The 57671-nt window shown below is 38.0% G+C and carries 50 protein-coding genes and 4 pseudogenes (2 of these 54 cut by a window edge); 12 read left to right on the top strand and 42 right to left on the bottom strand.

What is annotated here, in order from left to right; all coding sequences use genetic code 11:
* Positions 1-613 (top strand): annotated as a pseudogene (locus tag BSM4216_RS17320) (HAMP domain-containing protein) (its annotated part extends 353 nt beyond the left edge of the window); the annotation flags it as partial.
* A complete protein-coding gene (locus BSM4216_RS17315) occupies positions 587-1555 on the top strand; it encodes a methyl-accepting chemotaxis protein (protein ID WP_371836631.1) in 969 nt (322 codons plus the stop codon). The pseudogene BSM4216_RS17320 and the gene BSM4216_RS17315, both read left to right, overlap by 27 nt.
* Before the next feature lie 716 nt (positions 1556-2271).
* Here the strand turns inward: BSM4216_RS17315 and BSM4216_RS07780 are convergent.
* The 7 genes from BSM4216_RS07780 to BSM4216_RS07750 all read right to left on the bottom strand — a co-directional run bounded on the left by BSM4216_RS07780 (position 2272) and on the right by BSM4216_RS07750 (position 10562).
* Positions 2272-3903 carry a pyridoxal phosphate-dependent decarboxylase family protein gene (locus tag BSM4216_RS07780; protein ID WP_048624444.1) on the bottom strand — a complete coding sequence of 544 codons (1632 nt, stop codon included), beginning with the start codon at positions 3901-3903 and terminating at the stop codon, positions 2272-2274.
* Between the two features lie 425 nt (positions 3904-4328).
* A complete protein-coding gene (locus BSM4216_RS07775; RefSeq protein WP_048623344.1) occupies positions 4329-6248 on the bottom strand; it encodes an ABC transporter permease in 1920 nt (639 codons plus the stop codon).
* On the bottom strand, positions 6223-6993 hold the full coding sequence (locus BSM4216_RS07770) for an ABC transporter ATP-binding protein (protein WP_048623343.1): 771 nt from the start codon (positions 6991-6993) through the stop codon (positions 6223-6225). The genes BSM4216_RS07775 and BSM4216_RS07770 overlap by 26 nt, the downstream gene beginning before the upstream one ends.
* 108 nt (positions 6994-7101) lie before the next feature.
* Complete coding sequence (locus tag BSM4216_RS07765) at positions 7102-8073, bottom strand: sensor histidine kinase (RefSeq protein WP_048623342.1); 972 nt, start codon at positions 8071-8073, stop codon at positions 7102-7104.
* 68 nt (positions 8074-8141) lie between these two features.
* Entirely contained in the window at positions 8142-8771 is a 630-nt protein-coding gene (locus BSM4216_RS07760) for a response regulator (protein WP_082142284.1), read from the bottom strand.
* Between the two features lie 592 nt (positions 8772-9363).
* Positions 9364-9543, bottom strand: a complete 180-nt coding sequence (locus BSM4216_RS07755; RefSeq protein ID WP_003352877.1) for a hypothetical protein — start codon at positions 9541-9543, stop codon at positions 9364-9366.
* Entirely contained in the window at positions 9540-10562 is a 1023-nt protein-coding gene (locus tag BSM4216_RS07750) for a TIR domain-containing protein (protein ID WP_048623341.1), read from the bottom strand. The genes BSM4216_RS07755 and BSM4216_RS07750 overlap by 4 nt, the downstream gene beginning before the upstream one ends.
* A gap of 294 nt (positions 10563-10856) precedes the next feature.
* Between BSM4216_RS07750 and BSM4216_RS07745 the strand changes: the two genes are divergently transcribed.
* The 3 genes from BSM4216_RS07745 (at position 10857) to BSM4216_RS07735 (ending at position 14843) form a co-directional block, all read left to right on the top strand.
* Positions 10857-11579, top strand: a complete 723-nt coding sequence (locus BSM4216_RS07745; protein ID WP_048623340.1) for a DsbA family oxidoreductase — start codon at positions 10857-10859, stop codon at positions 11577-11579.
* A 187-nt stretch (positions 11580-11766) separates the two neighbouring features.
* Entirely contained in the window at positions 11767-12849 is a 1083-nt protein-coding gene (locus tag BSM4216_RS07740) for an FUSC family protein (protein ID WP_048623339.1), read from the top strand.
* Positions 12850-13508: 659 nt separating this feature from the next.
* The gene (locus BSM4216_RS07735; protein ID WP_048623338.1) at positions 13509-14843 is read left to right on the top strand and encodes an amino acid permease; all 1335 of its coding nucleotides are present in this window, start codon (positions 13509-13511) and stop codon (positions 14841-14843) included.
* Positions 14844-15065: 222 nt separating this feature from the next.
* Here BSM4216_RS07735 and dhaM read toward each other — a convergent pair whose 3' ends face one another.
* From dhaM to dhaK, 3 genes are read right to left on the bottom strand one after another with little or no spacing between them, the layout of a single operon-like run.
* Entirely contained in the window at positions 15066-15443 is a 378-nt protein-coding gene (gene dhaM, locus BSM4216_RS07730) for a dihydroxyacetone kinase phosphoryl donor subunit DhaM (protein ID WP_048623337.1), read from the bottom strand.
* The gene (dhaL, locus tag BSM4216_RS07725; RefSeq protein WP_048623336.1) at positions 15436-16026 is read right to left on the bottom strand and encodes a dihydroxyacetone kinase subunit DhaL; all 591 of its coding nucleotides are present in this window, start codon (positions 16024-16026) and stop codon (positions 15436-15438) included. Before dhaL ends, dhaM begins: the two co-directional genes overlap by 8 nt.
* 15 nt (positions 16027-16041) lie before the next feature.
* Positions 16042-17034, bottom strand: a complete 993-nt coding sequence (gene dhaK, locus BSM4216_RS07720; protein ID WP_048623335.1) for a dihydroxyacetone kinase subunit DhaK — start codon at positions 17032-17034, stop codon at positions 16042-16044.
* 745 nt (positions 17035-17779) lie between these two features.
* On the opposite strand from dhaK, the gene BSM4216_RS07715 reads away from it, so the two are divergent.
* From BSM4216_RS07715 to gabT, 4 genes are all read left to right on the top strand, one after another.
* Positions 17780-18469 (top strand): GntR family transcriptional regulator, encoded by a 690-nt coding sequence (locus BSM4216_RS07715; protein ID WP_048623334.1) that lies wholly within the window; start codon positions 17780-17782, stop codon positions 18467-18469.
* A gap of 70 nt (positions 18470-18539) precedes the next feature.
* Entirely contained in the window at positions 18540-19367 is an 828-nt protein-coding gene (locus BSM4216_RS07710; protein ID WP_048623333.1) for a carbon-nitrogen hydrolase family protein, read from the top strand.
* A 7-nt stretch (positions 19368-19374) separates the two neighbouring features.
* Positions 19375-20748: an APC family permease gene (locus BSM4216_RS07705; RefSeq protein WP_053083269.1), complete on the top strand. Its 1374-nt coding sequence runs from the start codon at positions 19375-19377 to the stop codon at positions 20746-20748.
* Between the two features lie 20 nt (positions 20749-20768).
* On the top strand, positions 20769-22121 hold the full coding sequence (gene gabT / locus BSM4216_RS07700) for a 4-aminobutyrate--2-oxoglutarate transaminase (RefSeq protein ID WP_048623331.1): 1353 nt from the start codon (positions 20769-20771) through the stop codon (positions 22119-22121).
* Positions 22122-22700: 579 nt separating this feature from the next.
* Here the strand turns inward: gabT and BSM4216_RS16270 are convergent.
* From BSM4216_RS16270 to BSM4216_RS07675, 7 genes are all read right to left on the bottom strand, one after another.
* The gene (locus tag BSM4216_RS16270; protein WP_371836630.1) at positions 22701-22778 is read right to left on the bottom strand and encodes a CRISPR-associated endonuclease Cas2; all 78 of its coding nucleotides are present in this window, start codon (positions 22776-22778) and stop codon (positions 22701-22703) included.
* Positions 22779-22974: 196 nt separating this feature from the next.
* Entirely contained in the window at positions 22975-23496 is a 522-nt protein-coding gene (locus BSM4216_RS07695; RefSeq protein WP_048623330.1) for an acyl-CoA thioesterase, read from the bottom strand.
* A 452-nt stretch (positions 23497-23948) separates the two neighbouring features.
* Entirely contained in the window at positions 23949-24095 is a 147-nt protein-coding gene (locus BSM4216_RS16265) for an HNH endonuclease (RefSeq protein ID WP_082142283.1), read from the bottom strand.
* Complete coding sequence (locus tag BSM4216_RS07690; protein WP_048623329.1) at positions 24023-24472, bottom strand: hypothetical protein; 450 nt, start codon at positions 24470-24472, stop codon at positions 24023-24025. The genes BSM4216_RS16265 and BSM4216_RS07690 overlap by 73 nt, the downstream gene beginning before the upstream one ends.
* 179 nt (positions 24473-24651) lie before the next feature.
* Positions 24652-25830 (bottom strand): DUF4357 domain-containing protein, encoded by a 1179-nt coding sequence (locus BSM4216_RS15905; protein ID WP_244878057.1) that lies wholly within the window; start codon positions 25828-25830, stop codon positions 24652-24654.
* A 193-nt stretch (positions 25831-26023) separates the two neighbouring features.
* The gene (locus tag BSM4216_RS07680) at positions 26024-27067 is read right to left on the bottom strand and encodes an IS30 family transposase (protein WP_048622401.1); all 1044 of its coding nucleotides are present in this window, start codon (positions 27065-27067) and stop codon (positions 26024-26026) included.
* A gap of 91 nt (positions 27068-27158) precedes the next feature.
* Positions 27159-28049, bottom strand: coding sequence for a DUF262 domain-containing protein (locus tag BSM4216_RS07675; RefSeq protein ID WP_053083238.1), 891 nt, complete (start codon positions 28047-28049; stop codon positions 27159-27161).
* Positions 28050-28759: 710 nt separating this feature from the next.
* On the opposite strand from BSM4216_RS07675, the gene BSM4216_RS16705 reads away from it, so the two are divergent.
* Positions 28760-28909: a hypothetical protein gene (locus BSM4216_RS16705; RefSeq protein ID WP_156179232.1), complete on the top strand. Its 150-nt coding sequence runs from the start codon at positions 28760-28762 to the stop codon at positions 28907-28909.
* Positions 28910-28978: 69 nt separating this feature from the next.
* Here BSM4216_RS16705 and BSM4216_RS07670 read toward each other — a convergent pair whose 3' ends face one another.
* From BSM4216_RS07670 to BSM4216_RS07615, 12 genes and pseudogenes are all read right to left on the bottom strand, one after another.
* Positions 28979-29881 (bottom strand): DMT family transporter, encoded by a 903-nt coding sequence (locus tag BSM4216_RS07670; protein ID WP_048623328.1) that lies wholly within the window; start codon positions 29879-29881, stop codon positions 28979-28981.
* A 166-nt stretch (positions 29882-30047) separates the two neighbouring features.
* On the bottom strand, positions 30048-31409 hold the full coding sequence (locus tag BSM4216_RS07665; RefSeq protein ID WP_048622333.1) for an IS1182 family transposase: 1362 nt from the start codon (positions 31407-31409) through the stop codon (positions 30048-30050).
* Between the two features lie 452 nt (positions 31410-31861).
* Positions 31862-32884: a sporulation protein gene (locus BSM4216_RS07655; RefSeq protein ID WP_048623326.1), complete on the bottom strand. Its 1023-nt coding sequence runs from the start codon at positions 32882-32884 to the stop codon at positions 31862-31864.
* A 262-nt stretch (positions 32885-33146) separates the two neighbouring features.
* Entirely contained in the window at positions 33147-35021 is a 1875-nt protein-coding gene (gene htpG, locus BSM4216_RS07650; protein WP_048623325.1) for a molecular chaperone HtpG, read from the bottom strand.
* Between the two features lie 200 nt (positions 35022-35221).
* A pseudogene (locus BSM4216_RS07645) lies at positions 35222-35599 on the bottom strand (YidH family protein).
* Positions 35600-35763: 164 nt separating this feature from the next.
* A pseudogene (locus BSM4216_RS07640) lies at positions 35764-36040 on the bottom strand (amidase); the annotation flags it as partial.
* A 294-nt stretch (positions 36041-36334) separates the two neighbouring features.
* Complete coding sequence (locus BSM4216_RS17095) at positions 36335-36526, bottom strand: hypothetical protein (protein WP_244878055.1); 192 nt, start codon at positions 36524-36526, stop codon at positions 36335-36337.
* A gap of 135 nt (positions 36527-36661) precedes the next feature.
* A complete protein-coding gene (locus tag BSM4216_RS17090) occupies positions 36662-36799 on the bottom strand; it encodes a hypothetical protein (RefSeq protein ID WP_244878054.1) in 138 nt (45 codons plus the stop codon).
* 14 nt (positions 36800-36813) lie between these two features.
* Positions 36814-37320 carry a hypothetical protein gene (locus BSM4216_RS07630; protein ID WP_048623324.1) on the bottom strand — a complete coding sequence of 169 codons (507 nt, stop codon included), beginning with the start codon at positions 37318-37320 and terminating at the stop codon, positions 36814-36816.
* A gap of 605 nt (positions 37321-37925) precedes the next feature.
* Positions 37926-38502: pseudogene (locus BSM4216_RS07625) on the bottom strand (isochorismatase family protein).
* A gap of 233 nt (positions 38503-38735) precedes the next feature.
* Positions 38736-39191 (bottom strand): GNAT family N-acetyltransferase, encoded by a 456-nt coding sequence (locus BSM4216_RS07620; RefSeq protein ID WP_048623323.1) that lies wholly within the window; start codon positions 39189-39191, stop codon positions 38736-38738.
* Positions 39192-39304: 113 nt separating this feature from the next.
* Positions 39305-39775: a GNAT family N-acetyltransferase gene (locus BSM4216_RS07615; protein WP_048624441.1), complete on the bottom strand. Its 471-nt coding sequence runs from the start codon at positions 39773-39775 to the stop codon at positions 39305-39307.
* Between the two features lie 309 nt (positions 39776-40084).
* On the opposite strand from BSM4216_RS07615, the gene BSM4216_RS07610 reads away from it, so the two are divergent.
* Both BSM4216_RS07610 and BSM4216_RS07605 read left to right on the top strand, forming a co-directional pair.
* Positions 40085-41248, top strand: coding sequence for an IS256 family transposase (locus tag BSM4216_RS07610; protein WP_048623008.1), 1164 nt, complete (start codon positions 40085-40087; stop codon positions 41246-41248).
* 1033 nt (positions 41249-42281) lie between these two features.
* Entirely contained in the window at positions 42282-42752 is a 471-nt protein-coding gene (locus BSM4216_RS07605) for a CBO0543 family protein (RefSeq protein WP_048623322.1), read from the top strand.
* 782 nt (positions 42753-43534) lie between these two features.
* Here BSM4216_RS07605 and BSM4216_RS07600 read toward each other — a convergent pair.
* The 13 genes from BSM4216_RS07600 to BSM4216_RS07540 form a co-directional block, all read right to left on the bottom strand.
* Positions 43535-44896: an LLM class flavin-dependent oxidoreductase gene (locus BSM4216_RS07600; RefSeq protein ID WP_048623321.1), complete on the bottom strand. Its 1362-nt coding sequence runs from the start codon at positions 44894-44896 to the stop codon at positions 43535-43537.
* A gap of 31 nt (positions 44897-44927) precedes the next feature.
* Positions 44928-45779, bottom strand: a complete 852-nt coding sequence (locus BSM4216_RS07595; protein ID WP_048623320.1) for a MetQ/NlpA family ABC transporter substrate-binding protein — start codon at positions 45777-45779, stop codon at positions 44928-44930.
* Between the two features lie 36 nt (positions 45780-45815).
* Complete coding sequence (locus BSM4216_RS07590) at positions 45816-46466, bottom strand: methionine ABC transporter permease (protein ID WP_048623319.1); 651 nt, start codon at positions 46464-46466, stop codon at positions 45816-45818.
* Positions 46456-47487 (bottom strand): methionine ABC transporter ATP-binding protein, encoded by a 1032-nt coding sequence (locus tag BSM4216_RS07585; protein ID WP_048623318.1) that lies wholly within the window; start codon positions 47485-47487, stop codon positions 46456-46458. The genes BSM4216_RS07590 and BSM4216_RS07585 overlap by 11 nt, the downstream gene beginning before the upstream one ends.
* Before the next feature lie 15 nt (positions 47488-47502).
* A complete protein-coding gene (locus BSM4216_RS07580) occupies positions 47503-48345 on the bottom strand; it encodes a MetQ/NlpA family ABC transporter substrate-binding protein (RefSeq protein ID WP_048623317.1) in 843 nt (280 codons plus the stop codon).
* A 331-nt stretch (positions 48346-48676) separates the two neighbouring features.
* Positions 48677-49987 (bottom strand): homocysteine synthase, encoded by a 1311-nt coding sequence (locus BSM4216_RS07575; RefSeq protein ID WP_048623316.1) that lies wholly within the window; start codon positions 49985-49987, stop codon positions 48677-48679.
* A 366-nt stretch (positions 49988-50353) separates the two neighbouring features.
* A complete protein-coding gene (locus BSM4216_RS07570; protein WP_048623315.1) occupies positions 50354-51319 on the bottom strand; it encodes an ABC transporter ATP-binding protein in 966 nt (321 codons plus the stop codon).
* Positions 51297-52316 carry an ABC transporter ATP-binding protein gene (locus BSM4216_RS07565; protein ID WP_048623314.1) on the bottom strand — a complete coding sequence of 340 codons (1020 nt, stop codon included), beginning with the start codon at positions 52314-52316 and terminating at the stop codon, positions 51297-51299. Before BSM4216_RS07565 ends, BSM4216_RS07570 begins: the two co-directional genes overlap by 23 nt.
* 15 nt (positions 52317-52331) lie before the next feature.
* Complete coding sequence (locus BSM4216_RS07560; RefSeq protein WP_048623313.1) at positions 52332-53141, bottom strand: ABC transporter permease; 810 nt, start codon at positions 53139-53141, stop codon at positions 52332-52334.
* A gap of 10 nt (positions 53142-53151) precedes the next feature.
* Positions 53152-54093 carry an ABC transporter permease gene (locus BSM4216_RS07555; RefSeq protein ID WP_048623312.1) on the bottom strand — a complete coding sequence of 314 codons (942 nt, stop codon included), beginning with the start codon at positions 54091-54093 and terminating at the stop codon, positions 53152-53154.
* Positions 54094-54129: 36 nt separating this feature from the next.
* Positions 54130-55689, bottom strand: coding sequence for an ABC transporter substrate-binding protein (locus BSM4216_RS07550; RefSeq protein WP_053083237.1), 1560 nt, complete (start codon positions 55687-55689; stop codon positions 54130-54132).
* 39 nt (positions 55690-55728) lie between these two features.
* A complete protein-coding gene (locus BSM4216_RS07545) occupies positions 55729-56433 on the bottom strand; it encodes an HAD family hydrolase (RefSeq protein WP_048623311.1) in 705 nt (234 codons plus the stop codon).
* 48 nt (positions 56434-56481) lie between these two features.
* Positions 56482-57671, bottom strand: partial view of a CocE/NonD family hydrolase gene (locus tag BSM4216_RS07540; RefSeq protein ID WP_048623310.1) — the 3' portion only. Its footprint extends 538 nt past the window's final position; the window shows 1190 of its 1728 coding nt (coding positions 539-1728); its start codon lies beyond the right edge, outside the window; the stop codon is at positions 56482-56484.

The following is a 57671-nucleotide window of genomic DNA, read 5'->3' as shown; positions in this document are numbered from 1 at the left end:
TGAGAAAGCTGCATACGAAAAAGATTTCAATGGTAAAACCCAAAGAAAATTAACCGCTTTTTTTGACAAAATTTCGAGTGACAATCCAAATGTTGCCCAAGCATATATAATGGGAACCAAACTGAATCAAAAAAATCAATCCGCTATTATTGCGACACCCACAAATATAAAAGAAGGATTACAAAAAAACGGAATCAACGTCGGTGATTTATATGAACAACCGAAAACGATCGCTAAACCGATTAAAGAATTAAATAAAACAAAAAAAATAACCGTTTCGGATGTGTATGAAGACCAATTCGGAACTTGGGTGACCGTGCTCTATCCCATTAAAGACAGTACAGGGAACGTATGGGCGTTCTTTGGAGTAGACGTGGATGCGAGCATGGTGAAGGATGGAACGGAAAAATTTTTGCTTAACTCATTGTTGATTCTGATACCTGCCATTATCGTGATCATTCTTATTCATGTATGGGTTAGTCGCAGAAGCTTCAAACCCTTAAAACAGTTATTAACGGGGATTAACGAAATGAGAAGCGGAAATCTTGATATTCAACTTCCTACCAGAGAAGATGATTTAGGGAAAATGAATGAAGCATTCAATGAAATGGCGTCCGAATTAAAATCAATGATTGGGAAAATGAGACAAACCTCTGATACCTTATTACAATCATCCGAATTAGCATCAAAAGTTACGGAACAATCGAAAGATCACTCTGTCATCATCAGTAATAACATTAAACAAATGATCGATGGGATCCAAGTACAAGAAGTATCAGTGACAGAATCAGCAGGAGCTATCGAACAAATCGCGACTGAAATCAACACGATCGCACAATCAGCTCAAGATGTTTCTACCGTATCTAAACGTATGGAAGATTACGCAATAAATGGTCTAGACGCAATCAATGAAGTCATTTCACAAATGAGAATCATTAATGACACTGTAAAACAATCCAGTCATGTGATCACTTCGCTACAAAAACGTTCAAACGAAATTACCGGTATTCTCGAAGTCATTACCAATATTTCAAGCCAAACGAATTTATTAGCTCTTAACGCTGCGATTGAAGCGGCTCGCGCAGGCGAACACGGTAAAGGGTTTGCGGTCGTAGCGGAAGAGGTCAGAAAGTTGGCGGAAGAGTCTAACCATTCTACTGAGAAAATTGCCAAAATCATTGAGGAGATCCAAAATGAAACCAACAACGCTGTTTCCGCTATGGAGCATGGAACAGCTGAAGCAGAAAAAGGAACCGAAATTGCTCAAACAACCGGAGAACTTTTCTTTAAAATTAAAGAGATTGCAAACCAAATTTCTAGTCAAATCGAAGGTGTTTCAGTCGCATCTCAAGAGATTTCTGCCGGAACAGAAGAAGTTACGGCATCTGTCAAAGACCTTGAAGCAATTGCACAAAATAACTCAAACTTCACTCGTGAAATAGAAGAAAGCACTGGACAACAATTAGAATCCATCAATCAATTATACGAAGCTTCTAGAGAATTAAATGAGTTAGCACACGATTTGCAATCCATGATTACTAAATTTAAAGCATAATCGAGTAGGAGGGAGCGATTAACTCCCGTCCTCTCACACCACCGTACGTACGGTTCCGTATACGGCGGTTCAATTAAGATAATTGACGCAAGTCTTTATAACTTCCGTGAATAGCTGTTCTCTTTATGCCAGTGGTCACTCCACCCTCCAAGAGGTCTCCCACGGGATTCACCGCTTCCTCCCTCAAGTGAGGTACTACGTTTTCTGTGTTCATCATGACTCACTGAATACCAAGGGCTATTCTCTCTTAATTGTTCGGTCCTTCTTAGTTGTTCTAGACCAACTAATACTATGACCTCTGCTGACTTCTGACGGTTCAGCTACTTATCACTAAGTAGGTTATGAAGAGTACTTCACATATCCGCCAGACCTCCCCGGGTAAGTACATGCACTTTCACACCATCTATCCGCCTCATTTACTCGATATGACCTTCGACAGAAAGAGCTTTGTTTTGTTATGCAAACTCACTCAATCATACCTAGCCTTATATGAGGTTCGTGTTCCTCGGACCGGTGTTTTGCCTCCAGCTTCCTTCAGATTCCGCGTCACCACGGACACCCTTGCTCTTGGCTAACCTCTACTTCTGTCTTCGGGGTTCGGGACTTACACCCTATAGTTCATGTACATGCCGGGCGCACATAAAAAACCGATAGGCATATCCCCTATCGGTTTTTCGCTTCATTTGGATTCTTTTCCATTCATTATCTCTACAATATCATACTAGAAATAGAGATTTCTGATAAATATTCATGTGTTCTTTCAAAAAGGTTATATATTTGTCTACTTCTTTTATTGTCGTATATGGTGAAATGGAGAAGAATTTGTGTGCATAAACAGGTAGCCTTTTGGTCTTATCACGAACAGGAATTAATCTTTGTTTGGATGTATTGCCAAAATAGATCCTATCTCTGTCGGCGCCGATTAATTCAGCAAATCCACTATTATATTCATTAATGGCCACTACTTCGTCTTTTGTTAATTTCCCTCCTAGTTCTTCTTTCCAAAGAACTTCGTTCGGATAAAATCTAAAAGTTGTCACTGGCGCTATTTCGTTTGTCACAGCTACATTGGCAAACTCTCTTAGCAAAGATTCTCTAAAAGCTATGTTCACACGAATATAGTTGGCCAACAGTGACTGGTAGCCTTCAATCCCCATCGATAACAGTGAAGCATATATAGTAATGGCACTACCCATACGAGAACATTCCAGCGTGTAGCTTGTATGATAACTTCCATACCCTCTATTGCCGACATAAGGCGTTTCAGAAGCATCTAAGTCTACAAACCTTAAATCTTCCCTGTTTTTTAACAGAAATAAACTTGATATGTAAGGGGTTTGGCCCATTTTATGAAAATCAAAGACCATACTGTCCGCTAAATGTATACTCTTTAATTTTTGTTGGTATCTTTTTAAAACTGAAGAAACACGATCTTCGAATTTTAATGGATTCTTCACAAAATCATATTCATTAAAGAATGTGTACATTGCCCCCATAGCAGAGTCGGCATGGATATAAATGGGTTTTAAGCTGTATTTTTGCTCTAATTCGCTAGTGATAGCCTTTATACCTTCAATATCATCTATACCAAAGGTGTCTGTTGTTCCCATAGTCGCGAGGACGTAAACCGGTATTCCACCTTCAGAGATCACTTGTTCCATTTTGAGTTTCAGATCTTCTAAATTCATGGAATGGTCATCATTAACCTTCACACGTATCATGTTGTTGACACCTATACCTGTTGCTTCTGCTGCTTTATAAAGACTGTAATGAGATAATTCGGAGCAGAAACAAAATATGTTTTTAGGAACCCCCTCTTTATTCGAATCCGGGAATTGACGAGAAATCGCGATTCGTAATGAATGAAAGACGGCTCCTTGTCCTCCCCACGTTGCATATCCGGCACTTGTATTTTCGTCATACCCGACCATTTTGGACAGCATGCTCGTCACCATGACTTCCGCTTTAGCTGCACCTGACCCCTCTACATCCCAAAGGGCATTCCCATTTAACAGAACCATGACTAAGTTTCCTAAAATACTGGCTATATTCGGCAGTGGTGATACATTTGCTACATAATTGCTATTCACAAAACGGTGACCTTTTGCCAGATCAATCAGTTCCGTAATCGTTACTTCCATTGGCAATCCTTTTTTCGGTACATTGGCCTCTTTGATCACACGATTATAATAATCTTTTGTGTAATTGGGCATTTCTCCTAAAGTTAATTTGGAAGGATCTTTTAATTCATCGATTTTAGTAAAAATAGTATTGATATATTCTAAAATTTTTTTTCGTTGTTCCTCATTTCCATCAGCACTAGGAAATAATTGTTGCAGTTGATTCATGTTAGTCATTTGCAAATCCTCCGATTGTCCATTCATAATGTTAGTATCAGCGATCTATGGCGAATAACCTCGATTCAAAAACGCTCTCCCGCTCTTGTTACCAGCTGCTTGCCTGAATATGTCTCAATCTAAGAGCTGACAGCCGGTTTTAATCTCCCCTTTTCTTCATTATCCTTTTGCTTTTAGATAGCCCAATCCTTAATTTTTTAAGAAAGGGTTTGAATGAAAAAGAGGGGAGTTTTAGATTTAAAATTAGATTCGAAGCTGTCCTTTAAACCGTATGGCGCCACATTCTTTTTATCGGCTAGAAAAATAAAGAATTTAGATGGCAAAATAAATGGAATCTTAACTGCTTTAAGAAATGCATATTTCATATAGACATACAAACAGCCCCCATTCAAATGGAGGCTTCCGCACACTTATGATTAAATCAGCGATTTTTTGAGGTTTCGCAAATAACGCGAGCGAATGATTAAGAAATAGATGACTTGGGCGATGAAAAAACAAGCTAATACGATGATCATTTCTCTAGCAATAGATAAGATATAAAAACTTTGCAAAGCCATAAAAGCGAAGGCGCTATGAATACAGGCGACGACAATGGGGACAAAGAACAGCAGCGCCATTTGACGAGTGACGATTTGATTCAATTCTTGGTCGGTCAAACCGACTTTTTTAATGGTTAAATATTGTCGTCTGTCATAGTCCAAATCACTGTACAAACGGAAATATAAAAAGCTTCCTGCCGCGACGAAAAAGACTGTTCCAATCAATAAAGCTACAAATAGCATCGTTTTGTACATACTCATCTGGTTGGCATAAATAGTACCGCTGACCATCATGGAGTAAGGCCCTTTTTCATCAGGAATGGCGAAACCGTTGTTTACTAAACGATCGGCAATTCCTTCCGTTTTTTCAAACCGCTTTGTGTAATAGCCTGTGAAAGTTTCCCACTTAACAGGTTTGATTTTAGGATATAACTCATCGCTGACAACCAAGCCTTCATGAAAAAACTGAAAAGGAAAAACCGCATTTTTCGTGTACGTTAAATCTTTCCATGTTAAATTTTGCTGCGGGATCGCATATGTTTTCGTTTTCGGCTTGATTCGAAAAGAAGTTGATGATGACAAAGAGCGTGCTTTGTTCCCAGCCAGCGGTTTTTCTCGAACATCCAGCCCTGCCAACTTAGACAATTTTTTATATTGTGAAAAAGAAAGAACCGGTAACAGCTGCTCCGTTGAACGTGAAGACGATGTTTGATCAAAAGTCTTCATTTTTACGATTTTGACTGGCAATTGAAATTTTTTGTAGTGTAGATGCTTCTTTTGAAAATCCTTTTCGATCTGCTGTAAATGCTGTTGATGCACTGGTGATCGATCCAATGCAAGATAGCTGACGGCAACGGGATTATCTTTTTGAAATTGGCGATTCATTACATTCATGGATGCGAGTGTCCCAATTGCGCAAAATGCCACAGTGGAAACGATGGTGACCATAAAAAACATGCGGGCATTGTCTTTTAAACGATAAGCTAAACTTGAAATCGTAATAATATTCGTTTTTTTCCAAAAGAAAGATCGATTCTTTTGCAATAATTTTGTAATAAAAACAGAAAGTTGTGTGTAGAAAAAATAAGTTCCGACAATAGTCATTCCAATGACCGGCAATATTCGAGACATCATGTTTCCTATCGTTGTCGTTGCGGCCAAGTAATAACTAACCGTTAAAAGAATAGCTGCGAATAGCGATAAAAGTTTGGATACTTTTGGTTCTTTTTTCGGCTTTTCTCCTGCTTGGAATAGATCAATCAGTTTGTTGACTTGAACGAGTATGGTAGTGAATAAGGAAATACAGAAAAATAAAACGAAAAAGGCTCCAATCGTCAAGAACAATGCTTTTGGAGAAACGTAAAACGGCAAGGATTCCAGTCCAAACATATTCGATCCAATCATTAAAAACAATTTTCCAGTAATGAGTCCAATAATAATTCCCGTAATGATCGCGCCGATTCCAATCAGCATATTTTCCAGAAAAACCATAGAAACCAATTGTCCCTTAGTCATCCCGTGCATCATCAAAATTCCAAATTCTTTTTTACGGGATTTTAGAAAGGTACTGACAGAATAAAGTACAAATAAGAAAGAAAATACGTACATGATCATTTCCGCTGCTTTCATTAATTCCACCGCCGTTATGGCAGTGACGCCTTTTTTGATTCCAGGATGAAAAATAAACAAAGCATACACAAAGAAGATCAAAACAGAAAAGGCGCTGCTGAAAAAATAAGCGGCATACGTTCTTTTGTTTCGGGTGACATTTCTATAGACGAACTGTGGAAAGTTCACGACTGTCACCCCCTAATAAAGAAAGCATATCGATAATTTTTTGGAAAAAAGTTTGGCGGTTATCGCCGCGGTAAATTTCATTATAAAGTTGTCCATCTTTAATAAAAATCACGCGATGACAATAGCTGGCGGCCACAGCATCATGCGTCACCATCAAACAAGTAGCGCCATCCTGTTCATTGATCTTTGTCAGCATTTCCATTACATCTTTGGAAGACTTCGAATCTAAGTTTCCTGTCGGTTCATCAGCCAAAATCAAAGAAGGTTTGTGAATGATGGCACGGGCAATCGCTGTTCGCTGCTGTTGACCACCTGATATTTCATACGTTCTCTTCTTTAAAATAGATTGGATTCCTAGCTTCTCACTAACGACCTCAAGTCTTTTTTTCATTTCACGTACACTGACGCCGTCAAGGGTTAGCGGCAGTACTATATTTTCCTCAACAGTTAAAGTATCGAGCAAGTTAAAGTGTTGAAACACAAAACCAAGCTCATGTCTTCGAAACAGCGCCATCTCCTTTCGACTTAAAGTGTGGGGATTTTTCCCATTGATGAAAATTTCACCCGCTGTAGGGCGATCAATAGTGGCGATCACATTTAAAAGAGTGGTTTTCCCGCTTCCAGACGGCCCCATAATGCCAACAAATTCGCCTTTTTCAACAGAAAAATGGATATTATTTAATGCTTTATAGGCCACCTTGCCCTCATAAATTTTTTCCAAATGTTTCACTTCTAAAATCGACATTTCGAATTCACTCCCTGATCATTGGTATCTTCATTTTATCGAGAAACCCGCTTTCTCACCATTTCGTAAGATTACAGTTGACTTACAGTTTTGTAAGGTTTCTGATTGCTAGAAGAGAATTCGAACCGTCGTTCCTTGACCCACTTTCGATTCTATTTCAATACGGTGGCCCAATTTTTCACAAATTTGTTTCGCTAAATGGAGACCCATTCCCGTGGATTCTTGGAAATGACGACCATTTTCGCCAGTGAAATATGGTTCGAAAACACGGGGCAAATCGCTTTCGGGTATTCCCACCCCTTCATCTTGTATTTCCAAAATGATATGACGGCCCTGTTTCAATCCGCGAAAATATACTTTTCGATTTTCATGAATCGTATATTTTACAGCATTTGTGATCAGTTGTGTCAAAACAAAAGACAGCCATTTTTCATCAGTGATTATAGTCAAGTTTTCAGGGATTTCTATCGAAGGAAAAACGTGTTTTCGAATAAAAAGACGTTTTTGACTGGATGTAACTGAACGGACCATTTTTTCCAATTGAATCGTTTCTACATAAAAATCGTGTTCAAATAAATCTAAACGAGCCGTATATAAAACCATTTCTAATCCTTTTTTTAAACGATCAAGCTCATCACCAATGGCCCGAAAACGAACATCATCCTCATCTTGAATAATTAAATGAATAACGGATATGGGAGTCTTCATTTGATGTACCCATTGATGAATAAATTGTACATGATCTTCCAGCTTATATTTATAGTTATGTAAATCTCTTTTATAATGATCGAATTGGCATATGAGAAGTTGATGTAAACTTTCAGATAGAGGGGATCGCTGCCATTCGCTCGTAAAATCTTCTATTGAAGTCAACGGCTTTTCTAATCGTTGATAAAAAGAACGATTCGTCCAATATCTGTAGCAAAGATAGGCGATCAAAAGACAAATACTGAGAAAGATCGCATATAAACTAATCGTCAAATGATGATAATCATCAAGCCAGTAAATGGACGTCACCACGAACAATTGAACGAAGTAAAGAAAAAAGAGCGGCAGTTGATCTCGTATAAAAAGCTTCATTTTTTCGTCTCCCAGTTTGGCATGAATCGATATCCTTGGCCACGAATGGTTTCGATCGCATCATGAATCTATAATAAAGCTAATTTTTTCCGGACCCGTGTGACATACACATTTAAAGTGTTGTCGTCCACAAACGCTTGATCATCCCAAATTTTTTCTAATAGTCGATCACGGCTCACGACTTTCTCTGCTTTTTTCATCAATTCATCCAATATTTTGGCTTCCGTGAGACTTAGATCAATAGTTTGATCCTCTAAAGAAAGCAACAAACGTTCCAGATCCAGCTTTAAACCTGACACATTGACCAATCGTTCCTTGTTAGAATGGGCATACGGCCCATAGGCGCGTCTTAATTGGCTATTGATTTTAGCTGTCACAATTTCATAATCGAAGGGCTTTGTAATATAATCGTCTGCTCCATTTTCCAGTGCCATGACTTGGTCCATTTTACTGTCGCGTGCAGAAATAAATAAGATGGGACAAGTGGAAATGGTGCGAATTTGACGGCACCAATAATACCCGTCAAATTTAGGCAGGTTCACATCTAAAAGAACAAGATGTGGATCATACTGTTCAAATTGAGCTTTGATAGTTTCAAAATTTTCTATTGATTTTGTATCAAAGTTGAATTTATGTAAATGCCTTTCAAGTAGACGAACCAGTTGGATGTCATCTTCTACAATCAAGATTTTAAACATGAAAACCCCCCTTTTTCCCTACTATGATTGTATCAAAATGTCAAAAACGAATGAAAATGGAAATCGATTGTCTGGTTTTCTTAGTAGCAAATTAAGGTATAATAAATCGTTATCTATAGTAAAAAATTACTTGTCAAATGATTGAATACTACACTTACCTCTTGACTAGCCATCATCCTTCCATGATCAATTTTTTGTGAAAAAAATATGGTTTTATCCATTTAAATAAAGGATTGCTTAAATTGTAAAAAAATATAAAAATAGGTTTGAAGGGAGGGTTTTGTTTTTTAGTAACGGATGGCTGAAATGGAATAAGGATGTTTTTTCACAACAAGTGAGAAGAACGTCTTTAAGAAGGAATTATTTTTGATCAAAAGTTATTACGACACACCAAGCTACTACTTCTGGTGTCATTTTTTCATCAAAAAGGGGAAATCGTTGAGAAGGCAACAAGCAGTATATCGATTCAGGTCATGTCGATGGAATTGGTATGACGAATCTTCGAGAAACGCCTAAAGAACTATTCCTCCATAAAAGTAAAAACACTTCACCATAAAGATTGAAGTGTTTTAAAAAAAACTTAATAAGTTTCTTATGCCCAATTTTCAAAAAGGTCACCGTATTTTGCTTTGCGTTTATACACTACGGCTCCGACTTGTTCCTTACCTTTAACGGGTGCCACTGCCTTTACTCCAACAACAGGCTCGCCAAGTTTATATGAATCCTTGGCAGAAACCTTTCTTTTCACTGCTGGATTAATAAACCTTGTCATTCAGAAGCACCTCCAAAAAGATAATGGATTGTTTTCATCAATTCATAGTTTGCAAGAAATTGGGATCCTATTTCATCATCAGTTAAAAAGGTTGACCCGGAAATAGTTACAGTTATAACCAATTCATTACCTATAGGATAGCATATTAAATAAGTTTTAAACAAGTGATCTTTTGTTAAGAGGACCAATTCTTCCCCTTTTAAAAAGCTATCGATAACCAGAATCCTATCTTCGTCCTCTTCTTTTTTCCCATCGTTTATTGTAAAAGGATAAAAATCGACTCGTCCTACTTTTCCTGCAACATGTCTTAATCCATCATTACCTTCTTTTTTCCACACGCCTACTCCGTCTATACTGAATAGTGGATGAATAGCATATACACTTCGAAGTGCATCAGACAAGTAATCGTAGATTTTGGTCTCATCAGAATGAATAAGTTCTTTGGTTAATTTAAGGGTAAAAAGAGCCACTGCGTCCCGCTCTTTTTGTCTTAATTTTGCTTCTTCTAAAAGTATAGCCGGGTCTTCATAAGGTCCCTGTTCTTGAATTTTTCGTTTTATATGACTGCAAGCTACATTTACTGCAGCAGCAAAATTTTGTTTTTCTCGCACTTCATATTTCAAAGGAGAAATTCCAATTAAATCTGTAGGCAGGCGATAACCTTCGATTTCTGTTTCGTTTAAAACTTTAGGTACTGTATTCGGAATCAAGTAAAAAACCCGTCCTCTTCTTAACCTTCCCCAAAAAAGACCCATTTCAAACAATGTATTATCTCGTGTCATGACAGCCGTTGTACCCCGTATATTTACGATATCGTCTGGGGAGAATATGAAAACAGCAAAGTCATTTTGATCTAATTGCGCTTCGAGATCTTCCATTGTGTAATTTAAAGGATTGAAAGCTCCAGCAGACCAAGGAGTAACTTCTGCAACATAACTAAGTGCTTCATGTACAGCATTTACATAATCAATTGACTCTCTTGCATATCCAATAAAAACTCTAGGTTTATTTTGTGCCATAATGCCTCCAAACCATTTAGTTAGTTTAGATTTTCGCTAAATTGATAAGTATGGGTTTAATTCTTATCGGTCTGTAAGATATTTCCTCCTATATCATATTATATTTCTTCTTATTTCATAAATTATTTTGTTTTGACAGGAAAAAGCCGCAATTAGCAAGCTTGGCTTTTTCATCCAATCCTCTTCACTTTTTACATAGAGCATAAGGAATAACAACACAATGAGCAAGATACGTGGGATTTAATCAGCTTTGTGTTACTATATGGTGGAATCCAATAATATGAGGTGTTCAATATGAAAATTGAAGTATGGTCTGACTACGTTTGTCCATTTTGCTATATAGGTAAACATCGATTAGAAATGGCCTTATCGCAATTCCCGCATAAAGATCAAGTAGAAATTGAATTCAAAAGCTTTGAGTTGGATCCAAATGCCCCAAAAAACAGTGGAAAAAGCATACATGAAGCCATAGCAGAAAAATATGGCATGAGTATCGAACAAGCGAAACAAACCAATCAAGGTATAGGCCAACAAGCCGCCAGCGTTGGACTTTCTTTCGATTTTGATCGAATGAAGCCGACGAATACTTTCGACGCTCATCGTTTAGTAAAATTTGCAAAAACTCAAGGGAAAGAAGCGGACATTTCCGAAAAACTCTTTCGGGCTTACTTCACGGAAGGCAAGCATATTGGGGATCACGAAACATTAGCCGATATCGCCGAAACAGCCGGGCTAGATCGCAAGCAAGCTTTAGACGTTCTTCACGATCAAAATGCTTATGCCAATGATGTCCGCATTGACGAAGCCATAGCGCAGCAATATGGCATTAGAGGTGTTCCATTCTTTCTCATCAACCAAAAATATGCCATTTCTGGTGCTCAACCATTGGAAACCTTTGTTGGTGCTCTGCAAAAAGTATGGCAAGAAGAATCCGCTTCCCCTGCCTTTGAAGACCTTTCAACGGAAGATAATGTAAGCTGTGCTGATGGAAGCTGCGCCATTCCTGAAACAAAATAGAACGAACCAAAGTATCAAATAAAATCTATACAAAGCCAGATTCTTTACTTAAAGTTCCACTTGTCCATTAAATAAAGATCATTTATTTCAGCAACCTTATTCCGGTACTTTTATCGGGGTAAGGTTGTTCATTATTCTTAGGTTATTCCATAATATGAATGGTAGAGAATGAAACAGGAGGAAAGAAATGAATCATAAACCGCTGAATTTTTTGAAATACTTTTTGCAATGGGATCCTTCTATTCCTGTCCCGAAATTGCAAATTTTTTCAAGTGCTTTAGGAATGGCTTTGCCGATTATTGTCGGTGCGTTAATCGGCCATGTAGAAACGGGATTCATCGTTGCTCTAGGCAGTCTTTTTATGAACCCTCCAAATGTGGATCATTCGTTAAAGGAAGAAGTTTTAAACTATGTGCAGATCATCGTCGCAGGATTTATTGTCATTAGTTTAGGAGTATTTATTGGAAATCATCATTCGCTATCAGCTAGTATCTTTTTGGTGTTTGTGAACGGATTAGTTTCTCTAGTAGGCGGCCTGAATCGTACGTTCGCTGTGAACAGCATGCGTTTTACTATTTTATCTATGATCGGTGCAGGTATATCCCCGCCCACACAGATCAGCCCATTGCTGATAGGTTTGTTTTTTTCTTTAGGTTCAATATGGGCTGTATTTCTATTTCTCTGTTTTTCTGTTTCTTATCGGTTTTTTATAAAAAAGAAACCGTTTAGCAAATCATTATCCAACAATCCCTCCAATGTTGATTTTTTTACGCAATGTAAATACTGGCTAATCAGATTGAAAACATCTCGGGCTTGGCTCTATACGATCCGTGTCGTTTTGTGTTTGAGCGTAGCACAAGTGATTCAATTATATTTAAAGAATCCACATGCCTATTGGATCAGTCTGACTGTTGTTTTGGTGCTCCAAAGAAAAACGTCTATCGGTCCTTCTAGAATTTATCAACGCGCTCTTGGAACTTTTTTCGGCGTTCTGATTGGTGGCGCCATTTTAATATTTCCGTTGTCCTTTTTGTGGATCGTTGTCATAGTGGCGTTCATCGGTGGAATTCGCAGTTATTTAAAGACTCAAAATTATGTATTTTATTCAATGGCGATGGTACCTTTGCTTTTTATTTTGCTTGGCAAAGGAAAGCACATTTCTTTTGATTTAATGATCGATCGTCTGGTGTACACTTTTGTCGGCTGTATTATTGCTCTTGTTTTCGGCTACTTCCTTTGGACCGCTCCGGAAAAACAAAAATACATTTAAGAAGATCATTTACGATGAATTTTGAATTTCAGTCCGTTCACAACAATATGCTTTTTAGGATATAAATAAAAGGATGTTTAGGCAACGATTCCAAAACACACTTTCTGTGTACCTGCCATCCGAAAGAGTAACCCCCTCATTATTGATCAACGCTTCATGAAGAGATGTTTAACCGTTATCTTTCTTTACTAGTCCTACATTTTATTAGGATTGTAAATACACTATCCCCTTACGATCTGCTGTGACGAGTGAATAGGTCAAGTTCGCTTTTTTTAAAAGGAAAACGAAATTTTTTACGAAATTTTTTATAGTAAATCCCTTAAGATCGATTGAGCGTTTTTCCTCCATCCATTTTTATGACTTAAATCACTTTCCTATACTATTTTACGATAATAGAAACCTTCTGTTCAGATAATGATAAATATGACATTCTTTTATAAGTTCCCATTTGTTTTTTCATTTTGGATTATACCTACATCTTTAAAAATCAGTTTATTCGTAATTTTCCGATCTTTTAAACTTACATTGACACAGTGCTTCATTATGATATAGTAATATCAAAAACTTTAGCGCTTAAAAGCATTTAAACATCAAAACGTTATATGATTAAAATGCTTTGGTGCAAAAGTAAAAAATAAGAATAACAGGAATGAGAAAACATGGAAGAAAAAAATCAAGGTTTACGTAAGGGACTGTTGCCAAGACATGTCCAATTTATTGCTTTGGCAGGCATGATTGGAACAGGGATATTTAAAGGAAGCTCGGACACTGTCAATATGGCCGGTCCCAGTGTTGTGCTTGCCTATTTAATTGGAGGACTATTGCTTTTTATTGTCATGGTCGCATTAGGAGAAATGGCGATTGTTTATCCTAAACTCAATGTGCAGCATCTGATCAATAAAGCTTTTGGCAATCGGATATCCTTTATCGTCGGATGGCTCTATTGGATTAATTGGATTATTGTAACTGTCGTTGAATTGCTGGCAGCCGGAAGTTTTTTGCAATACTGGTTTCCTTCTATGCCATTATGGTTGTTAAGTTTCATCTGTGCTGCCTTTATCGTGGGAATCAATTTATTTCAAGTAAAATACTACGGCGAACTTGAATATTGGATTGCCGGCATTAAAATTGTTACGTTAATGGCTTTTATTCTTTTAGGTTCTTTAATCTTGCTAGGGATTTTTCCCGGTACCACGTCCTCCTTATCAAATTACACAGCCCATGGCGGTTTCTTCCCCCATGGTTTAGGTGGAACGTTCAGTGCCTTTTTAGTGGTGATGTTTTCATACGGCGGAGCTGAGTTAATTGGAGTCAGTGTCACGGAGACAAAAGACAGCCAGCGTGTTTTGCCGAAAATTATTAAAGGAACCGTTTGGAGAGTCATTATTTTTTACGTCCTGCCCATTCTCATCATTTGCGGAATCGTTCCTTGGGATCAAGTATCCTCTAAAGAAAGTCCTTTCGTGCAAGTTTTCGGCTTCTCAGGACTTCCAGGCGCTGCTCATGTAATGAATTTTGTGCTTTTAACGGCTGTTCTGTCAGCTGCTAATTCAGGAATATACGCTACATCCAGAACATTGTTTACGATGTCTCAAACAGGTGAAGCTCCTAAGGCCTTTTTGAAAACGTCCAAACAAGGCGTTCCGTTAAACGGAATATTATTAACAACCATTTGTATATTAGTGGGTGTATTTCTAGCTTATATGACCCCTGATCAAGTCATCAGCTATCTTATGACCATTCCAGGATTTACCGTTTTATTAATTTGGATCGGGATATGTTTAGCCCAATTAAAGCTCCGGCCTCAATACTCGGAAAAACCTGTTTTTCAGGTAAAAGGGTTTCCTTATACGACGATTATCGCTGCCATTTGTTTATCTTTCATCTTTTTAGCTTTTATTTTTAATAAACAAAATATCATTGGAACGATTGTCTGTCTGGTCATTGTCGCTGTACTTATTCTTCTTTCTTTTACTGTCAAATCAAAAAGATAAAAGACTTGTTAAAAAGGCCAAGAACCTGGATTCGTTAGGTTTTTGGCCTTTTTTCATATGCTCTAAACAACCTATCGACAACAGACGAATCAGCCCCATTCGATCCATGATATTTTGGCTTCATTCCATCTATCATACTTCGATATGGCGTTAGATAAAAATTTTGGATCAAATAAAAAACTTCCAATCTGCAAGACTATCTTGCAAATTGGAAGCTTGTTTTTATTTTATTTTCAATGGTTTGAGTTGATCTATAATTTCTTCGAAGGGTGCATCAGCTTGTATCAATGCGGCTGCTGTATAAGCGCTCTCAACTAACGCGGTATCCATAAGATGAACTTGCTTTTCGGTTATTTCCATCGCCATTTCTAAGTTCATTTTCGCACTGCCTAGATCATAAAAGGCCAACAGTTTATCAGCACTATTCTCGGAGATCGCGGAGCTGATCTTCTCAAAACTTGTCCCTACACCCCCTTCATCTGTTCCTCCTGCACAAGTGATCGAAACGTCTCGGGCTGCCTCTTTTAATAATCGCGCCGCACCTTCCGCCAGTTCTTCGACGTGGGAGACAATGACAATCCCATATTCTTTTTTATTCATTCAGAATGCCTCCCTCTAACATCGCTTCAAAAAAGTATCCGCTTGAAACGGCGCCGGGATCCAGATGCCCGATGGAACGTTCTCCAAGATAAGAGGCGCGTCCCTTCGTTGCTTTCATATCTTTTGTTTGATTCACAGCTTCCTGTATCGTTTCTTTTGTTAAATTTCCGGATTCCAGCGCTTCGATCACAGGGACCCAAACATCCACCATGGTTTTTTCGCCCGGTACTGCCTTTCCCCTCTTTTGAATCCCTTCAAGCCCTGCTTTTAGAATCGCCGCTATATCTTTTTCATCCTTGCCGGCTTGTTTGGCCATCGCCATAAGGGCAGATCCATAAAGAGGTCCGGAGGCGCCTCCGATTTTACTCAGAAGCGACATGGAAGCTTTTTTAAAAACATCTTGTACCGTCGCATATTCCTCCTCTTTTAATTTTTCTTCCATGTCCTTTGTTCCGCGCGCCATATTCGTGCCATGATCGCCGTCGCCTATAGCGCTGTCTAATTCACTTAAATAAACCTTTTGTTCATTCACTTTGCCAGCAAATAAAATGAGCCATTTGACAGTATTTTCAGTCGTTAACATCCATCATTCCTCCTTCTATACCCATGCAGGTGTCTTAACTGGAAGTTTCAAATAGTGGGTCCAAGTATCATCTGCCAGTTTGACAAGAGTTAAAGAGACCCCTGCCATATCAATAGAAGTCATAAAGGAACCAACTTTTTTATAATCAATCACCAACTCTTCTTCCTTTAATAAAGCATGGACATCATTCATGAACACATATTGTTCCATTAACGGCGTAGCACCTAGTCCATTTACTAATACGGCATAATGATCCCCTTTTTTCCAATTGAATGCTTTTTTCAATTGGGTGACTAGTTCTTTTGCGATTTCTTTTGAAGTTTTTATTTTTTCACGACGGTATCCCGGTTCCCCATGAATTCCAACACCGTACTCCATTTCATCCTCTGCTAGTTGAAATCCCGGTTTGCCTACTTCCGGAACGGTCGCCGGAGAAATAGATACCCCTATTGTTTTGATATTGGGTACTAACTGATCCCCCAATTCTTTTATTTCTTTAAGGGATAAACCAGACGCTGCCGCAGCACCTAAAATTTTATGTACCAGAACAGTTCCCGCTATTCCCCTTCTTCCGGCCGTGAAAGTGCTATCTTCAACGGCGATGTCATCATCAACAATTAATTTTTCGACTTGTATATTTTCCATTTCAGCCATCTCTTGAGCCATCTCAAAATTCATCACATCACCAGTGTAGTTTTTCACAATCAATAAAATACCCGCACCTAGATCCGCTATCTTAATGGCTTCAACTATTTGGTCAGGTGTTGGAGAAGTAAAGACTTCGCCACAGACGGCAGCCGACAGCATGCCTTGACCGACAAAACCTGCATGGCTTGGTTCATGACCGCTCCCTCCTCCGCTGACTAGTCCCACTTTGCCCTCGTCTTTAAAAGTTCGATAAATGACACCTGTTTCTTCTAACCTCTTTACTAGTCCTTCATTTGCATAAACAAAACCGTTCAGCATTTCGTCCAAAACATTTTTAGGATCATTTAATATCTTTTTCATCGTTTAGCCCCCTATTGTATTTTCAAGGTTTTATAGTTATGAATATCCTATAAAATAAAATGATATTCCGCTCAACAAATGACTAACAGCATGAATGATTGGGTATGCTATGGTTCACGTCTAAAAAAGTATTTTTCTTCAGATAATATGTAACCCCTTACATTTTGTTTTGAAAATTTTGGTATTCAGTCAATCTTATTTTCCCATATTTATATGATTCCAGCAAGCTTCATAGTGACGATGAATCCTAAAAAATTATGAAGAAATAAAGTTCGTTGTTAAATCAAAAATTAACATAAAAAATTAGCTTATGGACTGGATGAAAGGGTGTTTTTAACTTTGTATGACGTACTTTTTTCGCAAATGAATGATCCAAATCATGACGAACTTCACTTTGCTCGAACTAAAAAATACCTTTTGGAAACTTCTTCCTTGATTAATCATTTTTCAGTATCGATCCCCTCTCTCCCAACTTTCGCTGCTATTTCTCCAGACGATTACTGGCAGCCTATTGATCATCATTTATAGAAAAATTCAATAGCTGACTGATAGATGAACGCATTACGAATATGCTTTCTTTCGTCGTATACATAGTTGGATGAAATAAGTCTGTCATTTGCATCCCAATCAATTGTTTGCCTATTTCAATAGTAAAAAGTATGAGAGATAATCTGACAATAAATTTGATATTTCTGAAAATTCGTGTTATTTTATAAGAAACCATTCATTAGAAAGGAATGATTCAATGAAGACTGCACCTAAAATGACTGAGGAGAAAATATATCATGTTCTCCGTGACGCCATTGTAAATGCAGATTTTCCTCCCGGGCAACAATTAAAAGAAAATGTATTAGCAGAAGCCTTCGGGGTCAGCCGTACACCTATTCGAACGGTTTTTCAGCGATTGAAATACGATTCATTAATCGAATTAAAGCCAAAAAGAGGTGCCTTTGTGTACTGCCCCACTCCAGCTGAAGCGGAGCAAATATTCAGCGTCCGGAAAATGTTGGAACCCCAAGCGACTGAACTGGCGGCCCACTATGCAACATCGGCAGAAATCGATCGTATGCATCATTTTTTAGAAGAAGAACGAAAATTAATGAAAGATCATTTGTTTCACCAGTCATTAGTGGCAACAAAGAATTTGCATTTGAGTATCATTGAAGCATCCAGAAATTCGTATTTAATCGAATTTCTTAAAAAAATTATTACTTTATCCCATATCATATTAAGCTTCTATGATGTATCTGAACATAAAGAAGCAAACGCCATCTGTGAGCATGATGAATTATTAGAGGCGATTAAAAATCACCAGCCTAAAGCAGCAAAAGAACTAGCTTTTAAACATATCGAATCGATTCAAAACGATATTGATTTTTCAAAAGAATTTACGGATCCTGTCTCGATTACACAAATCATTCATCGTTACGTATAAAGCCACGGCATAAATTGTATACAATTTTTGTATACATAAGATAAATCCTCAGTACTGGGAGGTAAACCAAATGGTTCGAGTGACCATGGCTCAATTTTCACCAAAACAAGGCGATAAAAAAGAGAATATTCATAAAATGATCGAAATGATGAAAACAGCAAAAAAGCAGCAATCACAGCTCATTCTGTTTCCGGAATTATGTTTAACTGGATATTTTGTTTGGGAATCTTTAAGTGAGTTGGCCGAGCCGCTTTCAGGCAATTGCATTCAAATTTTCCAAAGTGCTTGTAGAGAACATGAAATCTTTGCTGTTATCTCTTTTCCGGAAAAAAATAAGGACTCCACCTTCTCTATCACTGCCATTCTGATTGACGACAAAGGGACGATAAGAGGCATCTATCGAAAATCCCATCTCTTTGCTAACGAAAGAAATGTATTTAAAGGAGGAACAGAGCTGCCTGTCTTTGATACCAAGCTTGGAAAAATAGCATTAATGATTTGCTATGATCTGGAATTTCCAGAAGTCGCAAGAATACTCCGGCTTAAGGGAGCAGAGCTTCTACTCGTACCGCTGGCAAACATGAAGCCTTATGAAAAGCATCAATTCATTTATTTACAAAGCCGAGCTATGGAAAATCAAATTCCAATCGTATTGTGCAATCGTACCGGAACAGAATGTGATACTACTTTCTTTGGTGAAAGCGCTGCCGTCGACGCAAACGGCACTGTAATCGTCAAACTTAATGATGAAGAACAGCTAATCACCATTCATGTTCCGCTAAATAAACCATTTGATGAACATTTAAATTATTTGGCGGATCGGAGAACCGACTTATACGTCGAGCTATCCGATGAATTGACTGATAAATCAGAAAACAAAACCAAACAAAGGAGATGATATGGATATGAAGAAACAGCTTCATCTGAAACGAACATTAAAGCTGCCGCAAGTGATTATTTTTGGCCTTGCTTATATGGCACCTATGATTGTTTTCGGAACCTATGGCATTTTAGCCGAGACCACCCACGGTTCTGTTCCAACCGCCTATGTCGTTGCGTTGATCGCCATGCTATTTACCGCCTACAGCTATGGAAAAATGGTAAAAGCCTTCCCCACCTCAGGTTCAGCCTATACTTATACTCGAAAGTCGATCAGTTCACATTTGGGGTTCATTATTGGCTGGGCTATATTATTAGATTATTTATTCCTTCCCATGGTCATCTGGCTGATCGGATCCGTATATCTTCATTCTGCCTTTCCGTCCGTTCCTCTATGGATATGGATTATCGCCTTTATTGTCATCACATCCATCATTAATGTCATTAGCGTTAAAATGACGACAAATGTCAATTTTTTCATGATGGTTTTTCAACTGCTAGTGATTGCTTTTTTTCTCATATTATCCATCATGAACATAACTTCGAATACTGGAGGCAACTCATTCGATCACAACCCATTTTTCAACAGTCACTCCTCTCTTTCATCTATACTTGCAGGAGCTTCCATCGCATGTTATTCATTTTTAGGATTTGACGCTGTCACAACCATGTCTGAAGAAACGCTGCAGCCGGAAAAAACGCTGCCGCGAGCTATTTTGCTTGTTACTTTCATCGGTGGAATCATCTTTGTCATTTCCTCTTGTTTTCTGTATCTTGTTCATCCAAACTACATTGATTTTCAAAATCTTGATTCAGCTGCATTTGAAATTGCTAAACAAATTGGCGGAACATTGTTAAGCTCCATTTTCCTTGCCGGTATGATCATTGCCCAATTTGCATCGGGAATCGCTGCCCAGGCAAGCGGTGCGCGCCTTTTATATGCAATGGGCAGAGACAACGTATTGCCGACAAAATTATTTGGCTATTTAAATGCAAAAACCAAAACACCCATTCTCAATATTGTGATAATTGGAGCCATTTCTTTGCTAGCGGTGAATATGGACGTTACGACATCCACATCCTTTATTAATTTCGGAGCGTTTTTGACATTTATATTTGTCAATGTGGATGTGATTTTTCACTACTATATAAAACAAAAAAATCGTTCAAGCAAGGATACTTTTTTCTATTTTCTCATTCCTTTAGTAGGAGCCGTTTTAGACTTTGGACTATTTTTGAATTTGGATAAAAATGCAAAAATTCTCGGTTCGATATGGACCTTCATCGGAATCGTTTATCTAGCCTTTTTAACAAAAGGCTTTAAAATAGCACCACCCGAAATGGATTTTCAAAGCGTTGAAAGTCCGACAGAATTGCCTCTTGATCAAAAATCTATTTAAAATGGAAAGGATGGATACAAATGAAATACGCAAATGTTAAAAGCAGTTTACCAGGAAGCATCTCTAAAAGCTTGTTGGAAAGAAGAGAAAAAGCGATCCCCCGTGGAGTTAGCTATGGAATACCTACTTTCGCCAAAGAAGCAGCTGGTGCACTCGTAACAGACGTGGATGGTAATATGTTTATAGATTTTGCAGGAGCCATAGGTACGATCAATGTAGGACACCGCCATCCAAAAGTGGTAGATGCTTTAAAAGCTCAAATCGATCAATATATTCATACAGGATTTAATGTCGTGATGTATGAACCATATATTGAATTAGCTGAAAAACTAGCGGCCATCGCCCCGGGAAATGATGATAAAAAAGTGATTCTCCTCAACAGCGGCGCAGAAGCAGTAGAAAACGCCGTGAAAATTGCTAGAAAATACACAAAAAGACCGGGCATCATTAGCTTTACACGAGGTTTCCATGGAAGGACATTAATGACGATGTCGATGACAAGCAAAGTAAAGCCTTATAAATTTGAATTCGGCCCATTTGCTTCAGAGGTTTATAAAGCGCCTTATCCATATTTTTATAGAAAACCAGGCAACATTTCGGACGAAGAATATGAAAATTTTATCATCGAAGAATTTAAAAACTTTTTCAAAAATGACGTTGCTCCAGAAATGGTAGCGGCTGTTGTTATGGAACCTGTACAAGGCGAAGGTGGTTTCATCGTTCCCAGTAAAAAATTTGTTCAAGCGGTTTATGACATTTGCCATGAATATGGCATTTTATTCGTGGCGGATGAAATCCAAACAGGTTTTTGCCGGACTGGCCGTTATTTTGCCATTGAGCATTTCGACATTGTTCCTGATTTGATCACCGTTTCTAAATCACTTGCTGCAGGAGTACCGTTAAGCGGCGTGATTGGTAGAAGCGACATTATGGATGCTGCTTCGCCAGGTGAATTAGGCGGAACTTATTGCGGAAGCCCACTCGGTTGTGCGGCTGCATTAGCCGTATTGGACATCATTGAATCCGAGAATTTAAACGCTCGCGGCGAACAAATCGGTAAAACCGTCATGAACAAGTTTAAAAATTGGTACGATCGATTCGAGTTTATCGGCGATATTCGGGGGCTGGGAGCAATGTGTGCAATAGAGCTTGTAAAAGACAGAGAGACAAAAGAGCCTAACAAAGATTTAACCAATCGAATCATCGCTGAAGCCAATAAGCGTGGTTTACTTCTTTTAAGCGCAGGCATATTCGGCAATGTTATACGTTTGCTGATGCCGATTACCATTACTGATGAACAATTGCAAGAAGGGCTGGAAATTCTTGAACAATCTATTTTGGCAGCAGCCTCTATTGAAAAAATTTCTTTATGACGAGGGAAAATCAAGAGACAACGCTAAGTTTTGCCATGAACAAAGCCATCCCTTGAGCGGGGATGGCTTTAATAACAAAAGAGGGTTAATTTTTGTCTGTGTTATTATTAATCTTAACTTGCAAATAAATTAGTGAATTTTAATTAGAATAGCATATCACAGTTGTTTTTCATCTAGCTTGAAATATTTGTTGTGGCGCTGATATTATTGCCAAGAAATCGATTTGTTTCTAAATATGGATTTCAATCCACGCACTCATATAGAGTGCGACGATTAGCAGTCCTTTACTATCGGAATATGGATAAAATTTAAATCCACGCACTCATGTAGAGTGCGACAGCGGTTTTTGATCAAAAAAACCGAAAATTCCCGTCTTTTTGATCAAAAACTCACTATTTTCTTTTAACAAAACAAAGAAATTTTTTAAATGAATACCATAATTTTCGAATAAAAGGGTCGGATTCAGGTGCGAATGTTTCGGTGATTTTATGTGCGCTTTACATTCGCACTATTCCTCCTATATGAACGGATTGTTTCATACAAAATATATATTCAGTTTTAACATTAGGCAATTCTATTCTAAAGCTGCAAATTGCGCGGTTTTACTACACATGCAAATACAAAATTTTGGACGCGCTGGCCATAGTTTTGACACACTTTTGCCTATTTCCTCTGCCTTTTTTGTTATGTACTTCCGACCGTGTATACACATGCGTATTAACACCAACAATAGACTACTTTCATTAACTTCTTCTTAAAACCGTAAAGAAAAGTTGGAACTGAACACTATCACTGCCTCAGCTAAGGAAGGTCTAATTTAAAAGCCTGTTCTAATGTCGATGAAGGAACCAAGTCAGTCAGTCTCCCATGGCCGTTTCGTCCCTAATAAAGCTGCTAAATGTTTGCTGCGATCTCTGCGTTGTTTACGATTAGCTGCTCTTTCTGGCGCCCCTTGATGCAAAAATTTTTCCTCTTCGGTTTCCGGAACAATTTTCGGCACAGGAGTCGGCCGACCGTCTTTTCCAATGGCCACAAAGGTTAAAAAGGAAGTGGCGCATACAGTGCGTTCACCAGTAATCAGATCTTCTGCGACGATTTTTACAAACACTTCCATCGACGTTTGATGAGTCCAAGTCACAAATGCTTCAAGAGAAACCTCATCGTCTACTTTAATAGGATGAAGAAAATCGACAGAATCGGTTGAGGCGGTTACAACTGGGCCTCCCGCAAGCTTCATGGCGGCAAGAGCCGCTACATCATCGATATGTGCCATTAATTTTCCGCCAAACAACGTATTATGATTATTGGTATCCGGTGGGAGAACATGACTCGCTTTAAAAGTTCTTGTCTCTCTCACGTATCGTATCTCACTCATGATGATTCCCCCTGCATAAATACTCATTTAAGCAAAATTGTAAAATTTATCAAACTTTAAAACTCTGTTCCGGTATACTGCATTCCCTTTCAATCAAGACCATTCAATATGTGTATTGGCTGATGAATAATGAATGCCAAAAGTTCGATATAATTATGACCATTTTGAATATACATGAAAAGAATACATTGATACAAGCAAAATGTCGAAAAACGTTTTCACCCCCCTCGTCAACCCCTATAAAAGATTGAATGGCCAACTCTTCAAAAATCGTTTTTCCAAAACAAATTTGAAGATGAACATGTATAAAACAACAATTCCTTTTTTACTATACCTAAAAAAACTGATAGCCACTTTAACTGCCGTCTCCCCTTTCTTTCAATATCAACAAAACCAGGGTGGTGCCTAGCCCTATATCCTATTGGTCGTACTTTAAAATTAAGATTTTTATGTTAACGGTTTTCACTTCCGCCTCCCCATAGTTCTCTGCCACCAGTATGAGCCGTCTCGGCATGTATCTCTTCATCTACCAATTCCAGTTTCCCTGGTTCTTCACTATGATGCCATGTATACCCTTCAGGTGTTTCATTCGCAAATATTTGTTCCCGTTGTGAATCGTTTTTCCGATTCCTTTTGCTCCTTTAATCATCTGTTCTTTATCATTATTAACTACGCCTTGAACTACATCTTTTCCATTATTGTATGTACTTTTTATAGATTGTCCAATTCCTTTTGCCGTTCGAATTGTGGTATTTTTTAATTCCTTTAAACCTTCATCACGTTTATTTTCATCTTTATTGATTAAACCTGAAGCTGTATTCCATGTGCCTTCAGCAATACTTCCAATCGTTGTTCCAGTATTCGTTGTGGCTTTTTTAATTCCATCGTCAATTTCTTGAATGTAATCATTATTTAACTTTTTACCTATAAATTTTATAGGTTCTCCTGTTACAAATCCTACAGTTTTCCCTATCAAAGTACCTGTTTTCTTAAAAAAGACATTTTTTCGCTTTCTCCCTTCATTGCCTTTTCAGTTAAATATTTAGCCATGTTTATGTTTACATAAATCCCTGAATGATATTTAGTAACTCTATTTTCTTATAATTGCTATAGCTTAAACGAAGTAATTTTATGTTGTTGTGCAAAGATCCCTTTTTACTTTCCCAACACTTCTTTCAAAGTTTTTCCATTTAAAAGTTTCCATTCGGTCAATCCATTGGAGCTTCTTCCAAGAATGATGGATGAAGCGGTAGAAGGGCTCGTGAACTTATGATCCTTAGTCAATACCAAGTAATTCTCTTGCTTATTTAAGATTTTCATATCTATCAACTTTTTGCGAAGTTCCGCATAACCAGTTCCTATAGAATGGCTAACAGAGGAAGAAAATTTGGATCCTTTCTTTACTAAAAACCCTTCATCAACTGGATATCCGGAAGCAGAAATTCCTTTCGGTGTTTCGATATAAAAATTTTGATTGAATGTATTAAAATCGATATGCTTATCCAATTTCCATTCATCGATCAATAATTGGACCAGTTCTCGCTGACGTTTTTCGACCACTTCTGGAGTCCATTGATCCAATTGAATAACTTGGGAAGTTAAAGCAAAGGATGTAACACCACCAGACGTTTGAAAATATGAAGCTTTTTTCTTTGGAAAGTCATAATTTTGAGCTTGTGAATTTTTCTTCCGTGTTAAAAGAACGAGATTTCCTAGTTTATGTACATACTTTTCAGGCTCCTCAAATTTCTTGAGCCATTCGCTTTCAGGTTTAGGATTTTGCGGCAATACATGCTCAACTGTAATAACCGAATGATTGTAATACGGTTGACCTTTTGTTAAAAGAGAATCTAATCGTAATAAAATATACCGCTTAGCCGTATCTTTTAAATTTATGTATACATCACCATTTAATTGATGAATGACTTCTGCTCTATCTGTATTTGATAGTTCTAGTGTTGACATTTCTGAGAAAACATCAATCCCTTTATCCATTTCTTTTAAAATCGCTGAATATTTCGACATACGCCAATTATAGTTTCTCCGTAAAATCATGCTCGTTGCCGCAAAGGTTTCCAAACGTTGTAAAAATTCTTTTATTCTTTCATTGTGATGACGAATATAATACATCGCTACTGGCATCCAATCAGAGTTATCAATTCGATTCATTAGACTCAGTAATTTGACCATACTTGGATCATTAGAATAATAAGTCTGATAATCCACTAGCTTCAAATATATCTCACTATATGGTATAAGCATTTCATCAATAAAATTTTTACCGCATATTTTTGAAAATATACCTTCCTTAAATTGCAATATTAAATGCAACAAGTATTGAAAGACCAGATAACCCATGATTAAGTAGAATCGGGACACTCTGCGCGACTTGACGTGGAGTGGCGGGCATGGTAGCCTGGTTGGCCCAGCCAGTACCGTATACCTGGCTTCATGGCTGGTAGCCATGCCCGCAGAGGCTCTTTGTCAAGTTGCTAAAAACCAACCCTTTGGGTTAGCTGGCTTAAGGTTAAGAAGCTAAGCCAGCTAACTCTATTTGGAAACACTCCTCAGGTGTACGATAATTGAGGATCTTCCTTGGAAGATGGTTACACCAATTTTCAACATAGGTAATGGTTTCGTCTGCCACAGAGGAAATGGGTCTCCCCTTTGGTATGAAGCGCCTAATAAGGCCATTATGACGCTCGTTGGTTCCTCGTTCACAGGATGTGTAAGGGTGTGTAAAATAAACCTCTGTTAGATCTTTTTCAACACTAAGGCCGAGGTCAGCAAATTCAGAACCGTTATCAGCCGTAATGGTTTTAAACACTTTAGAGAACCGATTACCATAAGACACTTTCAACTGAGATATGACTTCTGAAACGGATAGACTATCCTTGGCTGTCACTCTCAAAATTATTTCTTTACGGGTTTTGCGCTCAGTAAGAGTCAATAAGGCCTGATCTTTAGTCTTCTTGCCTATAACCGTATCAATTTCCCAGTGACCAAACTCTTGGCGTTCATTGACTTCAATTGGTCGCTCATCGATACTGCGTCCTAAGATCTTCTTATTCTTCCGGTTACGTTTTTTCTTGGTGTTCAGGGTAATTTTCATAGGTAGGTCAATGTTTTTAACGCCTATAAGTCCTAGATCAATATAGTTATAAAGGGTCTTGGTGCAAACCATTTTGTCTTTGAATTTCCCATCACGTTTGGCTCTCCCACATACCGCATCAGGAGACCATTTCTTATCAAGGATCTGAGTTTCGGCATACTTAATAAACTCGATGGCATCGTCTAGTTTTAGCTTGCGGCCACAGGCTTTCCTGTTTCTCTCATAGAGAAGTTGACCTGTGTCTGGAAAATAGACATGAACAATTTTCCCGTTGCTTTTTCTTTGTGGCACTGTACCTCTTCTTAACTCACGGGAGATGGTGCTTTTGTGACAACCAACATAATCTGCAATCTCCTGTTGAGTCTTACCAGCAGCGTGTAAGGCCGCAATTTTCCCACGGTCATAAGCCGTTAAGTGTTTGAAATGCCGAGCTCCTATGGTAGAATTAGTAATTGCCATAGATAAATCCTCCGTATCGATATTGTTTTAGTCGACTTAATCATACGTGGTTTATCTATGGTTTTTCATTTTTTATGCTTGTTGCATTTGATTATACAACTAGCCAAAATATACCTTCATATTCATCCTTGATATTCGCGCTGCTTTTTCGTTTCTGAATGATTACGCGAATGTGTTCAAACAGCTTATTAAATTGATCGCGGCCAAGCGCAACTTCTACTTCTTCCCACTTTGTCGTGTAAATCTCCTGTTCTTCTTCTGGTATATCTCCTAACGCCCTTGCTTTAAAAATATCACTAGGCATTAAATCCAAACCACGATCATTTAAAACAGTGAAAATTCGAAATGCAGAATCAAAATTTGGTGTTGATACAACGACTAGATAGCAAAGTCCATAAATAACACCTGGCAATGTTTTTACTAATTCTGGATCTATAGTATTTAGACGGTTAATAAAATATAGTGCATTCTCTCGAATCCGCTTTTGACTATCTGTTTTAACTGGAGTATTTTCTTTCAGCTTCGTAGTTGCTCCCTCTTCTTGAATATAATGTTGAAAAAAGGATTGATCTATCTTTCTTAACTCAATTCTATATTGATCTTTTGTTTGAAGAAACATATTGCCTTCTTGGGCAATCATCGGTTTAATGGTTTTCGCGTATTCTCCCCCTAAATAGTCACGTAAAACCGCCAACAAAATTGTTAATGTCGTTAACCGTTGCTGTCCATCCAAAACCTCATAAAGGTTTTCTCCTTTTTTCACTAGAACAATACTGCCCAAAAAATAAGGCTCATCAATCTTAGAAAAATCGTCTTTCGTGATGGATTGATGATCAATATAATCGAGAAGATCGTCTAACAAATCCCCTGCTTGATCAGACGTCCATGAATATGGGCGCTGTACAGACGGAATAGTAAACAGGAAATCATCCGAAAAAACTTTATAAAGCGGCATTTCTTCCGCATTTAATGTTTTTTGCATTCTTATTTCCTCCCTATTTTTTATCTGTATTTCCCGTTTCTTAATAAGAGTAAAGGCATGTCTATTCGCTAAATTTGCTAGTTATAATCAATGAAGTGTTTTTGTTCTTGTTTTTTCTTTTCATTAATTTGGATGCTGCCACACTTTCAACTAATTTTGTGTTTCATCAAATATTAACCTTTACTCTTTTTTAGGTGATTTAGAAAAAATCTATATTAATAAAGTACCAAAAATATTTCAGATATTGTCTATCTCGTTTGATATTGCTTCTTCTAAAGTGACAATGGGAGTTGACAGAAATACTCATTTTGATCGAAACTCTTGTATTTCTTTTGATTAGTCACAAAGCGCCGTTTTTTATATAGTCCAATTTTAACAGTATTTTAGCATAATTTGGTATACTCATGGTTATAGAATTATAAATTTTAATTAAAGGTGTTAAAATTCCAAACAGCAACGGATTTAAAATTCCCTAATTAGAAAAGAGAATCGGTTGATGAATCCAGCTATTATTTTCTCTCCCTAACTAGTTTAGCCTTGAGAACTTTAATATATGAGATTACAGCTTTCTCAAAAAGATCTCCCCCCTATTTTGACAAATTTTTTAAAACTTCCATTTTTCGATTCATTTCAGTGATGACAAACGGTATGATATAGATGTATTCAAAATACATCTTTAAACAAAATCGTTTTGATGCGGAGGTTAGATTGTGATGGATCAAGACAAAGCGATTCGGCTGCAGCGTATTTTAGAGGAAGCTTTAAACCCGGTAATAGAAAGAATGGAAAAATTAGAGAAAAAGGTAGAATCTGTTCAATTCAAACAAGAGGAAATCTTGAAGTATCTGAAGGTCAAATAAAGTCTTCTCCAAGGCAACGCCATAAAAAAACCCTCTTATGCGATGGTCTCGACAAGAGGGTTTTCAACTTTAAGCTGCTTTTTTCTGTTGTTCGATATGGTTTTTTGGTTTTCGATTGACTAAATAAATGCTCAACGCGATTAAGAGGAGTCCTATGACCAGATTGAACGTAAATGGCTCTCTTAAGAATAATGTTCCAGTAAAGACGGAGATAACGGGAACAAGAAATGTGTAAGATGCAACCTTGCTGGCGTCTCCGGAATTGACAAGGGTAAAGTAAATAATCCAACTCACGGATAAACCTAGAATGGCCCCAAAGATTAAGCCGAATAAGTAAGGAACATTCCATACGATGTCGGACCAGCTCTCCATACCCGAACCAATTCCAGTAAGGACGATTCCCCCGATTACACATTGAAAGGCTGTGAGCCACATAGAATCAACCTGGGAGCTGATTTTTTTGACATACACCGTGCCAAGCGCCCAGCTAATTCCTGTAAGAAGGGCTAAAATGATCCCCGCAACCGCAATATGCCCAGAAAAGCCGCTCGCACTGACCACGGCCACTCCAATAAAGCCAATGAATAAACCGATGACTTTTAAGGCTGACATCGGTTCTTTAAGCCATAACCAAGCAAAAATGCCGACAAGGACAGGCTGAAGATATACAATTACCGAAAATAATCCGGATGGGATATACATGAGCCCGACCGTTTGTAATCCATAAAACAAAATGACATTAAATATGGACGAAATGAGATAAATAGGCCAGTTTTCTTTCCAGCGAATTTCTTTCCATTTTGGCAATAATAGAATAACCAACAACAGCCCGCCAAAAAGGGTGCGCATTCCAGCAAATAGGAGAGGTGGGGTATACTCTAAGGCAATTTTGTATATAGGCCATGATACTCCCCATACTAATACAAGAAACGTAATAAGACTAATGGTTTTAAAACGTGATAACTCTCTCATGCTTTCTCTTCTTTCTCTCTATCAATTTAACCATGAAAATAGAATATATCACTTTTATAAAGTGATCCAGAGTGTAGACAAAAGGCATCCGAATGTGCGCTTTCGGATGCCTTTTGTCACTTTTATGCTTTCAAATGTTTGGAATAGACCCCTCCAGGGGTCTATTTTATGTTATTGCTGGACTTTTCCATGTCCAGCAAGCCATCTTTTTCAAATTCATTGCAGCAAAAGTTAGCATCGCCTGCATGGACAATTTTTTTAGACCTCTTAAGGTTGTCCAACGCATACCATGCTTTTCCTTTGCATCAGCAAAAACACGTTCAATGGTTTCTTTCCGTCTTGCATAAATGCTCTTATTCTCTTGTGTATGCCGAAGATGATCAGCTTCCTCTAAATAAAATTCCCATACATGTCGCTGAATCAGTTTTTTATGCTCCTTACTTTGGGTGCACTTCGAAAGGAATGGACAATCTTTACACTGGACTGGATCAGAAAAATATTGACGATAGCCTTCCTTCGTCGTAGTTGCATATTTTAACACTTGTCCTTGCGGACAAAGATAACAATCGTAGTATTCATCGTAAACATACTCATGTTTTTTGAAATAACCATCCTTTGTACGAGGGCGAGTATAAGGTAAAGCAGGGGTCATATCATTTTCAAATATGTATTGGGCAACGGCGGGAGTTTTATATCCAGCGTCAGCAGCAACTACAACCGGTTTTCCATGTTTTTCTATGACTTTTTCAAGAAGTGGCTCCAATACGGAACTGTCATGAATATTCCCTGGCGTTACAATAGCCCCCAAAACAAAGCCATTTCGATCCGCAGCAGCATGGAATGAGTAAGCAAACTGTTTTGTTCGCTCGTCTTTTACGTAGTAACCACTTTCCGGATCAGTGGTACTTTCTTTTATTTCTTTATATTCTTCTTTCCCAAATTTATCTGGAGGAAATGGCTTTTTTCCATGTGCTTCTCGATCAGCATTTATCTCATCTTGTAGACGTGCTTGATAGGCTTTCGTTTCTTTTCGAACCACTTTCTTCTCAAATTTATGCTTATTCGCACTCGCTTTGACATGAGTAGAATCAATAAAGACATGCTCACTGCTTATCAGCTTCTTATCTGCAGCTTCTTTCAAAATGCGATAGAATATCTGTTCAAATAAGTCTGTATCCTTAAAGCGTCGCTCGTAGTTTTTCCCAAACGTTGAAAAGTGAGGTACCTTATCATAAAAACCAAATCCAAGAAACCAACGGTAAGCCAGATTCGTTTCGATTTCCTCTATAGTTTTTCGCATGGAACGAATACCGAAGGTATATTGGATGAAAGCCATTTTAATCAATACAACTGGATCAATACTTGGTCGACCTCTTTCCGATGAATACATGTCTTGAACAAGCGAATAGATAAATGAAAAATCAATAGCAGCGTCGATTTTACGAACCAAATGATCTGCAGGTACAAGTTGGTCTAAAGCTATCATTTCTATTTGATCACGATTCATCTGTGTATTTTTTGTTAGCACTTCATCCACCTCAATTCATTACGGTATCTTAATTATACAAAAAAAGACTGTCGGCAAATCCGGTTTTTTCGGATTTGTCGACAGTCTGTATCACTTTTATAAAGTGATCAAGTAACTTGTTTTTTCTTGAAATTGCGAGATCAAACAGGCTTTTCCACGCTACCGATGTATAATGGTGAGCTACAAATAAACGGATTTTCCTTTTTCTTTTCGTAAAGGTTGCCAATTCAATCCCCGCAGGTGTTTTTTTCTTGGCGCTTCTAGACAAAATCCTTTTCATTCTTTCTTGTTCTCAATTGAACTTTTTTGATTTTTCCGATGTCATCGCCTATTTAGTTTTTCTTGTGTGTTTTTAAAAAAGGAAAAGGGTTACCCAAAAGGTTATACTTTTCGGGTATCCCCTTTTCTTTTGTTCAAAGCTTTTATTCGTTTCAATTAAAAAAGGTGAATTCTCACTCATCATCACCAAAGAAATCGCCAAAATCAAATCCATCATGATCATGATCTTGATCATGATTTTGATCGTGGTCTTGATCGTGATCTTCATGCATGAATTCCTGCATGACTTCATCCATCAATATGCCTCCCAATGCACCGGCTGCAAAGCTGCCAATCATTCCGGCGGCGGAGCTTCCATGACGATGATGGACGTCATAATCATCGTCATAATATGGTTCGTGTCGATAAGAATGCGGTTGGTGGTAAAAATATGGTTCATGATAAGAATGTGGTTCATAATAAGAATGCGGTTCATAATAAGAACCAGGCTGGCGAACGGATTCAACAATATACCTTTCCAACACGTTTACTAACTCCGACATATTATTCAATATTCCTTCTGGCAAAAAGAAATCTCTTTTGATTTCGACTTCATGATAGCCTTGCCGAGCTTCGATTTCCATCCAGAGGCGGATTCCATGTTCCTCGATGGAAAAACGCATTTCAATTTCATGAATTTCTTGGGCAAAATGATTCATTGGGAAAAACGAAAATTCTTGGCCTTGGCTGTCCAATTTTCCAGAAGTGGGTTTTTGGCGGAATCCGATTCTTTCCATTGCTTCAAACACATGGATGATTTGCGGTACCGGTTTAATTTCAATATAATCTACATCTGATTTATCCGCCCCGCCTTCAATGTCTAAATATGTATCAAAGTAAAAGGATACGGTCGGACTGGAAACAGGTAATGTATAAGGAAGTTGATAGGCAAATGGAATGGTTTTTTGCTCTTTAGCTTGAATGATAAATGGCCCGCTGGCTGGAATGGTATCGATATGATGTTTTGTAATGCCGTGTTCATTGCGAATTTCCATAAACAGTCCCACATCAATGGATTTGATTTTTTGTTCATATTCTCCTCCATAGATGAGGACTTCTCCTTGAACACTTTCCCCGACATGAAAGGAATTCGTATATAAACGCAAGTCAACGGTAGCTGAACCTTTTCCAAAACTTGCAAGGAATCTTTTAAACATTGTCTAACTCTCCCTTAAAAAAATGTTTTTAGCAGTTGTATTATATCATTTTTATTTTGAAACTCTTTTGTTCCAGTTCGCCAAAAATGGTACAGTTTCTTGACAAACGATCACTCTTATTTGTGTGTTGCCCGCTTTTTTTATAAGTACGGAAACGATATTCTGAAAACTTCCATATCCCATTTAATGGTAATTGGTATATGAATAAATTTAAAAACAGGCTTTACCTCCTGCGAAGTAAAGCCTTGAATCTTTCACCCTATCAAACCATCATTTTGCAAATGTCATTTGAAAACTCAACCGGGTCTTGAATCGGCAAGCCTTCAATGAGAAGAGCTTGATTGTACAACAAGTTCGTGTACAGTTTTAATTTGTCTTTGTCGTTTGCATAGGCGTCTTTTAAAGATTGAAAGACATCGTGATGGATATTGATTTCTAAAATTTTTTCCGCTTTAATGTTTGGGTTGTTCGGCATCGTGCTTAGGACTTTTTCCATTTCAATTGATACTTCGCCTTCTGTTGCAAAACATACAGGATGCGATTTTAATCTTGCGGATGCTCTGACGTCTTTGACTTTGCCGGATAAAACTTCTTTCATAAAATCAAAGAGTTCTTTGTGTTCTTTTTCTTCCGCTTCGGCTTGAGCCTTGTCTTCTTCAATTCCTAAGTCGCCGCTCGATACAGATTTAAATTCTTTGTCTTTGTATTTCATTAGCATTTTGATCGCAAATTCGTCGATATCATCGGTGAAATATAGAATTTCATAACCTTTTTCTGCTACGATCTCTGTCTGCGGAAGCTTTTCAATCCGTTCAATGGTTTCTCCAGTTGCATAATAAATATATTTTTGATCTTCCGTCATTCTGGAAACATATTCATTTAAGGTGACCAGCTTCTTCTCTTTTGAGGAGTAGAACATCAATAAGTCCTGCAGTAATTCTTTATCTTTTCCAAAATCATTATAGACTCCAAACTTTAACTGTCTGCCAAAGGATTGATAAAATGCTTCGTACTTCTCACGATCATTTTTTAATAAACGCTCCAATTCTCTTTTTATTTTATGTTTAATATTTTTAGCGATAAACTTTACTTGTTTATCCTGTTGCAACATCTCTCTTGAAATATTGAGAGATAAATCTTCGGAGTCGACCATTCCTTTGACAAAGCTGAAATAATCTGGAAGCAAGTCTGGACACTTGTCCATAATTAAGACACCGCTAGAATACAGCTCTAACCCTTTTTCAAATTCTTTTGTGTAATAGTCAAAAGGAATTTTCTCAGGAATGAATAAAATAGCTTGATATCGTACCGTACCGTCAACGCTAATATGGATATGTTTGATCGGTTTGTCGAAACCGTAATGTTTTTCTCGATAAAAATTCTCGTAATCTTCGTCCGTCAGTTCGTTTTTATTTTTTCTCCAAATCGGAACCATGCTGTTAATAATCTTTTCTTCTTTATACTCTTCAAATTCGTTTTCGCTGCCCTCTTTACGTTTTCTTTCCGTCACATCCATTTTGATAGGATAGCGAATGAAATCAGAGTATTTTTTGATGATTTCTTTTAAGCGGTACTCTTCAAGGAACTCATCGTAATTTTCATCTTCTGTATTTTCTTTCAACTTTAAAATAATCTCGGTTCCAACTGAATCTTTCTCGCACGGTTCAATACTATATCCATCAGCACCTTGAGATTCCCATTTATATGCTTCATCGCTGCCTAAAGCCTTGCTGATGACCGTCACTACATCTGCGACCATAAAAGCGGAATAAAATCCTACCCCAAATTGACCGATGATTTCATGGCCATCTTTCAATTCATTTTCGTTTTTAAAAGCAAGAGAACCGCTTTTCGCTATCGTTCCAAGGTTATTTTCAAGCTCTTCTTTTGTCATTCCAATACCGGTATCCAAGATCGTCAATGTTCTGTTTTCTTTATTGGGGATGATTTTAATATAGTAATTGTCTTTGTCAAAAGTGAGCGAATCATCTGTCAGCGCTTTGTAATAGATTTTGTCAATGGCGTCACTGGCATTGGAAATGAGCTCTCTTAAAAAGATTTCTTTTTGTGAATAAATCGAGTGGATCATCATTTCCAACAGTCTTTTCGATTCTGCCTTAAACTGCTTTTTCGCCATAAAGACTCTCCTTTCCACGAACAAAATTCCTATATGTAAAGAATGTCCTTATCGCTTTATGATCAAAATTAGCACTCTCATATATTGAGTGCTAATCAATAGTTTAGATAGCACAGAAAATGGCATTTGTCAAATAGGATATAAGCCATATCGACTTGTTCTATCTTCTAATGATAGGCAATGAGGATTCGAGCGATCATTTATTTTCCTATTAACGAAACAAAGAAATAATAACCGAACAAGAAAGTGACAAGCAACATTAACATTGCTAAAAACAAAATAAGAGAACGAGAAGGCCGAAACGTTTGTTCATTAATTTGTTTCGCTTTTTGAAAATAGCTGATAGTCGAAAAAAGGATCGTACATACGCCTGTTAAGACCGATAATAGACCGATGATTTGCACAGTCATATTGGATAAAGATTGAGTAGCCGATTTGATATGCAAGTTTAGAATAAGAAAACCGATTCCCATAATTGCAATCGCAGTTCGAATCCATGCCAAAAATGTTCGTTCGTTGGCTAAATGCTACTGAATATATTTTGAATCTTCTGTAACGGTACGTTTATTCTCATCCATGAATCCATAGCCTTTCCATTTAAAGTCTACACCAATATATACTTAGAAATTTCCGTTTTTCAATAATTGTTCTTGACAAAATTGGATTGCTTCACGAGTATTCAATCAAGAATTCCTGTATCGCCAGACGGATTGCTTGTTTGGACGATGTTTTCACTCTTAGCTTAGTTCATGGAATGGGATTTTTCAATAAAATCGATTAGTTCTTCAGTAGTCAGAACCGTTGCAAATTCTCCATGCAAAGTGGCAAGAGAAATGACAAGAATTTGATCAGCATCATAATATGCACCATCAGGTCCTTTTAATCCAAAGGCAGCTGTAGCGCCTGATACTAGATTTGTATTAAATCCTAGGTTTCCGCTCATTCTTGTAGTAGTGGAGTGGAGCGCATTGAGAAGTCGTTAAACCAGTAATGACGACATTATGGATTTCATGTTCCTTATAGGCGGGAAAAAGTTGTTTTGGTTGCCGGATAACCTATAAGGATAAGACTGTGGAAGGGACTTATCAGTATGGCTTTGGAATTCTGAATTTTAAAGAATAAAAAAGGGCGGATGTTTTCCGTCCAAGTTTGAATTGAGAAACGTGAATGAAAATGAACGATCAATAAAAATCGGCCCTTTGAGTCATTGTATTTTTTGGGACATGATCATTAGATTTTATTTAGAGACTTCCATTTAATATTTTGTGAAATGTTTTAATTTTTTATCTTTTGTATACATTGGCCCCGTTTTGTCAGCGATCCCTCTCTTCATAGAAAGCACGAGCTCTTTTCTCTATTTCATTTAGCATCGCATCATTTTCCACTAACGTCTCGCGTATTCGATGAATCAATTGCAAAGCGTTTGGTCCAGAGATTTGCTTTGCCACACGTTCAAGAAGAACTTTCGTATCAACAGAAAATTTACGGGCAAACCCTTGACACATTATCATATTCTTCCGAAGAGTTTCGTTGTATTCACCTGCAAAAGCTCGGCGTAAACATCCGCGCATACCTGCATAACCATATGAAATTTCGGAAGCAGCCCTATAAAAAAGAATCATCCCATCTGCATTGCTGGATTACGGATGTAAACGAAGTTCACTTACCAATGAGACTAAACGTTGTACCACTGGCTTGGCAGACTCCGTTGCGTTCCACCACTCCATCAAGCAATGCTGTTTCTCTGCACTCATATTGATAAGTCGTGTATTAAGCATAAAGAACTTTCCTCCTAAAGACGAGGGATTGCTTGAATTTTCTCGTTCTTCGCGCGTATTGCCTCCCATTCAGGACCAAGAAAGGACTGGCCAAGCTTATTAGCTCTCTTAATCATTTTAGCGATTTGACGGTTTAAATATCGACTTTGCTCGACTAAATAAAAAACGCTCGGATCAGCTCCTTGAACAGCTAATTCAAAATTGGGACTTAATTGTTTTTCACTAATACGCAAAGTATCAAGTTCAAAGACAAGCATTTCTTTTTCAAGAGGAATCAAATCGCCTTGACGGATGCGTTGAATCGTTCCTTGTACAGCGTCAAATCCGTAGCCGATATCCGCAACTGTTGCATGATACGGATTCAGTCCCGGCGCCACTCTTATAGATGGAATTCTTCGAAAACCTGTTGTAATAGAACACACTACTTCCTTGGCGGCCATCCCTTTTTTTAACGCAGCCTCAATAGCATCAAGATAATCATTTCGTTGATAAGAATGGATCCCTACAAAGTCAGAAGACATTAATGCGTCCCTCCCCTTAGTTTTTTAGATTATTCTGAAAGAACGATATAGGTATATGTCAGTTGTTTGTCTATTAAGATTTTTTTCGCAAAAAGCAACTGTAGGAAAACGTGGTTTGAATCAAATTTTATACAATTGAAGCGAACATAAGACTATTAGAAATAAATACATTCGGCTCATTTCACTTGCTGCACTTATCTAAATAAAAAGTCGGCGTTTCTTGTTATTGAATGTCTGTATGTTATCCTTTGGAGGAGTTGATTAATTGTGGTTCATGAATTGGATATCCAAAATACATTAACCCTGCAAACCACTATTACTGCCTATCATGCTCGACTTACGTCCTTCTGACTACATATCCATACTTAGCTAACAAGAAAAGGCACCTGTAGATCATTACAGGTGCCTGTGACTAGATCATTGTCTATTCAAATTGATTTCATAATATAGAATCCATCTGTATCTTCCACTTCAACAATACCGACTTCTCCTCTGCCATGAGATTTAGCCCTAAAGATGGAACAAGTTAACGGTCAATGGGATATGGAATGATTCATATTAATAGTGGGAATGCTTATTGTATTTTTGTCTTAACACTAAAAAAATTATATTAAAAATTTAGGTCCTATGATTTGTTCAATCAGTTCTTCCTTAGTCAAAACCGTTGCAAATTCTCCATGCAAAGTGGCAAGAGAAATGACAAGAATTTGATCAGCATCATAATAGACACCATCAGGTCCTTTTAATCCAAAGGCAGCTATAGCGCCTGATACTAGATTTGTATTAAATCCTAGGTTTCCACTCATTCTTGTCGTGGTGGAAACGCAATGAGGAGTCGTTAAACCGGTGATCACGACATGATGGATACCGTGTTCCTTAAGGTATTGTTCCAAATTAGTCCCTATAAAGGCACTGTTCACATGTTTTTGAATGATGACTTCGCCTTCTAATGATTTACAATCTCCTTAAACGAAACTCCTTTACTGTTAGCAGCCAGAGGTGAATGAGAATTCGTCGATATATGTGGACATGGATAACAGGTCATTGCTTCTCTCTCCATATTTTTAATAAACTGTTAATATTTTCTTCAGCGTTAGGATTATTGCGCTTTCCCCATCTTTTATCTTCAAATCCTTGTTGAACGTCACGATTTGTTGATTGGAATCCATGTTCATCCCCCAATTTAACAATTTAGGCTCCCAACGGAGATTCATCTTCGAATTTTTTATAAATCAAACGAATTTTTTTGCATTCCCTTTTAAATATCTTCAAGTTTACATAATAATTTTATGATAATCTTAAAACTTCTTCTAAAAAATAAAGCAATGTTCTATCTCCTCTTCTATTAGTTAGATTGAATAAACAAGAATTTTGACATAATTACTAAATGTTTTCCGATTGCAACGATATGAAAATCAGCTGATTTCATAATATAGCCACTCCGATAATTTTCCACCCATTTTGTTGTATAAAGACTGTGCAATTTTATTATCTTTTGCCGTTTCCCATGTCATAAAGGCAAAGTCGTTTTCTCGTATGTATTCTAAGCATGCTTGAAATAATTTCTGTCCGATTTTCTTTCCTCTTGCATTCGGAATCACAAATAAATCATTTAAAATGGCCTGTTTTTTTACTTTTAAAGTGCTAAAAGTAAAGTACAAAGTAGCAAAACCTACCAGTTCTCCTTGATGTTCAGCAACAAATTGAAGTCCGCTCGAAGGATTTTCCATTAAATGATGAATCAAGTCTTTTAAATCCCTTTCTTTAGGGACAGGTTGTTTGTAAAAATCAACAATATACTGCAGCATTAGTTCATATAATTCAGAAATATCTTGCTCCATTGCCGGCCTTATGACTACATGATGGTTCATTTTTTCTCCTCCGCGATCATCATTTTTTCTATTTTTCTATAATTTCTTTAAGTTTCGAGTACATGGCATCAAAATCGATCCGTTCAATAAGAAGATGGTTCCAATACCATTATTTAAATAAATAATTCCATTTCACCGTGATGAAAAGTAAATCCCATTTTTGTATATAACGGCTTTCCATCATCAGATGCATGCAACCAAAGTCGTCTCACTCCTGTTTTTTTGCATTCCTCTATCAACTTTTCTAATAATGATCTTGCTATACCTTTCCCCCGATATTGAGGAATGGTATACATATTCAATATGTAAGCCTCCAGTCCTTTTAGATTCTCTAAATAAGGCGGCCGTTTAAATAAAACCATCCCGCTTACACTGATCACATGATCATTTAATAGAGCTAAGTATGAAATGAATTCATTATTTGTAAGTGCTTCTTCTAAATATTCTTTTGTAGCGGTTATAACGAGAGCCTCTTCTTGTTCAGATCGCACTTCTCCTAATTCCTTAAAAAGTTCCAAACGCAATCTTACAATTTCTTCTAAATCTTGAATGGTTGCTTTACGAATGTCGACTGGCATATTCATGATATAAAAGCATTCCTTTCTTTCAAATATTATCTCAAAAACAACTTCCCCTCCATAACCAATCATCTCTCCTCCGAGCTAACACAAGATTTCATAAACTCTGATTTTCAAAAGATTAAAAAAATGGAAGAAATCATCACAGGATTCCATTTCATTATACAGTGAATTTTCATTTATTGTAATATTCCTATTATTTCGCGATGATGTAAATTATTTTGTGTAAGCAAATTTTTCTACTAGAAAAAAAGAAAAAGGCAGGGTATTCTCAGATTTGCGACCAAACAAAACTGAAAGGAGATACCCTACCTTATGAGTAATAGTATACTCAACTCAGATTTCGCAAATCAACTGGAAAATATGATAAAAGATTTTGTTCAAGAAAAGCTTGAATTCATCATGAGAGAAGAAATCAAAAATTTCCTCCAAGTGGAACAGGAACACGTTCAAAACTCAAGAAATGGTTATTATCACCGTACTCTTGATACAAAGTACGGGAAAATAGAAGCTCTTACGGTTCCAAGAGATCGCAACGGGGATTTCCAGACTCAACTGTTTGAGCCTTATCAACGTCAAGACGGCTGGCTGGAACAGGCGATTATTAAAATGTATCAAAGTGGGATGAGCACTCGAGAAATTGGGAAGTTTATCGAAAGAATTCTTGGTTCAACCTACTCTCCTACCACGATTAGTCATATTACAGATGCCGCGTTGGAGGATATTCAAAAATGGCAACAACGTCCATTAAACAAACGGTATTCTGTGTTGTATCTTGATGGGTTTTATATAAAAGTTCGTCGTGATACGTATGCCAAAGAAGTCATTTACGTTGTTCTTGGTGTCAATGAAGAAGGTTATCGTGAAATTCTTGGCTTTTACGTTGGAGGTCAAGAAAGCGCGCATGGCTGGCAAGAGATTCTCCAAGACCTTTATACACGCGGTGCTCATGAAGTCTTACTTGGTGTTTTTGATGGACTCCCAGGTCTTGAAGAAGCCTTTAAAGCCGTCTATCCGAAAGCCGATGTTCAACGATGTGTGGTCCACAAAGTAAGAAATACGTTAAACAAGGTAAGGAAAAAAGACCAATTTGAAGTGGCTGAAGACCTAAAGCTGATCTATCGTTCGATGACAAGAGACGCAGCCATTCAAGCCTTTCATGAGTTTAAAGACAAGTGGTCTAAAAAGTATCCTAGAGAAGTCCAATCTTGGGAACAGGATTTAGATGTCCTCCTAACATTCATGAAATATCCGACCAGTATTCGTAGTGTCATCTACACGACCAATGCGATTGAACGAACGATTAAAGATATACGTAAACGACTCAAAACGATGAACAGCTTAACCAGTATTGAAGCAGCAGAAAAAATCACGTTCTTAACGGTACAGGACTTGAATGAAAAATGGTCCACTAGAAAACTTAAAGGGTTTTCTACGGCATACAAGGCACTTCAAGATATGTTTGAAGAAAGATACTGAAAGACCAAATTTTGTTCATGAAGAACAGAGTCTAGGGAGACTAAGTTGTCTTATATGAGACTGAATATTCAGTCTCATATAAGACAACTAAACACCTCCTCCAAGATTAAAAAAACGTATCTGAGAATACTCTCTTACACAAAATTCTTGACGGTACCTGTTGTAGAACCGTCCTTTCACGTGTGTGTTGTTTTGAAAAAGGGAAAACTAGAAGAAGAACTTATTTCCTAGTAGTTTTGCAACCCCTTTCGTATTCTTTTATACAATGATTAATAGAAAAGATCAAACAAAACGACTCGAAAGATACAACAATATTTTGATTAAGTTTTTTATCGTATTTCAATATATAGGGAAAAGATGGAAAGCATTATTTTTCAAGATGTTGCCGGAGCGTATAAGGAAGCAAACTTGTACTCGTCATAATAAAAATGGTCCATAAAGATTGGGTTATTTCTTAATGTTCCTCTACTAAAATTTCAATATGAAAATCATTACTTTTTTACCATTAAACGGATCATTGGTTTTCTAGCAGAATCCATTCATCCATTTTGCAATTTATCATTGAATTTAATGGAAAAGTTTCTTTTCAAGAAAAATAGCCCTATTTTTTATAAAACGATTCATCATGAAAATGGATTACAGTAGTCGCCTCGAATCACATAAACAATATTTTCCCAGCCTATAAAAATTCTACGATCTTTGAATCATTGTCTTCCCTTTCCCACCAAGGCAAAACATTTTTACAATTTCTTTCCAAACCACGAAAAGGTCCTTAATAAACTTTTGCTAAGAGCTGTCATTTGCGAGTATCCGTTTTATATGAGTAGCATTAAAACGATTGTTCAAAACATCTGCATTTTCGGAATTGTTAAGTCAGCGATATTTCACCAGAAAAAAAATCATCCGATATTTTCCTGTTCAAACAGCAGAAATGATGCCTTCAGTAAAAACCTTTCATGCAATCGATAAATATTCCGCGATGATTTAGGGATAATAAAGCAAAAGAGAATGAACGCGGGAGATTGATTGATCCATGAGCAAAATGATTTTGTGGGCGTTTGTAATCATTGGAATGGCCTTATTGCTTTTCAGATTCAGAAAAAAAACACTAATCAAAGACTCGATTTTAGTTTTCTTATTAAAAGCTTATTTTTCCACATTTATTGGCATTTTTGTTGCAAAAGAGAAATTGATTGAATACCCTGTTCGGTTTTTAAGCAAATATTTCGATACGAGCATTGTTTTTGAATCCTTTCTCTATCCAATTATGTGTGTATACTTTTTTCAAACAACTTACCATTCCAAGTTTCCAAGCATTGTTCTGCAATGTGCGTTGTATACCGGTGCCTTAACCATCATTGAGGTTCTTTGTGAAAAATATACGGATTTAATTAAGTACCATAATTGGACATGGATGTATTCGTTTATAACCATCTTTTTTTTATCGCTTTTTGTCCGTTTGTTGACGCAATGGATAATCAAAATGGATAATCAAAATGGATGAAACCAAAGGTATAGTGAGCTCCCAAGGCAGACAATCTTTAGACGAAAAAATAAAGCTATCTCTTTCATATGGACAATCATTCTGGTGTATCCATTGCCTGCAACTTAGGAAAATCTTAATTCGGAATCACTCGCCGTAACGAAATCGTCAATACAGGACCTCTTTTCATGATTCGTTGGAAGTCCATTTGCCGATTTTCGTTTATATTTGAACTTTATTATTTGCAAAGAATCCTTATATAACCAAACTATCGCATAATACATTGGCATCAAAAGTCATCTTTCACTTCCTGTTTTTCCATTCATCACCTACGAGTTGTTAACCATGGATTTCGTTCAATTGCTGCGATGTGAAGCACTTTTAGTCGTTGAGGGATAAAGAATCTTGCCGTTCTCTCTTATGTTAAAAAGCTATTCAGCATTTTCCCCTTTTCACGTCTGTTTTGAAAGTCTGGAAAACGCTCCTTGCTTTCAAGGGCGAACGTTGTACAAATGAAAAAACGAGGAGATGCCAACTACCGCCAAGGGCAGTCGAATCGTCTCCTCAAGCAAGTTTTCCTGGATTAGCGATATTCAGTGTACATAAGAAAAAATTTTCTCTTGTCAACTTCAATTACCTTCTTTGGCGTAGCAAATCAAAGTATTGAAACGGGAGTATTTCATTTTTATCGTCCATATGAGCTCTTTTAGCTATTTGATTGGCCGGCCACTAACAAGCACTGCTTTTTTTTCGTTCCTTATATAAGGATAGAACTCTCTCTATTTTATGATGCAATTCCCTCTTTATTTGTTAGCTAATTTGGATTGTCTTGCTTGCGTATAACGATTGATTGGCTTCTGAAGCCCTAAATGATCGCGCAACGTATCTCCTTCATATTCACGTCGAAATAGACCGCGTTCTTGAAGAATGGGTACGACATGATTTACGAAATCTTCTAAATCTCTCGGGTACAACGGTGACTGAAGAATAAAGCCGTCCGCCGCCTCTTCCGTAACCCATTTTTCCATTTCAGCTGCGACCTTTTCCGGAGTACCGACAAAACTGTCAAACCTGCCTGCACCGATGAAAAGACGAGAGTAAAGCTGACCGACTGTTAAATCTTCTGTGTAAATAATTCGTTTTATCTCTTCATAATGACTCTGAATTCCATTTATTTCATCTGGAAGGTCCACTTCTTTTACCGGTGTATCAAGTGAATATTTTGTAAAATCTACATTTCCCATGTACCCTGACAAGAATTTTAAGGCTTGGTATGGATGAACAAGCTTTTGCAGCTCCTCAAATTTTCTTTGTGCCAATTCTTCCGTCTCCCCAATAATGGGCGAAATGCCGACTAAAATCGAAAGTTCATCTGAATGACGGCCATAGTCTGACATTTTGGATTTTAAGTTTTTGTAAAATTCCTTTGCTTTCTCCAAATCACTACGTTGTGCGAAAACAACTTCCGCCGTTCTTGCGGCTAACCGCTGACCCGGTTCTGAAGATCCTGCTTGCACAATGACCGGATGTCCTTGCGTCGATCGTGCAATGTTCAATGGACCGCGAACGGAGAAATATTGTCCTTTATAATCAAGCGTATGGAGCTTCTCTGAATCAAAAAACACTCCCTTCTCCTTGTCGAAGACAAAAGCATCATCTTCCCAAGAATCCCACAGTCCTTGAACAACATCAATAAATTCTTCAGCTCTTCGATAACGTTCATCGTGTGGATAGTGCTCCGTTCTGCTGAAGTTTAGCGCCGTAGCACCCGTAGCGTCTCCCGTTGTCACAACATTCCAGCCAACACGTCCGTTACTAATATGATCGACCGAAGCAAATTGCCGTGCCAGAATATACGGTTCTCCGTAAGAAGTTGAAGCCGTTGCGACGAGACCAATTTTGGATGTTGCCGTCGCAATCGCTGTAATTAAAACGACGGGGTCGAATCGATTTAAAATGTTTGGATGGGAATCCTCATTAATCGCCAAGCTATCGGGGAAAAACACCATATCAAATTTACCTCGTTCTGCCGTTTGGGCAAGTTGGATAAAGTGATGGACGTCTATGCTTGCTGTCGGTTTCGCATCCGGATGCCGCCATGATGCGATATGCATCCCCGTTCCAATTAAATAAGCAGCCAATTTAATCTGCTTTTTCTTTGCCAATTTTATCTCCCCCAAAGTTATGAAATTCCTTTTAGTTTTTGTAAGCGTCTTTAAATGTTTTTAATTCCTTTAACGAAATAAACGTTGGAATGTAGTTGCCTTTATAAGTTTTCTTAATGAAATTCGCCACTTCATCCGTTTGATAAATTTTGACTAGTTTCTTTAACTCAGGGCGGTTGGCGTCTTCTTTCCGCGCCGCAATCACGTTGATATAAGGCTTAGCCGTTTTGCTTTCATGAATGAGCGCATCTTTCAAATACAATCCTGCTTCTACCGCTACACCGTTGTTAATAATAGATGCATCAACGTCATCCATGACTCGCGGAGTATTTGCCCCATCAACGGGAATAATCTTAATGTTTTTTGGATTTTCTTTGATTTTGTCCACTCCGCCATTTCCATCAAAATTGTCCACTACTTTGATCAGCTTTGCTTCTTGCAATAATAACAAGGCACGCCCCCAGTTCGATGCATCATTTGGCACTGCGATTTTGGCCTTTTTGGGCAGCTCATCAAGAGATTTGTATTTCTTTGAATAAAGACCTAACGGTGCAATAATCGTCGTTCCGATCGGGACAATATCTGTACCGTTTTTTTCATTAAAGCTCGTTAAATAGGCAATATGCTGAAACGCATTGACATCAATATCACCTTCAGCTAGAGCCTGATTGGGGTCAACCGAAGCGTTAAAATTAACCAATTCAAGATCCAACCCTTCCTTTTTCGCCTTCTTTTTTATGAATTCCCACGTACGTAATTCTGAACTGCGAATACCAACCTTAATTTTTTTGTCTTTCGTTTCACTTACTGTTGTTTTTCCGCACCCTCCCAAACTAAGGAACAAAATAAAAACAAGAATCGATATAAAGGCTTTTTTCACCATCTTTCCTCCTTCTCTCTCATTTACATGCTGACTTGACTACATCTTTCTCATTTTTCGCTCGATAAAATTCCCCAGTGATTGTATGACCTGCACAAGCAAAACTAGTATCACAACCGTGACCACAATGGTGATTGTGCTGAAGCGCTGATAACCATAGGTAATCGCCAAGTCACCTAAACCGCCTCCGCCCACTGCTCCTGCCATCGCTGTAGCACCGATGAGGCCAATCGTGGCTGTTGTGATGCTTAAAACAATAGAAGGAAGCGCCTCCGGCAACAGAAAGCGGAAAATAATTTGCAATGGAGCGGCGCCCATCGCTTGTGCGCTTTCAATAATTCCTTTATCCACTTCCAGGAGAGAATTTTCAATCAGCCGCGACATGTACGGTCCGATATGAAGGACAAGCGGAACTATGGCTGCCGTTGTCCCAATCGCCGTACCGACCAAAAATCTCGTAAACGGAATGATCGCAACGAGCAAAATAATGAACGGAATCGATCGTAAAATATTGACAATCGGATTTAAAACGGAAAATATAAACGTATTCTCTAATATATGACCTTTTCGAGTGACGACTAATAAAATCCCAAGAGGCAAACCAATTAATGCTCCAAATACGAGCGACACGCTGACCATGTACAACGTCTCCCAGCATGCCTGTAAAATTAACTCCGGACTAACTTCCATTGCGAATCACCTCATTCACTCTCACTTTTTGCTGAACGATAAAATCATAGGCTCGAGAAATTTCTTCTTTTTCCCCCTGCAACTCAACGATCAAATTGCCAAATGGAACTCCCTGTAGCTCATTGATACTGCCAAACAAAATGTTCACATCCACTGCGAATGATTTTGCCACTTGCGATAAAATAGGCTTTCCTGAACTTTCTCCAATAAATTCGATATTGTAAACTTTGCTAAATGTATCGCTGGATTGAATCATATTAAAAATACTAGGCGGTATCTCGTCTCTTAAAACCGAATGAACAAAATTGCGTGCCGTCTCAGTTTTTGGGTTGGAAAAAATATCTAAAATCGTGCCTTCTTCAATGATCTCGCCGTCCTGCATCACGGCAACACGATCACATATTTGCTTAATCACTTCCATTTCGTGTGTAATAATCAAAATCGTCACGTTGTATTTCTGATTTACTCGTTTTAAAAGCTGCAAAATCGACGTCGTTGTTTGCGGGTCCAGTGCCGAAGTCGGTTCATCACAAAGGAGAATCGATGGATTTGTAGCCAATGCACGAGCGATGCCTACACGCTGCTTTTGACCGCCTGATAACTGATTCGGATAGCTGTTCGCCTTATCAGAAAGACCGACAAAATTTAATAATTCATGAACGCGCTTTGCAATCACTGATTTAGGTGTTTTACTAAGCTTAAGAGGCATTGCGACATTGTCAAAAACGGTTTTGGACCCCAATAAATTAAATTGCTGAAAAATCATTCCGATCTTTTTTTTCGCTTGACGCAACTCTTTTTCTGATAACTTCGAAAAATCTTGGCCATCGACTAAAATTTGTCCGGAGGTGGGCTTTTCCAGCAAATTAACCATTCGAATCAATGTACTTTTCCCCGCTCCACTAAAGCCAATAACGCCGAAAATGTCCCCTTTCTTAATCGTCAAATTGATATTTTTTAACGCTTCGATCGTTCGATTTTCATTTTTGAAAATTTTCGATATATTGCGAAACTCAATCACTTTACTCCCCCTGCCTTAAAATGCCGGAACAACAGCTCCATCATATTTATCTTCAATAAACTTCTTTACTTCTGGACTTGTTAATGCTTTTGCAAGTTTTTGAATCGCATCTGAATCCTTGTTGTCTGGACGAGCTACTAAAATGTTGACATACGGGGACTTATCTCCCTCTATGATCAGAGCATCTTTTTTTGGTTTAAGCCCCGCCTCCAAAGCGTAGTTTGTATTAATGGCGGCCGCCTCGACATCGTCCAGTGAACGCACCAGAAGCGGACCATCAACTGGAATAAATTGAAGTTTTTTCGCATTTTTCTTTATGTCTTGCACGGTATAATTTTTGTTTGTATTTGAAGATTCATTTAATTCAATCAGTCCGTTGGCGGCAAACAATTGCAAAGCGCGAGAGAAGTTAACAGGATCCTTTGGAATGGCTATCTTTGCCCCTTTTGGCAGTTCGTCAATCGATTTGATTTTTTTCGAATAAACGCCAAACGGCTCGATGTGAACACCGACAACTTTCACGAGATTTAAACCGCTATCTTTGTTTGTCTGTTTTAAAAATGGAGTATGCTGGAAATAGTTTGCATCCAACTCGCCATTTGCTGTCTGTTCATTTGTCAGAATGCCATCGTTAATGATTTTAATGTCAAGCTTTACACCTTCTTTTTCTAGCTTTGGTTTAATAAATTCAAGAATTTCCGCATGTGGTGTCGATGAAGCTCCAATCTTTAATGTTACTGTTTTCTTTTCAGTTGTACCTTTTGATTCTTTTCCATTGACAAGGGCTTCGTTTTTGCCGCAACCTACTAAAATAGCAAATAAAACCGTGAATAAGACCAATAAATAAAATTTTCTCATTTTCGCTACCTTTCTCCTTGTTTATTCTTAGTTAATGGGTAGAAATAATAGGTTTTATTATTGTGATTTATCCTACCACCAAAAATCGCGAAATGGCAAGACTTCCGGTGATAGAAAGATTTATACAATTAATAGAAAAAATCTATTAATTCATTGAAAGTACTGATCTAAATGGCTTTTTTCTTACCGATAAAACAATCCCATTCTAGGGTTTGGCACATGGCGGACTATTGGATTGATATGCTCGTCGCATCAAAAAAAGCTCAATCGTCATTTGATTGAGCTCAAAACAAATATATTAAACTAAGAGGGGGATTCGATAAAAAAGAGTTTACTTCACAAAGGAAGTTACTTCTTGACTGGCTTTAATGGCTTGCTTTAGATCATACAGAATATCGTCAATTGCCTCTGTACCTACAGATAAACGAATAAGTCCAGGTGTAACGCCGGTATCTAATTGTTCCTCGCTGCTTAATTGCTGATGCGTTGTGCTGGCCGGATGAATAATTAAAGATTTGGAATCACCAATATTGGCTAAGTGAGAAAATAGCTGAACGGAATCAATTAATTTTTTCCCTGCTTCAACGCCGCCTTTAATTTCAAATGTTAAGACGGCACCTTGCCCTTTTGGCAAATACTTTTTCGCTAATTCATAAGAAGGATGGCTTTCCAACCCAGGATAACTTACTGATTTAACAGCTTCTTCTTTTTCTAAAAACTTCGCTACCTCCAAAGCATTTTGGCTATGGCGCTCTAAACGCAAATGTAAAGTTTCAAGTCCTTGCAAAAATAGGAATGAGTTGAATGGCGACAAAGGCGCACCAAGATCTCTAAGCAGTTTTACGCGTGCTTTTGTAATATAGGCCGCTTCTCCGGCTTCTTCTGTGTAGATTAGGCCGTGGTAGCTTGGATCCGGATCGGTTAATCCCGGGAACTTTCCGCTCTTTTTCCAGTCAAACTTTCCGCTGTCGACAATAACGCCGCCGATTGCATTTCCATGCCCCCCGATAAATTTTGTGGCAGAATGCACAACAATATCTGCCCCAAAGTCAATTGGACGAAGCAAGTATGGGCTGGGGATGGTGTTATCCACAATGAGTGGAATCGAATGATGATGGGCAATTTCCGCAACGGCTTCGATATCCAATACGTCCCCTTTTGGATTGCCAATCGTTTCGGCAAACACTGCTTTTGTTTTGCTCGTAATCGCTTTTTCAAAGTTTTTCGGATCGGCAGGATCCACAAATTTAACGGTAATTCCAAAGCTAGGTAGTGTATGAGAAAACAAATTATACGTTCCCCCATAAAGACTTGATGAAGAAACAATTTCATCTCCGACAGACGCAATATTTAAGATGGAATAAAAGACAGATGCTTGCCCAGATGCAAGCGCAAGCGCTCCCACACCGCCTTCAAGAGCAGCAATTCGTTTTTCAAATACATCAGTCGTAGGATTAATAATTCTTGTGTAGACAAAACCTTCTTCTTTTAAGCCAAACAAGTCGGCAGCATGTTGACTGTCATTAAATACAAACGAGCTTGTTTGATAAATCGGTACTGCCCTAGATAAAGTAGTAGGATCTGGAACTTGCCCTGCATGCACAGCTAATGTTTCAGGCTGGAGCTTTCTTTCGTTTGACATCATCATTTCTCCCTTCCCAATTCATTTTGATAAAAATTTTCAAAAAAAGGCATCTATCTTCTTTGCTTCTTAGAAAGAAGTAGATGCCTTTAGTTGACTAATCGGCAAATACGAAAAATATGAAAGACTTTACTTATCCAACTAAATATATAGGTTTAAATTTATATAAAATTTACTCCCAAAATCCATAAATGTCAATTTTATTTTTAAAATTTTCTAAAAATATATTCGTTTCAAGTTTTATTAGCGATAAAAAGCGGAAGCTCCCTAGTCAGCCCCGAAAAAATGCGGGAAATTCTTTATCGGAATGACAAAAGCGACTCGATCGGTTTCTGTTATGGTTAATGTCATGTTGTACACACCTTCTTAAGAATATAAATGACAACGAACCATTCGTTCATTACCAAGATTGATTAGCTTTGGCTGTTCAACTTTGCATCTATCATACGCAAATGGGCAACGGCTTTGAAAAGAGCAACCTTTTATAGTGGACGAAGGATTTGGAATCTCCCCTTCTAAAAAAATTCGTTTTCGCTTTTCTTCTTTCAAAACTGAAGGTATAGAAGAAACAAGGGTTTGCGTATAAGGATGAAGTGGTTCTTTGTAAATATGATCAACAGCCGATGCCTCCACAATTTTCCCTAAATACATAACGGTTACTCGATCACTCATATAATGAACAACGTTAAGATCATGCGAAATAAATAAATACGTCAACGAAAATTGCTGTTGTAAGTCTTTTAACAAATTTAATATTTGTGATTGAACCGAAACATCAAGTGCAGAAACAGGTTCATCCAGAATAAGAAGTTCAGGGCGCAGCATAAGCGCACGAGCAATCGCAATACGCTGACGCTGACCGCCGCTCAATTGATGGATGTACTTATTTTCAAAAGATGGATCAAGACCTATTTGTTCAAGCATTTCCAAAACAGATTGACGACGATCTTGTTTATTTCCAATGTTGTGGATGGTTAAAGGTTCTTTTAATAATGCACCAATTTTATGCCTCGGGTTTAGCGATGTATACGGATCTTGAAATACATACTGAATTTTTTTACTCAGCTGTTTTGATTTCTTTCCAACGAAATTGGATATATTTTCTCCTTTAAAAAATATTTCTCCCTCTGTTGAAGAAATAAGTTGCGCGATCATTCGTCCGGTAGTTGATTTACCGCACCCGCTTTCTCCTACCAGTCCAAGTGTTTCCCCTTTTTTTATTGAAAGAGATACACCGTCCACGACTCGGATTACCTTTTTCTTTATACCAAAACGATGAATTGGATAATGTTTTTTCAAGTTCAGTATTTCAACTAGATCGGGTGCCGGCATGAAAACTCCCTCCCTCCTTCTTAACCAAAAAACAACGGACCAACTGCCGGTCATTCGTCTGAATAAATTCCGGATTATGATGAAAGCAAATATCCATTGCATGATCACACCGAGAATGAAACGGGCAACCTGCTCCCCTATCAGAAATAGCAGGAACTGTTCCACGAATGGAATATAAACGTTTATTTTTCTTATTTGGCGTGGGAATTGAATTTAAAAGCCCGATTGTATAAGGATGCTGAGGAGAGTCAAATACTTGCTGAACCGTTCCTTCTTCAACAATTTGTCCGGCATACATGACCGCCACACGATCACAAATTTCGGCTATAACCCCCATATCATGAGAAATAAACAGAAGAGCCGTCCCTTCTTTCTTCACTTCTTCCATCAATTGCAGGATTTGAGCTTGAATGGTCACATCTAAAGCAGTTGTTGGCTCATCAGCAATGAGCAATTTAGGATAGCAGGCTAAAGCAATGGCAATCATCACCCTCTGCCTCATCCCTCCTGAAAGTCGATGGGGATACTCTTTCAGCAAATCTTCTGGCCGGGATAAGCCCACTTTTTTCATGATATGAACAGCTTGCTGTTTTGCCTCCTTACGCTTCATTCCTAAATGAAACGTAAACATTTCCATTATCTGTTCTCCCACTGTCAATGAAGGATTCAGTGAGGTCATTGGATCTTGAAAAATCATCGAAATCTCTTTTCCGCGTAAGCGACGTATTTCGTCTCTTTTTTTTTCATGAAGAGATTGGGAACCGTATGTAATTCTACCTTCTGATAAAACCATGGAGTTCGGCAGAAGATCTACGATGGAAAGAGCAAGAGCGCTTTTTCCGCTCCCAGATTCACCAACAATCCCTAATGCTTCACCCACGTGGATTGTTAAAGAGACTCCATTAATGACTTTCAGATTTCTTCTCGAATTTTTCAACGAAACATGAAGATCACTTATTTTAAGCAGCTCTTCTTTCTCATGATTTTCTTTCAACATTACTTTCCCTCCTTTCTAGTCCTTCCGCGCTATCCAGTCCCTTATCCCATCTCCAAGCAAGTTGAATCCAAGAACCGTCAACGTAATGAATATGCCGGGAGCAAGTGTATACCATGGTGCTTTATAAATGTAACTTTGCGATTCATTCAACATTCTGCCCCAACTTGGATCCGGAGGTTGAACACCTAATCCCAAATAACTGAGTGCCGCTTCTATTAAAATAGCAGCTGAAAAATTTAAAGAGGCTGCTACAATAATAGGCGACAAAATATTTGGAAGAATATGATAAACAATGATTCTAAGATGCCCCGCTCCTAAATGTCTGGCCGCTGTTACAAAATCAGTTTTTTTATAGGCCAAAAAGCCGCTGCGAATAATTCGGGCAAACCCGGGAATAAAAAAAATACCAACCGCTATAATCGTCTGCGTTAAATCGGGCTTAAAAATAGAGACGAGAACGAGTGCTATGATAATTCCTGGAAATGCCAATAAAGCATCCATCAGGCGCATCAAAATTTCATCCACCCATTTTCCTAAATAACCCGAAGCAGCCCCGATGACCAATCCACCGGTGATGCCAATGGCAACGGAGAAGAAACCTACTGTAAAAGCTGTTTGAGAACCCTCCATTACGCGGCTTAAAATATCCCTTCCAAAGTTATCTGTCCCTAAAAGATGCTTGCGGCTTGGACTGGCAAGGCGATCCCCAATGTTCATTTCATTCACGTTGTGCGGCAAATAGACGAAACTTACCAACATGAGTAAAAACATTGCCGAAACCAAAATCATTCCAATCCATAGATTGCTGTTTTTCGAAAGATTCATGCGGACCACCCTATTTTAATTCTATTTTCGGATCTAACCAACGATAGGTTAAATCCACTATTAAGTTAACTAAAACAACAAGAAACGCTATAATAAGGACCATCCCTTGAATAAGCGGATAATCACGGCTGCCGATGGCGGAAACAAGCAAACTTCCAAACCCGGGAAGTGTAAAAACCTGTTCAATGACTAAACTTCCTGCAAGAATTTCGCCAAAATTCATTCCAACTACTGTAACGACAGGGATAAGGGCATTTTTTAATACATGTTTAAAATAAATAGTCGATTCTTTTAAGCCTTTACTATATGCAGTACGGACATAATCCTCGTTCAGCTGTTCAATCATCGTAGTTCGTAAATATCGTACAACGATGGCGATCTGCGGAATTGCTACTGCCAGCGACGGCAAGAAAAGAGAACGAAAAGCCAGGAATGGATTTTTCGACCACGGAACGTATCCCCCTGCAGAAAACCAATTCAATGTAAATCCGAAAATCAATATAAGCAGAATGCCAGACCAAAACGAAGGAACCGAAAGCCCGATTTGTGTAATGATCGAGATCAAAAAATCCATCGTTTTCCCTTTGCTCTTCGCTGCCAAAATTCCTAAAGGTATCGCTGTAACAATGATTATGCTTAAAGCAATGATGGCTAAAGAAAACGTAACGGAGGAGCGGCTTATTATTAAATTTAAAACGGGTTCAGAAAATCGCAGCGATTCTCCAAAATCTAAATGAAAAATGTCCGTCATCCATGATCCAAATTGTTCGATAAGAGGTTTGTCAGTTCCGAGTTTTTTATTTAGAGCTTCTAATTGCGCCGGGGTAGCCTCCGTTCCTAAAATCGCCAAAGCGGGATTCCCGGGAATAATTCGAAATGCGCAAAAAGACAGGAAAACGACAAAAATCAGTGTCAGAAAAAAAGTAATGATTCTCCTTACTACAAAATTCATACAATCACCTTGTCCCTTTGCCTAATTCATTGCCTCTTATTCTTTCACCTTAATCGTTGACAAATCTTGAACATAAATCGGATACGTTTTATATCCTTCCAAATTGTCTTTTAATGCCGTATTTGTGTTCGGATCCATAATATAAACGGCTGCTGCTTCTTCAGCCAAAATGGTCTGTGCCTTTTTAATGAGTTCTACCCGCTTATTTTCATCCATTGCCGTTCTTGCCTGTTCTAACACGTGATCAAACTGGGTGTTAGAAAAATTAAAGAAATTATTTTTGGATGTTGATAAATATTTATTTAAGATTTCATATGGATCTAATTTTCCATCCAGCCCTATAATGGTCATGTCATAATCTCTGCCTTGATAAACACGATCAAGCCATACTCCCCATTCGACGGTTTCAATTTTTGCTTTAATTCCGATTTTTTCGAGATACCGCGCGATTACTTGAGCTGTATCCACATGAAATTGATAATTGGACGGTACCGTTATCGTTGTTTCAAATCCATTCGGATAACCCGCTTTTGCAAGTAACTTTTTCGCTTTTTTGATATTAAACGCATACTTGTCTTCCAAGTCTTCTTGATAATATTTGCCCATAATCGGGCTCATGTTCGAACCGATCTTTGTTCCTTTTCCTAAAGCCACTCCTTTAATAATTTCATCTTTATCAATAGCATAATTGATTGCCTGGCGGACCAATTTGTTATTGAATGGCTTTCTTTTATGGTTAAATGCAAGTAATTGTACTAAGTTTTGCGGAGCGCTTACATATTTGTATCCTTTGCCTAACTCATCTAATTTTTCACTGCCGATTCGAGGATAAATATCAATTTCTCCTGATTTAAAAGCCAAGAAAGCGGCTTCGGCATCTTTAATAATCTGAAACTCAACCTTGTCCAAATAAGGAACACCTTTCACATAGTAATTAGGGTTTTTCTCCAGAACAAGACGCTGCCCTGGCAAGTATTCCACAAACTTAAAAGGACCTGTCCCAATTGGAGTTTTATTGCTGTCCTTATAACCTTTCGGAATAACGGCAGCCGTCACTGCCGTTAAGAAAGCGGCTTCCCTTTGTTTCAGTTTAATGACGACCGTTTTCTTATCCGGTGCCGTAATAGATTCCACATTGCTAAATGAAGTGTACAATGGTTTTCCTGTACCAATCCCCGCTAAAAGATCATAGGAATACTTTACATCCTCAGCAGTCACCTCTTGCCCGTTATGAAATTTGACTCCATCTCTCAGCACAAATGTATAAGTTAAACCATCCTGCGAAATTTTATAAGATTTCGCAATTGCCGGGATAAGCTCACCTTTATTGTTTGGCTTTAGCAGCCCTTCAAAAACATTGAACATTATTTCTCTTGTTCCCGCGGCTTGAGCCAAAAATGGGTCCAAATAATCGGGATCTTGAGGAACTGCGACGACCACTTCTTTATCCCCTTTTTCTTTTGTGGAAGAAGTGCCAATTGATACCTCTTTTTGGCTTTCACATGCGGATAGCAATAAAACAATCGAAATGCTTAACCATAGCCTTTTCATGAAATTGGTTTTTTTCCTTTTTCTTCTTTTAATACTTAAAGCCATCCAAATGACTCCCCTTTACGTTAAAATGAGGAATTATATTTATAAAAGAAGATCCATTTTATTTAATAAATCTGGCACTTCTTCTATAGAACGAATCGTGTGAGGATACCGAATTTCCTCTATTCCCTCCTGATTAAACCGATTAATCAACAAAGCTTTCATTCCTACTTTCGAACTGCCAACCACATCATCATAGTAGTTGTCCCCGACGTATATGCACTCTTCTCCGGACACGCCAGCGTCTTTTAAAGCTATTTCAAAAATCGCTGCATCCGGCTTTTCAACGCCAACTTCTGAAGAAATAATTATATGATCAAAATAAGCAGTTAAATGATGTCTTTCCAAAAGTTCTCTTGCACTGTGATCCCAGTTGCTGATCACTCCCAGTCCGTAAGAATGCCTTTTTAATTTAGTTAACACCGAATTCACAAAAGCGAAAGGACGCCATTGCTCTATAGGCTTTTTCATCTCCAGCATTCTTTCGCTCTGTCTGCTCAAATGAAAATGGAGGCCAAGCTTAAAATTCAAAACACCTAAATACCAAGGATAGAAAGTTTGAACATCTTTTCCTAAAACACTAGGATACTCTCTCATAAAATATTTATCTGTCAGATGATAAGCCCTTTCGATTTTTTCCAACGAAATATAAATTCCATTTTCCGCTAAAAATTGCTGATAAACGTCCTCTCGTTGCTGATAAAAAAGGGTATAGCCTAAATCAAACCAAACGAACTTTTTTTCCATGTGTTCCTTCCTTCTTTTTAACGTGGACATTCATTTTAAAACTCGGAGTTACTCTTTAACAATCGGTAGGACGACATGCGACGGATATCGTCCGTCATGATAAATCGTTTGAGTTGCAGCAATAAAATCCGCTTCCGTCGCACTTCCCGGTTTGACCAATCTATTTGGATTACGGTCAAATGTCGGAAACAATGAACTAGTTATATCAAGACGAATGGAATGCCCTTTATGAAAAACGTTGGCAACAGCGCCGGCAATTATTTCATATTTAATGACTCGGGAAGCCGGCACAGGTTCTTGTCGTTCCAAGGAGTTCCGAAAACTCGCCCTAATGATTCCTTCTGCAACGTTATACGCATTTCCGTTCGGATGAACATCGATGAGCTTCACGACAAAGTCTGTATCTTGCGCAGTCGTCGATGCATACAGGATGACTTTTATGTCGCCAACAACAGAAACATCTTCTTCTAATATGTCTGATGTATAAACTAAAACATCGTTTCTCACTTCAATGGGAAGTTGATTTTTCGGACCCATCGGCGTTAAAACGGGATCAGCTCCTGATCTTCCGCCAAGTGCCGGTACTGGAATGGAAGGGTGATAAACAAAAATATCAGGTGATTCATTTTCAGGTGGATGAATGGAGAGCTTTCCATCACCATTGATTGAATTGGCTTTATATGAACTATGCAGATAGTAATTGGTATTTACCGTATTAGGAGGCGGCCATTGAGATGACTCTCTCCACTCATTGCTGCCCATCAAAAAGTACTGCACTGGCTTTTTATGTCCCCATTCGTTTACTTCATCTTTTAACCATCGGTTAAACCAGCTCAGTTGAATTTCATCGATGCGGTTGCCGGCATCTTTTCCAAAATCAAGTTCACCAACAAATCTCGACCATGGCATATGGTACCAAGGAGTAATAAACAAATATTGTTCATTGGCTGCCACAGCGTTCGCATATTTTTTTATACCTTGAAAGTTTTCAATTGTTCCGTCGATGAAGATGTCATACCATCCACCAATATGTAGAGCAGGAACGGTTATTTTCTCACAATAGTCCCGTATAGAGTATCGATCCCAATATTCATCCCTCACGTTATGTTCAAGCCACTCTTTATAAAATGGTGTTAATTCCTCTTTTACAACCGGCACATCCTTCAAAGGCAGGTAATGATAGAATGAGTGGATCGTCGGAGTCTTGAAAGAAATCTCTTTTAACCACTCCCATTTTC

It is taken from the genome of Bacillus smithii, assembly GCF_001050115.1.
Classification (GTDB): domain Bacteria; phylum Bacillota; class Bacilli; order Bacillales; family DSM-4216; genus Bacillus_O; species Bacillus_O smithii.
The sequence above is the reverse complement of the archived record's forward strand: the minus strand, read 5'-3'. Positions and strand labels throughout refer to the sequence as shown.

Coding starts and splice junctions, on each gene's coding strand:
- BSM4216_RS17315 (WP_371836631.1), top strand. CDS start 587: ATGAATGAAGCATTCAATGAAATGGCGTCCGAATTAAAATCAATGATT.
- BSM4216_RS07780 (WP_048624444.1), bottom strand. CDS start 3,903: ATGAATCAACTGCAACAATTATTTCCTAGTGCTGATGGAAATGAGGAA.
- BSM4216_RS07770 (WP_048623343.1), bottom strand. CDS start 6,993: ATGTCGATTTTAGAAGTGAAACATTTGGAAAAAATTTATGAGGGCAAG.
- BSM4216_RS07765 (WP_048623342.1), bottom strand. CDS start 8,073: ATGAAGCTTTTTATACGAGATCAACTGCCGCTCTTTTTTCTTTACTTC.
- BSM4216_RS07760 (WP_082142284.1), bottom strand. CDS start 8,771: ATGTTTAAAATCTTGATTGTAGAAGATGACATCCAACTGGTTCGTCTA.
- BSM4216_RS07755 (WP_003352877.1), bottom strand. CDS start 9,543: ATGACAAGGTTTATTAATCCAGCAGTGAAAAGAAAGGTTTCTGCCAAG.
- BSM4216_RS07750 (WP_048623341.1), bottom strand. CDS start 10,562: ATGGCACAAAATAAACCTAGAGTTTTTATTGGATATGCAAGAGAGTCA.
- BSM4216_RS07745 (WP_048623340.1), top strand. CDS start 10,857: ATGAAAATTGAAGTATGGTCTGACTACGTTTGTCCATTTTGCTATATA.
- BSM4216_RS07740 (WP_048623339.1), top strand. CDS start 11,767: ATGAATCATAAACCGCTGAATTTTTTGAAATACTTTTTGCAATGGGAT.
- BSM4216_RS07735 (WP_048623338.1), top strand. CDS start 13,509: ATGGAAGAAAAAAATCAAGGTTTACGTAAGGGACTGTTGCCAAGACAT.
- dhaM (WP_048623337.1), bottom strand. CDS start 15,443: ATGAATAAAAAAGAATATGGGATTGTCATTGTCTCCCACGTCGAAGAA.
- dhaL (WP_048623336.1), bottom strand. CDS start 16,026: ATGTTAACGACTGAAAATACTGTCAAATGGCTCATTTTATTTGCTGGC.
- dhaK (WP_048623335.1), bottom strand. CDS start 17,034: ATGAAAAAGATATTAAATGATCCTAAAAATGTTTTGGACGAAATGCTG.
- BSM4216_RS07715 (WP_048623334.1), top strand. CDS start 17,780: ATGAAGACTGCACCTAAAATGACTGAGGAGAAAATATATCATGTTCTC.
- BSM4216_RS07710 (WP_048623333.1), top strand. CDS start 18,540: ATGGTTCGAGTGACCATGGCTCAATTTTCACCAAAACAAGGCGATAAA.
- BSM4216_RS07705 (WP_053083269.1), top strand. CDS start 19,375: ATGAAGAAACAGCTTCATCTGAAACGAACATTAAAGCTGCCGCAAGTG.
- gabT (WP_048623331.1), top strand. CDS start 20,769: ATGAAATACGCAAATGTTAAAAGCAGTTTACCAGGAAGCATCTCTAAA.
- BSM4216_RS07695 (WP_048623330.1), bottom strand. CDS start 23,496: ATGAGTGAGATACGATACGTGAGAGAGACAAGAACTTTTAAAGCGAGT.
- BSM4216_RS07680 (WP_048622401.1), bottom strand. CDS start 27,067: ATGGCAATTACTAATTCTACCATAGGAGCTCGGCATTTCAAACACTTA.
- BSM4216_RS07675 (WP_053083238.1), bottom strand. CDS start 28,049: ATGCAAAAAACATTAAATGCGGAAGAAATGCCGCTTTATAAAGTTTTT.
- BSM4216_RS07670 (WP_048623328.1), bottom strand. CDS start 29,881: ATGAGAGAGTTATCACGTTTTAAAACCATTAGTCTTATTACGTTTCTT.
- BSM4216_RS07655 (WP_048623326.1), bottom strand. CDS start 32,884: ATGTTTAAAAGATTCCTTGCAAGTTTTGGAAAAGGTTCAGCTACCGTT.
- htpG (WP_048623325.1), bottom strand. CDS start 35,021: ATGGCGAAAAAGCAGTTTAAGGCAGAATCGAAAAGACTGTTGGAAATG.
- BSM4216_RS17095 (WP_244878055.1), bottom strand. CDS start 36,526: ATGTGTCAAGGGTTTGCCCGTAAATTTTCTGTTGATACGAAAGTTCTT.
- BSM4216_RS17090 (WP_244878054.1), bottom strand. CDS start 36,799: ATGCTTAATACACGACTTATCAATATGAGTGCAGAGAAACAGCATTGC.
- BSM4216_RS07630 (WP_048623324.1), bottom strand. CDS start 37,320: ATGTCTTCTGACTTTGTAGGGATCCATTCTTATCAACGAAATGATTAT.
- BSM4216_RS07620 (WP_048623323.1), bottom strand. CDS start 39,191: ATGAACCATCATGTAGTCATAAGGCCGGCAATGGAGCAAGATATTTCT.
- BSM4216_RS07615 (WP_048624441.1), bottom strand. CDS start 39,775: ATGAATATGCCAGTCGACATTCGTAAAGCAACCATTCAAGATTTAGAA.
- BSM4216_RS07610 (WP_048623008.1), top strand. CDS start 40,085: ATGAGTAATAGTATACTCAACTCAGATTTCGCAAATCAACTGGAAAAT.
- BSM4216_RS07605 (WP_048623322.1), top strand. CDS start 42,282: ATGAGCAAAATGATTTTGTGGGCGTTTGTAATCATTGGAATGGCCTTA.
- BSM4216_RS07595 (WP_048623320.1), bottom strand. CDS start 45,779: ATGGTGAAAAAAGCCTTTATATCGATTCTTGTTTTTATTTTGTTCCTT.
- BSM4216_RS07590 (WP_048623319.1), bottom strand. CDS start 46,466: ATGGAAGTTAGTCCGGAGTTAATTTTACAGGCATGCTGGGAGACGTTG.
- BSM4216_RS07580 (WP_048623317.1), bottom strand. CDS start 48,345: ATGAGAAAATTTTATTTATTGGTCTTATTCACGGTTTTATTTGCTATT.
- BSM4216_RS07575 (WP_048623316.1), bottom strand. CDS start 49,987: ATGTCAAACGAAAGAAAGCTCCAGCCTGAAACATTAGCTGTGCATGCA.
- BSM4216_RS07570 (WP_048623315.1), bottom strand. CDS start 51,319: ATGCCGGCACCCGATCTAGTTGAAATACTGAACTTGAAAAAACATTAT.
- BSM4216_RS07565 (WP_048623314.1), bottom strand. CDS start 52,316: ATGTTGAAAGAAAATCATGAGAAAGAAGAGCTGCTTAAAATAAGTGAT.
- BSM4216_RS07560 (WP_048623313.1), bottom strand. CDS start 53,141: ATGAATCTTTCGAAAAACAGCAATCTATGGATTGGAATGATTTTGGTT.
- BSM4216_RS07555 (WP_048623312.1), bottom strand. CDS start 54,093: ATGAATTTTGTAGTAAGGAGAATCATTACTTTTTTTCTGACACTGATT.
- BSM4216_RS07550 (WP_053083237.1), bottom strand. CDS start 55,689: ATGGCTTTAAGTATTAAAAGAAGAAAAAGGAAAAAAACCAATTTCATG.
- BSM4216_RS07545 (WP_048623311.1), bottom strand. CDS start 56,433: ATGGAAAAAAAGTTCGTTTGGTTTGATTTAGGCTATACCCTTTTTTAT.